This window comes from uncultured Marinobacter sp. (genome assembly GCF_913055835.1).
GTDB lineage: Bacteria > Pseudomonadota > Gammaproteobacteria > Pseudomonadales > Oleiphilaceae > Marinobacter.
Genome location: NZ_CAJXKQ010000002.1, coordinates 171437 through 227149, shown reverse-complemented (window position 1 = coordinate 227149; position 55713 = coordinate 171437). Strand labels below are relative to the sequence as shown.

Genomic DNA, 55713 nt, shown 5'->3' with positions numbered 1-55713 from the left:
AATAAGGAAGGCAAGACAGAAGCTATCACTTGGGAAGAGCTTAGGCAGGAAGTTACACGGACTAGATGGAAAAACCAGAAATCTACCAAAACCCATGAAATCAACGGAAAAGCTATTGTCGAACTGATTGGGCAAGATGCTCTAGTAAAGAACATCACACAGAGAATGATTGATGATGTAGGCGTGATGATGCAGGAAGAGAACGAAGAGGTGTCACCGGCTACTATTAATCGTAAGTATTCTTCACTAAGTGTGATGATTAAGCACGCCAAGAAGAGGGGGTATATATCGAAAGACTTTGATTGTGAAATTCCAAAGTATAAAGAAGCTGAACATAGAATACGTTGGATTTCAGATGAAGAAGAAAGAAATATTATTAGTTATCTTAAAGCCATTAAGCCAGAAGTAGATGATATGATTGTTATATTAATCAACACAGGTCTTAGGTTGTCTGAGTTATGGAGACTTACAGTTAGAGACGTAACCGATACCCATTTAACAGTATGGGAATCAAAAAGCGGTAAAGCTAGATCTGTACCTTTGGTTAAACGAGTAAGAGAGGTGTTTGACAGATATAAAGAAAACAAAGCCCCTGATAGTCGAATCTTCCCAGATTGGACCAATTGGAGGTTAACCCACTACTGGAACAGAGGGAGGGACTTCCTAGAGCTAGCCAATGATCCGCAATTCGTACCGCACGTGTGTAGGCATACGTTCTGTACAATGCTGATTCAAAGGGGTGTACCTATCACCCATGTTCAGCGTTTAGCGGGTCACAGTGTCATCACAACAACGCTTCGTTATGCCCACCTGTCACAGGGTGATTTAGACCTAGCGATACTGGCACTGGAAGAGGGGCAGGAAGGCCCTAAAAGTGCCCTCAAGGGTGAGCCTGAAAGCACCTATATAAAGGAAGGAAGATTAGGTGCCCCACAGGGTGTCTAAACTGTGTCAAAAGTGTGCCAAAATCCGGCAAAAATGACACACAACCGTACATCGCAAATCTAAGGAAAGCTGTAAGAACAGAGTCCTAACAACTTTCACTGTCACGCTGAACGATTTAGGTTCCAGCGGGTAATACCGTGAGAGTTCGAGTCTCTCCTCTCGCACCACCCTTTCTTTTTTCTGATTTGTCCCCATTGTGTTCCCGTACCGCGTTGTCAGGCGCGTCTCAAACCCATATTCAGGGTGGCCGGGTGATTCTCTCGGCGGGGCAAACCGTGATAAACTACCGGCTTTTAATTTTGCGTCCCTTTGGGGTGAGCTGCTCCTGCCGGGATTTTGGTTTAATTTTCATTCACCTACAGAATCTGTAATTTGAGGAACTTCCATGCAAGTGTCTGTTGAAACGACCTCCAACATCGAGCGTCGCATGACGATTGGTGTGCCCGCCCAGGAAATCGACCAGGCGGTCCAGAAACGCCTGCAGGAAACCGCGCGTAACGTTCGCCTGAACGGTTTCCGTCCGGGTAAGGTGCCCATGAGCGTGGTCAAGCGTCGTTTCGGTGACAGCGTCCGCCAGGAAGTGGTTGGCGAGGTTATGCGCGACAACTACATCAAGGCACTGCAGGAGCAGGATATCAACCCGGCCGGATGGCCGAAGTTCGAGCCCAAGACCATGGAAGAGGGCAAGGACCTTGAGTTTGTTGCTACCTTCGAGGTGCTGCCGGAAATCGAACTGGGCGATCTGAGCAAGATCTCAGTCGAGAAGCTGACCTCCGAGATCACTGACAAAGACGTCGATAACATGATCGACAACCTGCGTCGCCAGCAGGCCACCATGAAAGAAGTCAAGCGCAAGTCCAAGAACAAGGACGTGCTGACCATTGATTTCAAAGGCTTTATTGATGGCGAGGAATTTGAAGGTGGCGCCGCTGAAGGTCACCGCCTGACCCTGGGTTCCGGTCAGATGATCCCTGGCTTCGAGAAGGCCATCGTTGGTGGTAAGGCCGGCGAGGACATGGAGATTGAGGTTACCTTCCCGGAGGACTACCACAACGAAGACCTGGCGGGTAAACCGGCCAAGTTCGAGATCAAGATTCACAAGGTTGAAGAGCCGCAACTGCCGGAACTCGACGCCGAATTCTTCAAGAAGTTCGGCATTGATGCCGAAGATGAAGCTGCCTTCCGTGAAGAAGTCAAAAAGAACATGGAGCGCGAACTCAAGCAGGCGGTTTCCAACAAGGTCAAGAACGACGTTGTTGATGGACTGCTGGAAACCACTGAGCTGGATATCCCGGCTGCTCTGGTTGACCAGGAAATCGATCGCCTGCGCCAGGATGCGGTTCAGCGCTTCGGCGGCCAGGTTGATTTCCAGCAGCTGCCGAAGGAAATCTTCCAGGAGCAGGCTGAGCGCCGCGTGAAGACCGGCCTGCTGTTCCAGGAAGTGGTCAAGAAGAACGACCTGAAAGCCGACCCGGCAAAAGTAGACGAAAAGATCCAGGAAATCGCGTCTACGTATGAACAGCCTGATGAAGTTGTTGCTCACTTCAACAGCAACCCGGAGCAGAAGAGCCAGATCGAGTCTTCCGTTCTGGAAGATGCCGTTGTTGACCATGTGCTGGAGCAGGCCAAGGTCAAAGAGAAGAAGGTCAAGTACGAAGAGGCCGTCCAGGCCGGTCAGCCCCAGCGCTGATTTTTGCCCGGGATCGGCTCAAGAGCCGGCCCCGATGGCCGACCCAGAGAACAGCCGGCATGTCCGGCTGTTTTCATCTGGGGCCGCTGCTGGCAAAGTATGGGGTGCAACATTATTGAAACCGCCGTGGCTCGAGTCCACGACCCATTGTCCATAAGGAGTTCAGGCGCATCATGACGCAGAAACCAATCGATGGTCCCGCAATGGTTACCAATTCAGGACTGGTACCGATTGTTATCGAGCAGACAGCTCGCGGCGAGCGGTCGTTCGACATTTATTCCCGCCTGCTCAAGGAGCGGGTGATCTTCATGGTGGGCCCGGTAGAGGACCACATGGCGAACCTTATTGTGGCCCAGCTCCTGTTCCTCGAGTCTGAGAATCCGGACAAGGATATTCACCTGTACATTAACAGCCCGGGCGGTTCTGTAACTGCGGGTATGTCCATCTACGACACCATGCAGTTTATCAAGCCGGACGTTGCGACCCTCTGTGTGGGCCAGGCGGCCAGCATGGGCGCGTTCCTGCTCGCCGGCGGTGCTGCCGGAAAACGGGCTTGCCTGCCCAACTCCCGCGTAATGATTCATCAGCCGCTGGGTGGTTACCAGGGTCAGGCAACGGATATCGAGATTCACACGCGGGAAATCCTGAAAATCCGGCACACGCTGAACTCTATCCTGGCGCATCATACCGGGCAGGATCTGGAAACCATCGCCAAGGATACCGACCGTGACAACTTCATGGATCCGGGTCAGGCGAAAGAGTATGGGCTGATTGATTCAATACTTGATAAGCGCGTACCGAATAAATAATACTGGAAGTAATCGCATCATACTTGGCCGGCGTATCAGGCAGTGACGCCGGCAAAACGAGATCAGAGGTATTTCAATGGCAGATGAAAGAAACGGCAGGGGCGACGATAACGGCAAGTTGCTCTACTGCTCGTTTTGTGGAAAGAGCCAGCATGAAGTCCGAAAGCTCATTGCAGGGCCCTCGGTGTTCATCTGCGACGAGTGCGTCGACCTGTGCAACGACATTATCCGGGAAGAGATCCAGGAGAATGCGCAGGAAGAGCCGAGCGATCGCCTTCCTACACCGGCCGAGATCCGCAATACCCTTGATGAATACGTCATTGGTCAGGACCGGGCCAAGGTGGTGCTGTCGGTTGCGGTCTACAACCACTACAAACGTCTTCGTTACGGCGAGGGCAAAGGTGATGTTGAGCTCGGCAAGAGTAACATTCTGCTGATCGGTCCGACCGGTAGTGGTAAGACGCTGTTGGCCGAGACCCTGGCTCGGATGCTGAACGTGCCCTTTACTATTGCAGATGCAACGACCCTGACCGAAGCCGGTTACGTGGGTGAGGATGTTGAGAATATCATCCAGAAGCTGCTGCAGAAGTGTGATTACGATGTCGACAAGGCCCAGCGAGGCATTGTCTATATCGATGAGATTGACAAGATTTCCCGCAAGTCAGACAACCCGTCCATTACCCGGGATGTCTCTGGTGAGGGTGTTCAGCAGGCACTGCTGAAGTTGATCGAGGGCACCGTAGCGTCGGTTCCGCCGCAGGGTGGCCGAAAGCATCCCCAGCAGGAGTTCCTGCAGGTTGATACCGGCAACATGCTGTTTATCTGCGGTGGTGCCTTTGCGGGGCTCGACAAGGTCATTCGTGAGCGTACCGAGAAGAACAGCATCGGTTTCTCTGCCTCAGTAGCCAGTCAGGACGATGCCAAGAATACGGGCGATATCATAAAGGACGTCGAGACTGAGGATCTGGTGAAATACGGCCTGATTCCGGAGTTCGTGGGTCGGTTACCTGTGGTGGCAACCCTCAACGAGCTGGATGAGGAGGCGCTGGTACAGATTCTGACCGAGCCCAAGAACTCCCTGACCAAGCAGTACCAGAAACTGTTTGATATGGAAGGTGTTGAACTGGATTTCCGTGAAGACGCCTTGCGGGCGGTTGCCCGTAAGGCCATGGAGCGCAAAACCGGCGCTCGTGGCTTGCGTTCCATCATGGAAGCGACACTGCTGGACACCATGTACCAGATTCCTTCCGAGCATGACGTAACCAAGGTTGTGATCGATGAGAGCGTAATTAGTGGGGATTCCGAGCCCTTCAAGATTTACGCGAGCAGTGATCACGCCAAGGCTGTGCCCGAGGATTGAGTCTGGCTCATCGGTTGAAATGAAAAGGGGCGGCGACGCCCCTTTTCGCGTTTTGTATCCCGAGTTTCCTGCCCTGTTTCGTTTGGTAAAAAGATTGCAATTTTTGCGGGCGCCCCAATGAAGGGTGATATGCTGAAAGAAATACCGTCAGAGGATTCCCAATGACCCGTATACCCGAAAATGCCGTGCAAGAATACCCGCTGCTTCCGCTGCGTGACGTAGTGGTGTTTCCGCACATGGTGGTCCCGCTGTTCGTGGGCCGAGAAAAATCCATTCAGGCTCTGGAAGCCGCAATGGAAGGAAGCAAGGAAATCCTCCTGGTAGCCCAGAAAGACGCTTCCACCGATGAACCCGGCCCGAAGGATGTGTTCGAGATGGGCACCCTGGCCACGGTCCTGCAAATGCTTCGCCTGCCCGACGGTACCGTCAAGGTGCTGGTGGAGGGCAACGCACGGGCCACCATCAGCGATATTACCGAGGGCGAGTATCTCTCAGGTGGCGCTGTGCTCATGGATGAAGAAGGGTTGCCCAAGCGTGAGCAGGAAGTTCTCGTCAAGACCTTGATGGACGAGTTCGAGAAATACGTAAAGCTGTCCAAGAAGGTGCCCTCCGAAGTTTCCAATGCGCTTACCGGCATTGAGGAGCTGGAGCGTCTGGCCGACACCATGGCTGCTCACCTTGAAATGCGGATTCCCGAAAAGCAGGAACTGCTTGAGGCCCTGGATATTCGCAAGCGGGTGGACCTGCTGCTGGGCAAGCTGGACGGCGAAATTGACCTGATTGAGGTTGAGAAGCGCATCCGTGGCCGCGTCAAGAAGCAGATGGAGCGTAGCCAGCGCGAGTACTACCTGAACGAGCAGATGAAGGCTATCCAGAAGGAGATGGGTAACCTGGGCGAAGGCAACAACGACTTCGAGGAGCTCGAGCAGAAGCTCGAGGAAGCCGGTTTGCCGGAAGAGGCCCGCAAGAAGACCGAAACCGAACTGAACAAGCTCAAGATGATGTCGCCGATGTCCGCCGAGGCGACTGTTGTGCGTGGCTATATTGACTGGATGCTGGCCATTCCCTGGAAGAAGCGCAGCCGTGTCCGTCACGACATCGAGAAAGCTCGTGAAATCCTCGACAGGGATCACTACGGCCTGGATGAGGTCAAGAAGCGTATTCTGGAGTACCTTGCGGTTCAGAGCCGTGTGAAGAAGGTCAAAGGACCGGTGCTTTGCCTGGTTGGCCCTCCCGGCGTTGGTAAAACGTCCCTCGGGCAGTCCATCGCCCGTGCTACCAACCGGAAATACACCCGCATGGCCCTGGGTGGCGTCCGGGATGAAGCCGAGATTCGTGGCCACCGGAAAACCTACATTGGCGCGCTTCCCGGCAAGCTTCTGCAGAAGTTGTCCAAGGTGGGCGTGAAAAACCCGCTGTTCCTGTTCGATGAGATCGACAAGATGGGTATGGATCACCGCGGTGATCCGGCATCAGCGCTGCTTGAGGTTCTGGACCCGGAGCAGAATCACACGTTCAACGATCACTATCTGGAAGTGGATTACGATCTCTCCGATGTGATGTTCGTGTGCACGTCCAACTCCATGGATATTCCGCCGGCGCTGCTGGACCGGATGGAAATCATCCGGATCCCGGGGTATACCGAAGACGAGAAGGTCAACATCGCCCTGCGGTATCTGTTGCCCAAGCAGATCAAGGCGAACGGGCTGCGCAAGGACGAGTTGAAGCTGCCCGAGGATACTCTCCGCGACCTGATCCGCTACTACACCCGTGAAGCCGGCGTGCGCGGCCTGGAGCGTGAGATCGCGAAAATCTGCCGCAAGGTGGTACGCGACCATGTGGAGAGTGGTGAAAAGGCCTCTGTGACCCTGACTCAGGACATGCTCGAGGACTACTCGGGGGTCAAGAAATTCAAGTACGGCCTCGCCGAGGAAAAGAACGAGATTGGTCAGGTGACCGGTCTGGCGTGGACCCAGGTGGGCGGCGAACTGCTGCACATTGAATGCGCGCTTACGCCTGGCAAGGGCCGGGTGGTCAAGACCGGTTCCCTGGGAGATGTGATGCAGGAGTCCATCCAGACAGCCTTGACGGTGGTACGCAGTCGCGCGCCCGGTCTGGGTATCGCGGATGATTTCCACGAGAAACACGATCTGCACGTCCACGTACCGGAGGGTGCTACACCGAAAGACGGTCCGAGCGCCGGTATCGGTATGTGCACGGCGCTGGTTTCTTCACTGACCAAGATTCCGGTTCGCGCCGACGTTGCGATGACCGGTGAGATCACTCTGCGCGGTCGTGTACTGGCCATCGGCGGTCTGAAGGAAAAGCTGTTGGCGGCGCATCGGGGTGGCATCAAGACAGTGATTATTCCTGATGAAAATGTAAGGGATCTCAAAGAGATACCGGAGAACATCAAGGAATCGCTGGAGATCCGCCCGGTGAAGTGGATTGACGAAGTGCTGGATATTGCGCTGGCTTATCCACCCGAGCCCAGGGCCGAGGATTCGTCCCCGGAAACCGGGTCTGGTAAGCCGCGTGACGAAGACGGTGACGCGTCAGAACGCATAAATACACATTAAAGCCTTGATGAGTTGTTGACATGCCTGAGAGCCCATTGGTATAACTGTTTCGCCGTGAAGCAGCCAATACCAAGGGCTCCCGCGCAGTTAGTGCCTATTCCGAATGCCGGTATTAAGCCGAAAGGAATAAGAAAACTGAAGAATGGAATTCTCTGACCGCTTATGCGATAGTCGAGAACGTCCGAGAAAAAACAAACCAACCTATAACATCTTCAACCTGAAATCGAAGGGGTTTAGTGTGAACAAGTCCGAACTTATCGATGCAATTGCAGAGTCCGCAGATATCTCCAAAGCCGCCGCTGGCCGTGCTCTGGACGCAATGACCAACTCCATCACCGGTGCCCTGAAAAAAGGCGATCAGGTAACTCTGATCGGTTTTGGTACCTTCTCCGTTAAAGAGCGTGCTGCTCGTACCGGTCGTAACCCGCAGACTGGTGCCGAGATCAAGATTCCGGCCTCCAAAGTGCCTGGGTTCAAAGCAGGCAAGGCCCTGAAAGACGCCGTTAAGTAACGGTTCTTTCTCTGGTGGCTTCTGTCACAGGAAGCCACCCAAGAAGAATTCAAGGCGCATTCCAGACCGGGTGCGCCTTTTTACGTTAGGTCCGCCCATAACGCGCGCTCAAACGAATAACACTGCACGACCTTGAACAGGGATCCGGGAGAAACATGCTTCAAGATATTCGGGAAAATGCCCAGGGCACGATTGCCAAGATCATCATTGGTCTTCTGATTGTGTCGCTATCCATCTGGGGAATGGACGCCATTGTTGGCGGCTTCTCCGGCGAGCCTGAGGTGGCAACGGTGAACGGCGAGGATATTACCGAGCGGGAGTTTCTCCGCGTGGTGCAAATGGAAAGTCAGCGCCGGCTATCCAGAATGGAAACCCCCGATCCTTCCATGCTCAACGAAGACCAGATCCGGACGGACGTGCTGGATTCCCTGATCCAGGAGCAGGTCCTGATCCAGGACGCCAACGCTCAGGGGCTGGAACTCAATGATGCCGATATCGATGCGTTGATTACCCAGATGCCACAGTTTCAGGTGGATGGACAGTTCAACCGTGACCGGTTTGTTTCCACGGTGCGCAACATGGGCATGGGCGTCGGCGAGTTCCGCGAAGCCATGCGCAAGCAGTATGTGGTAAACCAGATCCGGGCCGGCATCGTCCAGAGTGGCCTGGTGGCGGATGAAAACGCCGAGCAGCTGCTTCAGATCCAGAACCAGACCCGCAGTTTCCGGGTGCTCGAAATTCCGGCCAACGCAGTGGCGGATTCCATCTCGGTTACCGAAGCTGATATTGAAGCCTTCTATGAAGAGAACTCAGGGGCATTCCAGCAGCCGGAGCGGGTCGATGCTGCCTATATCACGCTCTCGCTTGGCGCTCTCGCAGAGAACATTGAAATCGACGACGCGGAGCTTCAGGCCTACTATGAGCAGCGGGCGGCGGACCTGGCGAGCGAAGAGCGTCGTGCCTCCCATATCCTGATTGAAGAAGGCAGTGAGGCGGACGAAACCATGGCCACCATCCAGGAGCGTCTGGCGGCCGGTGAGTCCTTTGCCGACCTGGCAAAGGAGTATTCGATTGATACCGTCTCCGCGGAAGAGGGCGGCGATCTCGGTTACGCTGGCCGTGGTATCTACGCCGAGCCTTTCGAGGAGGCTTTGTTCGCCCTCGAGGAAGGGGAAATTTCCGAGCCGGTTCGGACCTCTTTTGGTGTCCACCTGATCCGCCTGGACGATGTGAGGGAGTCAGAGGTGCCATCCCTGGCCGAGCTGGAAGAGCGGCTTCGTCGTGAATTGGCTCGCGAACAGGCCAGGGAGCGTTTTGCGGAAGTTCGCGCCGAGCTTGCCGACTCCGCCTATGCAGCCGATGATCTGGCCGGCCCGGCAGAAGAGCTCGGGCTCGAAGTTCGTGAGGCCACCGGTGTTACCCGCGAAGGTGGCCAGGCTCCGTTTGATCATGCCGGGCTGGTTCGGCAGTTGTTCTCCGAGGATGTCCTGGAAGCCGGCTACAATACCGAGCTGATCGATGTCGGTGACAATGTTTCTGTGGTCGCGAGGGTTCGTGAATACCACGAGGCAGAGCAGCTGCCGCTGGATGAGGTTCGCGATCAGATCCGTGCCAACCTTGAGCAGCGCAGGACACGTGAAGCGCTCTCGGAAAGGGCCGATACCATCATTGCTGACCTTGAGGCGGGCGAAACCCCGGAGGGTATTGGTGAATGGTCAAGCTACGAGGGCGTAGCCAGAAATTCCACGGATGTTGGGCCAGCCATTCTGCAGCAGGTCTTTTCTCTGCCCCGTCCTGCCGACGACACCCGTTTCGGCAAGGCTGTGACGGCCAATTCAGCCGCTGTAATCGCTTTGGATGAGGTTACCGACGGTCAGGTAGCCGAACAAAGCACCGAGCTGAACCAGCTCCGTGAATTCCTGGCGTCGCTGGAAGGCCAGCGTGAGTACGCTGCCTACCAGCAGTTCCTGAGGAACCGGGCGGAAGTCGAGAGACCCTGATTTCTGGTCCATAAAAAGGGCGCCGACTGGCGCCCCGCGAAGGATGAAAAGCCCGGTGCGAATGCCCGGGCTTTTCTGCTATTCGGCCTTCTTGATATAGACCTGAGGCACTTCGCCGGAGGTGTCAAAGTAGAATCCGTAAACCGCCGACTCCGGCGGCGTGAAGCGGAAGTTCTCGAATACGGCGGAACAATTGGCGTTAACCGGTTTGTCGAGTTCAACCACCTTGTCGTCGGCCTCCGAGAGATAGCCGCAATTGGTGCCACTGCTCCAGTTAGCATCCCCAAACTTGAACTCGTAGGGCTGGCCATCTGCTTTCAGTTCCACTTCAGTCCGGTACAGTCCGCTGTCGACTTTCTTTACCTTGTATTCGGGCAGTGCATCCCACCAGGCAAACTGGCCTCGGAGGTACAGAGACTCACTGTAATCCCGCTCGCCCCCGGTCGTAGCGCAGCCGGTGACGGCCAGGACGGAAGCCAGTGCGAGTGTGTGAAGTTTCATGTTCATGGGTATTCTCCTTCTTTTTGTAAAGGCCACCGGGTTCTCCGGTGGCTGTATCGAGGGCTGGTTAGCGGGCAAAAACGCCAACGGAAAGCGCCGGAACGGAGAAGTCACCGTCCGATGCGCTGGCAGTGCCTGTGGGTGATGTGTCCGCCATGACATTAAAGGTGCCGCTCAGCGACGTGTTTAGTGTCTGAGTGGTATTGCTGGCGTTGATGACGACGACGATCTCATCATTGACGGCATCCAGATCGGGCAGGTTGTTACTGGTGTCATCCAGCAGGCTGTAACCGATCACTCCGGGAATCTGCCCGGTGCCGGTATTCAGGAAGCGCAGTCGGTTCTGGATAGCCTCGGCCGTTTGCAGTCGGAACAGCGGGCTGTCCCTGCGCACGGTCAGAAGTTCGCGTACCTGTTCGTTGGTGTAGGCAATCGCTTCAGGCGTAGGCGTCGCACCCGCCCCTGCAGACTGAATCACTTCGGTGATCAGATCCCAGTTCGATCCGTCCTTGTCCTGGCGAGGCAGTCCCCGGTTCCAGGCAGAGCTCTGGTAACTGAAATCCACTTCGTTGTACCAGTCGCCGGAGTCGTAGCTATCCCGTTCCATGGATTTTGAGCGCAGCAACTCCGAACCCATATGCAGGAATGGGATGCCCTGGCTGAGGGTGGGTACGGCCAGGCTGACCACCTGCATCTGTGCCCGCTCCATGGTGGTCGCGGCGTAATCCGCCTTGTACTGGTTGTTGTCCCACAGGGTCTGGTTGTCGTGCTTCGAGACGTAGTTGATGATTTCCTGGGGATCGTCGGTGTAGCCGGCATTCTGCCCGTTGTAGTCGATCTGGGCGCCGCTCAGGATATCTCCGCTGGCAGTCTCAAAGCTGAAATCTTTCAGACTGCCGGCAATACCGATGCGCACCCAGTCGCTGACCTGCAGCAGGCGGTTTTTCTCATCTTCGCTGCCACTGTTGCGATCATTCGGTAAGGTGAAGAGCCCATTGCCAAAGCCCTGGTTGGCGCGGATGGCATCGCCGCCGTCAAACGGGCCACCGCCACGGACGGCATCCCGGAGCCGGTCATTGAAGGAGCCGATGCCGGTGCCTGCCATATTCGACTGGATGGCGTTTTTGCCCCGGGCATTGTTGGCCACTTCGCCGAAGTTCCAGGCTTCCCCGTAGAAGTAGGTGTCAGGATCAACCGCCTTTACCGCTGCGAGGGCTTTTTCCATATTGCTGAGCATATGGTGGCCCATGAGATCAAAGCGGAAACCGGAGATCTTGTACTGGTCCGCCCAGGTTACCAGTGAGTCCACCATGAGCTTTTCCATCATGGCGTGCTCGCTGGCGGTATTCTCGCAGCAGGTGGACTGTTCAACCGCTCCGGTTTCCGGATTCTGGCGGTGGTAATAACCGGGAACCAGCTTGTCCAGGACAGAATTTTCGGCAAGCCCGGATGAGTTGGTGTGGTTGTAGACCACATCCATAACGACGTTCAGACCAAGCCCAGTGGCCGCCTGTACCATTTCCCGGAACTCCACGATGCGCTGGGTGCCGTCTGCGTCGGAGGCATAGCTGCCCTCCGGAACGGTGAAGTGTACCGGGTCGTAACCCCAGTTGAAGCTGTCCAGGTCACGGAAGGTGTTGTAGAGGGCCTGGGCGTCGCCAGTCAGCGGATCGAATTCACCCAGCACCTGACGAATCGTTTTGCCACTGGCGCAGTATGCCTGATAGGCACTGGCAGCCTCCTCGGACAGATCGCAAAGACGGCTGAAGTCATCGTTGATGTCGACAACCCCGGTGGGGTCCTCGTTGACGGTGGCAATGTCGAAAGCGGGGAGCAGATGCAGGTGGGTGACACCGGCATCGGCCAGGGATTTCAGGTGCGCGACACTATCGACGCTGCCGTCTGCGGGCGCGGTGAATGCCCGATACTTGCCTCTGAGTGCCGGATCGAGTGTTTCATCGGTGGCACTGAAATCACGAATGTGGGTTTCATAGACAACCACGTCCTCCGGAGCCAGCATGGCCGGCGTTGACAGCGAATCCCAGCCAGCCGGTTTGTGGTTGCTCTCCAGATCCACAACCTGGGCGTACTGACCGTTGGTTGAGAGGCTGAGCGCGTAGGGATCTGAAACCATCGTGGTCTCGATGGCGCCCGTCCTGGGGTGGTAGACAGTCACCTCGTACTGGTAGAACTGCTGATCCAGTTCCGCAAAACTGCCCTTGTGGGTCCAGACGCCATCGGCCTCAGTCATGCTGACGGGATAGCCCGGAAGCAGCGTGCCTGAATCGTCGAAAACGTGCAGACGCAATGACTGTGCGGTGGGCGCCCAAACGGCGAAGTCCACGTCAGCGCCGTTTATCACGGCACCCAGCTCTCCGTTATAGGCAAACAGATCGTCCAGCACCCCCGGGATCTGGACGCCGGTGGCCATAACCAGATCGTCGCTGCTGTTAAAGCCGGCGGCGACCAGTTGGCCTTTCAGGGCGGTTTGGATGTCAGAGTTGCCTGCCTGAACCTCAAAGGCTGGCCAGTCACTCAGGTGCGGAAATTTCTCCGCAAGGGCAGGGGCAAGAGAGGTTGGAGAGAGTGCCAGGGGCTGTCCGCCGTCAAGCGTTTCGTTTTCGGTAACGGTGATTTGCGCATTCTGGTCATGCCGCAGCTCAACCCGGGCAAGGCTGCCTGCGTCCTTGATCACTACCGTGGTTTCATCGAGCCAGTGAGCCTTGGCTCCGGCGATGGTAACGGCCTCTGCCTCGATCGGGGTTTGGGACAATTCCTGGCTGCCGCTCAGGGTAAAGATGCGATCGCCCAGGGAGCCGAAGTGCCAGCGGTGGTCGAGGCCGCCCAGGTCTTTTTCATCACCTTTGTGCACGATGAAGTTCATGCACTCTCCGGCTTCACGCATCGGGATCAGGTACCAGGCACCGTAGGTGTCGCTGACACCATCGGGCAACCGGGGGCTGCTCCATTCGGTTGGAACTCCTTCGGCAAGGCCGTCACAGCCGTCCGCCGGGTTGTTCCAGAGGTGCAGGCCCCAGCCGCTGTAGTTTTCGTCAGGTCGTTTGTAATAGAGCAGCGCTTCGTTTTCGCCCGGCTCGAGGAGTGCATCGGTCTGGCCGCCACCACCGGTGCCGTCGTCCGGCGCAGGGTTGTCGCTTCCGGAATTGCAGCCGGCCAGCGCCAGCGAAAACGCCAGTGCAAGGCTGCCCGCAACCAGTTTTTGCTCAGGCATGGGAAATCCCCTTTTCCATTGTTTTTGTTTGGCTTTGAACCCTTTTGGGTCAGGTTCATAGTTGCGTGATAAAGCCGGAAGGACATCCTTCGTCGGGCAATTTTTCGGGGCGTAGATGGAATGGTGCCGGGGTAGTAGAAAGGGTTCAGCAGGCAAAAAAAGGGGCCGGCAAAAGCCGGCCCAGAGGAGGTCCAACGAGAGTGTGGGTTTTAGAGCCTTACCACCAGGCTTCGATCTGGGCGCCGATCTGGATATCTCCATCGACACCTTCGCCACCGCGAGCTCCTTCGGCTTCGTCACCAAAGAAGGTTGCGGCGTAGGCACGGATGACCGGGCGCGCCCAGTATCCGGGGCCAGCTTGCCACTGCTGGGCGATTGCGAATTTACCGAGATCCTGGGATTCGGTGAACCAGGGGCGATCGGTATCGCTGTAGCCCACTTCGATTGCGGTGCTCATTACCGGCGACCAGTTGTAGATCGGGCGGGCAACGATGCTTAGCCGTTCGCCGTCTTTGGCGGACGGGTCATGAGACTCCGCCTGCTCGTAGACCACGGAGTGGCCCAGGTCCCAGTCTTTGCCAAGCTTGATCACGCCGTGGTTGAGTACGCGCCAGCTGGATTCGAAGTAGCCGGCCACGTTGCCGTTGTCCACCCGGCCACCACTGGCATTCTCGGCCAGCGCAAAGCCCATGGAATCGGCACCGTACTGAACCGCGAACTTGTTGAAACCGCCCATCACGCCGGAAGAGAACTCGGCGGTGAAGAAATAGCCGTTCTCATCATTAATGCCGGCGTCTTCCTGGGCGTCTGTGAGGTCGGCCATGGCGTAGATGCCGATCAGCTCCAGGTTGTTGCCGCCTGCCAGAGGGAAGGAATAGCGCACGTCGACCTTGTTGTTCTGAACAAAGTTGTCACCGTCGCTGGTATCGGAGTTGGTGTAGGCCAGTGAGAGTTGGCCGGGGCCCGCGGTGATGTTCTCGACACCAGCACCGTAGCCGGCGTTACTGACATAGAACAGATCCAGCTGGTGAATATCCTTCCGCTTGTAGAAGCGCTTACCGGCCCAAAGGGTGGCGCCGGGCAGTGATTCGATCACGTTGTTAGCGGAAACATAAAGCTGACGAAGCGCAATATCACCACCGCCGTAGGGGTCGGAGCTGTTCGACGTGGTTTCCTGGTTGCCAAAATCCACGTTGTTGATGTTGTTGAAGCCGTTCAGGGCCTGGTAATCGTTACCCTGGCGGTTGGCGCTGTAGGCCAGCATGGAATCGAAACGGAAGGTTTTTCCGTCCTGGCTGAACAGTTCATCACCCAGTGCCAGCTCAGAATAGGTGTCGCACTCATCGGCCAGACGACCAACGTAGTGGCCGGTGGAGCCGCTGCCGAAACAGGTTTGCTCGCCACCGCTGCCAATGTTCGTGGACACGCCTGCCCGGGCATAGCCGTGGAAGTCAACGGCAACGGCTGGCGTTGCCAGGACTGCGGCAGTGATTGCAGCAGCCAGGGGAAGCTTGTTTACAGAAAAGCGCTTTTTGTTTTGCATCATCTGTGTCCTGTGCTTTTTATCTTTTTTAAATGTCAGGGAAGCGGAATCTCCGGATGCCGAAATTGGATCGGCAATGGCCGGATCAGGCTTCCGGTTCCCGCGATTGCAGCTTCTGCCAATCAGACATTGGGAAACCGGATTTCATAGTGTTGTAACGTAGGGGTTAGTACATCATCCGCCCCGAAGAATTTGGGGGGTGAGTTTTCAGGGGGAGGAGGGGCGTAGGAGGATGAGCCCCTCTATTATTCGCTTTGGTATCTTTTTTGTGGCCGTTTTCAGTTCGTTGGAAAGCGTGTCGGCTTGAGGCTTTCCTTGATCTTCTTGAGGTGCCCGAGGAAGTCCGCGCCGCGTTTGAGGGTTACGCCGGTTGCCAGGATATCGATAACGCTCAGGTGAATGATGCGTGACGACATTGGCATATAAACCTCGGTGTCCTCCGGAGCGGTCACGCCCAGTACCACCGTGCAGCTTTCTGCCAGGGGAGAGTCCGGGTTGGTGATGCCAATGACGGTAGCACCGTTTGCCCGTGCCAGTTGGGCGATGTCCACGGTTTCCCGGGTGCGGCCTGTGTAGGAGATGAGTACGATGACATCACCCACGTTGGCGCCGGCTGCAACCATGCGCTGCATCAGGGCGTCGTCGTAGGACATGACCGGGATATTAAAGCGGAAAAACTTGTGCTGGGCGTCCATGGCCACGGCAGCAGAACCGCCCATGCCAAAGAAGTTGATCTGCTTGGCCTGGATCAGGTAATCGATTGCGGTGGCCAGGGCTTTTGGGTCGAGCGCCTGCCGGGCCTTGTCCAGGCTGGCAATGGTGCTGAGCATGATCTTGTCGGCGAATTCGGCAACGGTGTCGTCCGGCTCCACATTCTGGCCAATGTAAGGGGTACCAGTAGCAATGCTCTGGGCGAGGCGGATCTTGAAATCCGGAAAGCCCGTGGCCGAGAAGCCCCGGCAGAAACGGTTTACCGTTGGCTCACTGACATCAGCGGCTCTGGCCAGGGCAGCTATGCTGTAACGGGTGGCCGCACTTGGGTCGCGAAGAATGGCCTCGGCCACTTTGCGCTCGGATTTGTTGAGGGACTCCAGCCTGGACTGGATATCCTCAAGCAGATTGTCGTCACGGTGCGCCTGGTTCGCGGCCATCAATGGTACTCCCTGAATCATGGGCGGTCGGTGTCTTGAAAACGCGGTGATTATACCGCTTTTTTACAGGTTTTGGGGTAGTAAAAATATCACGAAACGCAGTTTTTTCTTGGAAATTTGATTTTTGGATGTCATTATTTGTTTAAAATTACTACATTGAGTCCTGTCGTCGAGTTTATGCGACGGACTGCCCACCAGAGAGAAGGAACCAATGGTCAACAAGATCAATACCCGTTGTGACCTGATGCTATTTGGAGCGTTGGGGGACCTTGCCCAGCGTAAACTGTTTCCGGCCCTGTATCAGTTGGAGCGAGCCAATCTTTTGGCCGATGGCAGCCGGGTGCTGGCCATTGCCCGCACCGAGGCCGATACCGAGACCGTGCGCCAGCAGCTGTTCGACAAACTGAAGCAGCACGTAAAGCCGGAAGAGTTCGATGCCGAACTGGCCAAATCCTTTCTCAAGCGGGTTGATTACCAGATTCTGGATTTCAACGAACCGGACGCCTTTGGTGTGCTCAACGAGTGGCGTGATGACGCCAACAATGAGCTCATTGTTTATATGGCAACCCCACCGTCCATGTATGGTGTGATCGCCCGAAATCTCCGCTCCGCCAGTTGCTGTACCGAAAAGACACGTGTAGTGGTAGAGAAACCGATCGGCCACGACCTGGAGTCGTCGAAGGTGATCAACGATGAGTTGGGCGAGGTCTATAACGAGAACCAGCTTTTCCGGATTGACCATTACCTGGGCAAGGAAACCGTCCAGAACCTGATCGCCCTGCGGTTTGCCAACAACCTGTTTGCCTCCCAATGGGACCAGAATCACATATCCCACGTGGAAATCACCGTCGCTGAGAGCGTGGGCATTGAGGGCCGGTGGGGCTATTTCGACAAGGCTGGCCAGATTCGCGACATGATCCAGAACCATCTGTTGCAGCTGCTGTGCCTGATTGCCATGGACCCGCCTTCCGACCTGTCTGCCGACAGCATCCGTGATGAAAAGGTAAAAGTGCTCAAGGCGTTGAAGCAGATAACGCCAGACATGATGGACAGCTATGTTGTTCGCGGGCAGTACACCGCTGGCACCAGCAACGGCAAACCGGTACCCGGCTATCTTGAAGAGGAGGGTGCGAACAAGGGCAGTGCCACCGAAACCTTTGTTGCACTGAAAGCCGAAATCGACAACTGGCGCTGGTCCGGTGTTCCTTTTTACATCCGCACCGGCAAACGCCTGCCCGAAAAGCTGTCGCAGATTATCATCCACTTCAAGCCGGCGCCGCACTACATCTTTGATCCGGACCAGAAGCACCTGGCCAATAACAAGCTGATCATTCGCCTGCAGCCGGATGAGGGCATGGCTCTGAAGATCCTCACCAAGGACCAGGGTCTCGACAAGGGCATGCGCCTGCGCCAGGGCCCGCTGGAACTGACATTCTCCGAGACCTTTGCCACCGACCGGATACCCGACGCCTATGAGCGTCTGTTGTGGGAGGTGATGAAAGGCAACCAGTACTTGTTTGTCCGCCGTGACGAGGTGGAGTTCGCCTGGCGCTGGGTAGACCAGGTTATCCAGAACTGGAAAGACAGCGGCGAACCGCCCAAGCGTTACGCCGCTGGAACCTGGGGCCCGGTTGCCTCCATCGCCATGATTACCCGGGACGGAAGGAGCTGGTATGAAGATGTCTGATCTTCGCTTGCCTGAGGGAGTCAGCGACCGCTCGGGAGAAACGCCCGAGAGCGTCGCCCTGAATCTGGCGGACGCAGTAGCAGAGGTTCTGGCTGCCCGTCTGAGAGAAGCGCCCAGGGCGAGCCTGGTGGTATCCGGCGGCTCCACGCCACTGCCATTTTTCAAGGCACTTTCGGACAAGGAATTGGAATGGAGCAGGGTAGACGTCCTGCTGGCGGATGAGCGTTGGGTGGACGAAAGCGACGACGCCAGCAACACTCGCCTGGTTCGGGAGAATCTGCTGCAGAACAAGGCTGCATCGGCCCGATTCCTGTCGCTCAAAAAGCCTGGTGCCACACCTGCCGAAGGCCTGGAACGGGTCAAGGCCGAGCTGGCCGATTTGGCCCTGCCCATCGACGTGCTGATTCTAGGTATGGGCAACGACGGCCATACGGCATCGCTGTTCCCGGACGCGCCGGAACTACGGGGCGCCATGGATCCGGAGTGTCAGGACATCGTTGCGGCCACCACGCCCCCGTCGCAATCGCAAAAACGCATCACCCTGACCTGGCCGCCCCTGAGGGATGCCCGTTTCACGGCACTGCATCTGAAAGGCGAGGACAAGCTGCAGACACTGGAGCGAGCCCTGTCCGAACCGGATAAGGTTCTCGAAATGCCCATCAGGGCTTTCCTCAAGCCTGGCCTCCAGCTGTTCTGGAGCCCCTGAAACGCCCGACCTTTGTTATGGAGAAAACCATGAACCAACTTTCCGACTACCATCGCGAGCGCGTCAGGGCAGTACTGCAATCCTCACCCCTTGTGCCTGTCATCGCTATTCAGGAGCTTGAGGACGCCGTGCCCCTGTGTCAGGCGCTCGTTGATGGCGGCATCAACGTCCTGGAAATCACCCTGCGCACCGAACACGGCCTCAAGGCCATCGAAGAAGTCCGCAAAGCCATTCCAGACGCCTGGGTGGGCGCGGGCACTGTCACCAGCATTGCCCAATATCGCCAGGTTGAAGCGGCTGGCGCCCAGTTCGTAATCACCCCGGGCGTAACCGAATCCATCCTGGAGTTCGGCGTAACCTCGGAAGCGCCGCTCTTGCCGGGTATTGCCACCATCTCGGAAATGATGGTTGGCTACAATCTAGGCTACCGAGAATTCAAATTCTTCCCCGCCGAAGTCGCCGGCGGCATCCCGGCCCTGAAAGCCTTCAATGGTCCCTTCCCGGATGTCACCTTCTGTCCAACCGGCGGCATCCGCAGAAACACCGCAGCCGACTACCTGGCACTCGGCAACGTCCAGGCTGTTGGTGGTACTTGGTTGACCCCTGCGGATGTGGTGGCGGCCAAAGACTGGGCGCAGATTACGGAGATTGCGCGGGGGAGTCTTGCTGACCTCTGACTGTGGTTAATTGCCCGTGTAGCCTGCTTCTTGGGAGTTTTTGCCCTTTGGGGCGGGGTTCCCGGGAAACGCTACAAGCACCCCTTTGGGGTCCAGCCAGCAATCACAGATTGCTGTCGTTCGTCTGTCGCATGAAGCTTCGCTTCATAAACGCTCCGCCTCACCCATGTGCGCTTGGCGCTGGCCATCCATGGCCAGCGACATTTCCGGGAACCCCGCCCCAAAGGGCTTGCCAACCCTTTCGATAACGCCGGTAGGCACCGTGATTTCGTTGTCTCGTAGGTCGGATTAGCCGCAGGCGTAATCCGACGGACTCGTGGTGGGTTTCCCGGTTTAAAGATTGTTTGTCGGATTACGCCTGCGGCTAATCCGACCTACATGACGCTCTCAATGCTAGAAAAGCTGTCACACAGCGAAGACTGAAAAAACTTCGGGGGAGGGAGTGGGGTTCCCCTTTCCAAAAATGTCTGTGGCCAAGGATGGCCACAGCCAAGCGCACATGGATGTGCTCGTAGCGGTTTTTGGAAAGGGGAACCCCGCTGCCGATTCGCACATCGCCGCAGGCTACGCGGCCATGCACCAATCGACTGAGGGCTGGAAAGAATGCTTGCAGTCAGCGAATATCTGACCCAACCCGAACAATCTTCATGGTATTGGTCCCACCCTGGGCATTCACATAATCACCCTTGGTAATCACCACCAGATCACCCTCCTTGACTGCCCCCCGGTTCACCAGCTCAGACACCGCTAACGCATTCGTCCGCTCATTCGGAATCTTGGCAGAATCGAAAGGCACCGTCTGGACGCCCCGGAACAACACAACGCGGTGCTGGGTAGAGTGATGGCGTGAGAATGCAAAGATCGGCAGGCTCGACTTGATGCGGGACATCAGTCTTGGCGTGGCGCCGGTTTCGGTCATGCAGATAATGGCTGAAACGCCCTCAAGATGGTTGGCCGCGTACATGGCCGACAGGGCAATGGCCTCGTCCACCGCTTCCATGCTCTCATGAATCCGGTGCTTGGATTGGTGCATGGATGGATGCGTTTCTGCACCCAGGCAGATGCGCACCATAGCTTCCACGGCTTCTTTGGGGTAATCACCCACCGCGGTCTCGGCAGAGAGCATCACCGCGTCGGTGTAGTCCATAACCGCGTTGGCAACGTCTGAGACTTCGGCTCGGGTTGGCATTGGGCTGGTGATCATCGACTCCATCATCTGGGTAGCGGTGATCACCGCACGGTTGAGCACGCGGGCGCGGGAAATGATGTGCTTCTGTACGCCAACAAGCTGGGCGTCACCGATTTCCACGGCCAGATCGCCACGGGCGACCATCACCGCATCGGACGCTTCGATGACCGCGTCCAGGGCTTCCACATCGTCGGCGAGTTCCGCTCGCTCGATTTTCGCGACCAGGCCCGCATCAGAGCCTGCCTCTTTCAGCAGGCGGCGGGCTATGTGCATATCCTCGGCGGTGCGAACAAACGAAACCGCCACGTAATCCGCGCCCAGTTTGGCGGCTGTCACGATGTCCTGCTTGTCCTTTTCTGTCAGTGCCTCGGCGGACAGGCCGCCGCCACGCTTGTTCAGACCCTTGTTATTGGAGAGCGGACCGCCGATCAGAACAGTGGAGGTGATGCTGTGCTCACTGACCGACTGAACTTCCATCTCTATGCGACCGTCATCGAGAACCAGAATGTCGCCAGGTTCCACATCTTCAATGAGCTGCTCGTAATCGATCCCGACTCTTTCCTTGGTACCGGCCTCTTTGTCCATGGCAGCGTCCAGGACGAACGTCTGGCCTGCCTGAAGGGTGACCTTGTTCTCCGCAAAGCGGGCGATGCGGAGCTTGGGGCCCTGCAGGTCAGCCAGCAGGGCGACGAACCGGCCTTGCGAAGCTGCCGCCTCGCGAACACGGCGAGCTCGGCCGATGTGCTCCTCGGCGCTGCCGTGGGAAAAGTTCAGTCGGGTAACGTCTACACCGGCGGCAATAATGGCCGCGAGGGATTCCGGCGAGTCAGTGGCGGGGCCGAGGGTGGCGACAATCTTGGTACGCCTGAGCATGGTTGGTGTCCTTTGGTTCTTCAAAATGGTCTCGAACAGGGTAGTGGATTCAGCCGGGCCGGCCAGATTTACTGGCGTGCCTTGATCAGGGCGAGGGCATTATCCAGCATGCGGTTCGAGAAACCCCATTCATTGTCGTACCAGGCCATGACCTTTACGTGACGGCCCAGAACCCGGGTGTGGTTGGCGTCAAAGATGCTGGAGAGTGCGTTGTGATTGAAATCCACGCTCACCAGTTTCTCAACATTATAGCCGAGAACCGGATTCTGCTCGGCGGCTGCTTTGACCGCTTGGTTGACTTCCTCCACGGTTGTCTCTCGGTTGGCAATGAAGCCGAAATCCACCAGTGACACATTGATGGTGGGAACGCGAACCGCCAGGCCATCCAGTTTACCGTCAAGCTCCGGAATGACCTTGCCAATGGCGGCAGCGGCGCCGGTCTTGGTTGGGATCATTGACTGGGTGGCTGAGCGTGCCCGATAGAGGTCGGAATGGTAAACGTCGCTCAGCTTCTGATCGTTGGTGTAGGAGTGGATGGTGGTCATCAGGCCACTCTCGATGCCAATGGTCTTGTGCAGGGCTTCAACCACCGGCGCCAGGCAGTTAGTGGTGCAGGACGCATTGGAGATGATGTCGTGGTCGGCGGTCAGTGTTTCGTGGTTCACGCCGTATACCACCATGGCATCGGCGTCCGGGCTGGGAGCCGAGATGATAACCTTGCGGGCGCCGGCCGTCAGGTGTGCAGCCGCCTTGTCGCGTTTGGTGAAGAGGCCGGTGCACTCGAAAACAACATCAACGCGGTGGTCTTTCCAGGGCAGTTCCTCGGGGTTGCGGAGAGCGGTAATGGCAATCCGGTCCCCGTTAACGGTCAGGGATTCTGCGTCGTGACTGACGTCGGCATCAAATCGACCGTGAACGCTGTCATACTTGAGCAGATGGGCGTTGGTTTCGGCGTCGCCAAGGTCGTTGATGGCGACAACCTGGAGCTGGCTCCGGTAGTTATTTTCATACAATGCTCTGAGAACATTGCGACCGATGCGGCCAAAACCGTTGATTGCGATACGGATTGTCATCGTCTGACTCCTTGGATGGTCGATTTTTGTTCGTTTAACCTCTGCAATGTAGTAAATATAACAACAAAAAAAGAAGAAATGAACGATTCAACGGTGGAAATGCCAAAAAAAGGAAGTAAAATTACGTCTAAAGACGACCACTCTAATAAATTATGCAATGGAGCCCACCATGCACCCGACCGTAGACAAGGTTACCCAGAGAATCATCGAGCGCAGTCGCCCCACGCGGCAGGACTACCTGGACCGCATGAATGCTCTCAAAGCCCAATCCCCGCACCGGAGTTCTCTGTCCTGCGGCAATCTGGCCCACGGTTTTGCGGCCTGTAATCAGGGCGACAAAGACACCCTGAAGTTCATGAACAAGGCCAACGTGGCCATGGTAACGGCCTATAACGATATGCTTTCGGCCCACCAACCCTACGAAAAGTTCCCGGATCTTATTCGGGAGGCAGCCCGGGGCATGGGATCCGTGGCGCAGGTGGCCGGTGGCACGCCCGCCATGTGCGATGGTGTAACCCAGGGCCAGCCAGGTATGGAGCTGAGCCTGTTTTCCCGGGACACCATCGCCATGAGCACCGCCGTGGCCCTGAGTCACAATATGTTCGATGCCACGCTGCTACTGGGCATTTGCGATAAGATTGTGCCCGGCCTGCTTATCGGCTCGCTGAGCTTTGGCTATCTGCCTACCATTCTGGTTCCGGCAGGCCCCATGCCTTCAGGGCTGCCTAACAAGGAAAAGCAGCGGATTCGTCAGCTTTACGCCGAGGGCAAGGTTGGCAAGGAGGAATTGCTGGAGGCCGAGAGCAAGTCCTATCACAGTCCGGGCACCTGTACCTTTTATGGCACCGCCAACAGCAACCAGCTGCTGGTAGAAGTCATGGGGCTGCATTTGCCCGGGTCAGCTTTTGTAAATCCCAATACTCCGCTGCGCGACGAGCTTACCCGGGCCGCGACCGAGCAGGTAATCAGGCTGTCCAAGCCCCACGGTGGCGAGCTCGGTCTCGGCGATATGGTGGATGAGAAGAGTATCGTCAATGCTCTGGTAGCGCTGCTGGTCACAGGTGGTTCCACCAATCACACCATTCACTGGATCGCTATTGCCCGGGCGGCAGGGATCATTATCGACTGGAACGACTACGCCGAGCTTTCCTCCGTGGTCCCCTCCATGACCCGGATTTACCCCAACGGGCAGGAAGATGTGAATGCATTCCACGAGGCTGGCGGTACCCCGTTCCTGATTCGGGAGCTGCTGAGCGGCGGGTACCTGCACAATGACGTGAACACGGTGGTTGGCTATGGCCTTGAGCGCTATACCGAGATGCCGGAGCTGGTGGATGAGAAGCTGGTTTGGAAGCCGGCGCCGGAGAAAAGCCTTCGGCCGGATGTGCTCAGCCCGGTTGCCGAGCCGTTTGCTCCCGATGGGGGGCTGAGGGTGCTCGATGGCAATCTTGGCCGGGGCGTTATCAAGGTCTCTGCCGTTGCCCCGGAGCATCGGAAAGTTGAAGCGCCGGCTGTTGTATTCAATGACCAGAACGAGCTCAAGGCAGCCTTTGAGGCTGGCGACCTGGACAGGGATTGCGTTGTGATCGTGCGTTTCCAGGGGCCCAAGAGTAATGGCATGCCAGAGCTGCACAAGCTTACCCCTTACCTTGGCGTGTTGCAGGATCGCGGGTTCAAGGTGGGCCTGGTGACTGATGGCCGTATGTCCGGCGCGTCGGGCAAGGTGCCCGCGGCGATCCATGTATACCCGGAGGCGCTGGATGGTGGCCCGCTGGCCAAGGTCAAGAATGGCGATACGGTCTGCCTTGATGCCGAAAGCGGTGTGCTTGCCATCCGCGTGGATGAACAGGAGTTCGCCGGCCGGGACTCTGAAAAAGCCGACCTGACCGGGTATCATCATGGCTACGGTCGGGAGTTGTTTGGCTGGATGCGCCGCGCTGCCAGCAATCCCGAGGAAGGGGCCAGCTTTTTCTGGAATCATGAGGCATGACAGCAACACATTACTCACTGGTCGGTGATATCGGCGGGACCAATGCGCGTTTCGCCCTGGTAGAACAGGGCAGCGTGCAACCCGGGGCCATCGAGATTCTGCCCTGCGGGGAATACACCAATCTCGATGAAGCTGTGCGGGATTACCTGGTCCGGGTCGGAGTTTCAGAGGTAGATGGAGCCTGTCTGGCCGTTGCCTCACCGGTTCGCGGTACCCAGGTTCGCATGACCAACAATCACTGGCGCTTTGATATCGAAGAGGTCCGGTCGCAGTTCGGCTGGTCCAGATTCAAGGTGATCAATGACTTTACCGCCATGGCGCTCGGCGTTCCCCATGTTCCGGACGAACACCTGGTGCATGTATGTGGTGGGCCGGGTGACAGCCGTCGACCCCGGCTGGTGATGGGCCCCGGAACCGGGCTCGGCGTTTCAGGTCTGGTGCCCATTGAGCACGGTTGGGTGCCGTTAATGACCGAAGGTGGCCACGTGGATTTCGCCCCCACGGACGATACCGAAATGGCGGTGCTGCGGATTCTCAAGGCCCGATTTGGGCGGGTGTCCGTAGAGCGTATCCTTTGTGGTCAGGGCCTGCTGAATCTGTATCAGGCCCATGCCGAAATTCAGGGCGTGGCCGCCCCATTGGATGCGCCGGAAAAAATCACCGCGGCTGCAGTGGAAAACACCGACAGCCTGGCTCGACACACGCTTCGCCACTTCTGTGAAATCCTCGGTCGTGTAGCCGGTAACGGGGTTCTGACCCTGGGTAGCACTGGCGGCGTCTATCTGTGCGGCGGAATCCTGCCCCGTTTTCTCGATTTCTTTCTGGAAAGTCCCTTTCGGAACGGCTTTGAGGATAAAGGCAGAATGCGACCGCTGCTGGAGTTCACGCCGGTCTTTGTGGTCACCGAGCCCTACACCGGGCTGCTGGGAGCCGCTGAGGCGCTGGGCAATCCGGAGGTATGAAGCCGGATTGCCGTCGCGGGATCAGAGGTAGTGAACCAGCTGGCTCTGATCAAAACGGTATTGCCGGTTGTAAACGCCGTTTTCTGCCCGTCGGCCGGCGGCCAGCACCATGGTCACCAGTCCTTTCTCGGGCAGGTTGAGCAGTTTCTTGACACGATACTCGTCAAAACCCTCCATGGGGCAGGAATCATAGCCGTGGGCCCTGAGTGCAAGCATCAGGTTCTGGGCCGCCAGGGCTGTGGACTTGGTGGCCCAGATTTTCATCTCGCAGGTGGAGTAGGGCCCCCGGGGCACAGGCCGAGTGATTCCCACGGCAAGGCCTGCCGCTTTCTTCGCTAACCCCAGAATCCCGAAGGGGCCCTGGTTGTAGTGGATGGGGGCGACTTTGCGGTAGTACTTTTCAACGATCGGTGGCAGTTTTTCTTCCGGCCAGTCTTCAAGGGCTTGCCGGGCGTGATCTCGCCAGCTATCCGGTCGGGCAACCACCACGATCAGCGCAGCGGCGGTTTTCGCGGCATTCTGTCCAAGGCAGGCGTGGGCAAGCTTTGCCTTCAGCTCCGGCGTGCGGACGACGAAAAATTCCCAGGGCTGGAGGTTGCTGGAATTGGGCGCCAGGGTTGCCAACTCCATACAATCCTCAAGCACCATCTCGGGAATCGGCTCATCGGTGAAGCGCCTGATGGAGCGGCGCGTGCGTACGACTTTCCTGAACTCCTCGACATCAATTTCCGGCAGAGGAAGAGGGCCTGCTTTGGCATTCATGGTGTGTCCTTCGAGACTTGTTGTGTCGTGATTGTGCCTCTATCGTTACGGGAAATGCCCGTATATGCAATCGCCCTTATGACGGAACACCCATGACTGAAGATCTTTCCCGGCTTCCCTTCGACGATCTGGTTCGGCGCGTGCGGGCGTGTACGATTTGTGCGGACGTTCTTCCACGTGGCCCAAGGCCGGTCATCCAGATATCGGAAAGCGCTCGAATTCTGGTGGTCGGGCAGGCGCCGGGCAGGCGAGTGCACGAAACCGGCTTGCCCTTCAATGATCCCAGCGGCGATCGGCTTCGACAATGGATGGGAGTAACCCGGGATACCTTCTACGACGAGCAGAAGCTCGCCATCCTGCCCATGGGGTTTTGCTATCCGGGTACCGGTAAGTCCGGGGATCTTCCGCCGCGTCCGGAGTGCGCGCCGGCCTGGCGCAACCTGTTGCTGGATCGTCTGCGGCATATCGGGTTGACTCTGGTCATCGGCCAATATGCCCATGCCTGGCACCTGGCCGACTGTCGTAAATCCGTCACGGCCAATGTCCAGCATTGGCGGGAATATTGGCCGGAAGTTCTGCCCATGCCTCACCCCAGCCCGAGAAATAACCTCTGGTTGCGTCGGAATCCCTGGTTTGAAAGCGAGGTTGTGCCCGAACTTCAGCGCAGAATTGCCAGGCTTCTTGAGCCCGATTGAGGCCGGGAGCTTGTTCAGTTGCCCGCGATGTCCCACTGCCTGAGCAGGTCCTCGTAACGGATGGTTTTGCCCTGGGGTTTCTCATTGCTCAGGCGAGGTTTGGGCGCACCGGGTTGGGCCAGCCACCAATCCTCGCCCTTTAGCTTTCCTTCATCTGCCATTTTAGGGCCGCAATTACCTGCCAGGAAATTACGCTCAATGACTGACAGCGCCCGGTCCTGTGCTGCAGCCAGGTTATCGAGCGCCTGCTGTGGGCTCATTTTCCCCGTTACCGCATCGGCGATGTTTGGCCACCATAGCTTGGCCAACCTGGGGTAGTCTGGCACGTTCACTCCAGTGGGCGACCAGGCGGTTCTAGCTGGGCTACGGTAGAACTCGACAAGGCCTCCCAGAGTTGGCGCTTTTGCCTGCATTTGCGGCGATTCCAGGTCTGAAAGCCGGATGGGTGTCAGACCGTAGAGGGTCTTCTGGAGTGACACGGTGCGCGAGACGGTGAACTGGGCATAAAGCCACGCTGCTTTCTGCTGGTCCGCCCCCATGGCTCGCGGGATGGTCCAGGCGCCCACGTCCTGATATCCGAGCTTCATACCCTCCTGCCAGTAGGCGCCGCGAGGGGAGGGCGCCATCCGCCATTTCGGAGTGCCGTCTTCGTTCACGACGGGCAACCCCTCTTTTGTCATATCGGAGGTAAAAGCGGTGTACCAGAAAATTTGCTGTGCGACCTGCCCCCGGGCCGGCACGGGACCGGCTTCCGAGAAGGTCATGTTTGCCGCCTCCGGAGGAGCGAAGCGCTGCAACCAGTCTATGTATTTTTCCAGCGCATAGACCGCTGCCGGACTGTTGGTGGCGCCGCCACGACTGACGGAAGAGCCAACAGGATGGCAGCCCTCCATACGAATGCCCCATTCATCGACCGGTAATCCGTTGGGAATCCCCTGATCACCCGCGCCTGCCATGGAGAACCAGGCATCGGTGAAACGCCATCCCAGAGATGGGTCCCGCTTGCCGTAGTCCATGTGCCCGTAGACACGTTCGCCATCGATCTCCTGCACGTGAACCGAGAAAAATTCTGCGATGTCCTCATATGCGGACCAGTTGACGGGCACGCCAAGCTCGTAGCCGTAGCGCTCCCTGAATTGGGCCCTCAGTTCGGGGCGCTGGAACCAGTCGTAACGGAACCAGTACAGGTTGGCGAACTGCTGATCGGGTAGCTGGTAGATCTTGCCGTCGGGGCCAGTGACGAACTCCAGGCCAATGAAATCTTCCAGTGCCAGGGTCGGCAGTGTAAATGCCTTCCCTGCACCTTCCATATAATCGCTCAGCGCCAGAGCCCAGCCGCTGCGGGAATGGGTGCCAATCATGTCCGAGTCATTCACAAATGCGTCGTACCGCCCCTTGGCCGCCATGATGCGCTGAAGGTTGATCTGGCGAATCACCTCGCCTTCGGGCTTCCTGTCATGGATTACCGGAATCCCCGTCAGCATTGAAAACGCGGGTGCCAGTACCTCTGCCTCGTAGTCATGGGTCGGTAATTGTTCGGAGAGAACCGATATCGATGTTCCCTGGAGCTCCGCGGCGGCATGTGTAAACCAGGCGAGTTCTTCAGCCTGTTCGTCTTCCGATAGGGTCGAATCCGGGAAGTGGTCCTGGATCAGTGTGCGGATAAGCGATCGCTTCTCATTGGAAAGTGAGTCGAAGAGAGGGCCCGCGATTACCGGTTGGCTCACCAGTAGTATCAGGCCGACTAGCAACGGGTATTTGTTCATGATCGCCTCTTGTTTTTGTTGCTTTTCGTACAATTTAAGATCATATGGTTCGTTAGAAAGTTCGTCAACGAAAAATTTTATTTAGGGTGAAGGGTGACTTAAGTGCATTAAAAACAGTTGGTTAACCATTTATGCCTATTTCTAAAGCCTTCTTAAGGTGGTCTAAACGAAAATTTTTTCGATCATAAACTTTCCATTTGCAATTTTCAGCGCTAAATTTATTCTGTTTCGAACCGATATGGCGCAATGCGAAAACCAGACGGTTCGTTAACGAAGTCAGTCGCCAGGCGTTTCGCCGCAGCTATGTCCTTGGGCAAAGCGTTTCAGGTGGCTTCGACAGTTCAGCGCTAACAAAAACAGGAAGCTAACATGATCGAAAATAACAATGTCTTTGTGTCGTCCAACAACCGTTCTTTCCGGAAGGCCCCATTGGCAGCCTCCCTGCTGCTGGCGGCAGGGGTCTGCTCGCCAGCCCTGGCGGAGGTGTCCTTTGAATCTGATAACGGGTGGAAAGCGGGCTTTAATGGCCACATTCCGATCTTTGCGGTGTTCGGCAATTATGACCAACCAACGGACGAAGACTCGTTTACCATCACGACCGGTTTCAACCCGGCAACGCTGCAAACCAACATTTATGCACCGACCCAAAATGGTCTGGAAGTGTCCGGCCATTTCCAGATGAACGCCAATATTGCGCCCGGTGATGCCAATGCCGATTTTCGCAGCCGGGTCTCCGAGATTGCCGTGGCCGGCGATTTCGGTAAGGTAAATATTGGTAAGGGCTTCGGGATATATGGGGTGCCTGCTATTGGTGATAACGGCAGTGCTCTGGGCGTTGGTCTGATCGGTGGCCCGGACCAGGTGGCGGCAACGGCCGGGCGCATTGGCAACGGCTACTTCTATGCCAACTTCACACCCCGTGTGATGTACACCTCCAACAGCTTGGGCGGGCTTCAGTTCAAGGTAGGTTTGTTCAGTCCGTCGAAGGTCAGTGAAGCAGATTTTCCGGCGGCGGCAGACGCTGAATACACTATGCCCCGGATCGAAGCGAACGTGGTGTACTCCGGCAACAATTTCTCCCTATGGTCCAGTGGCTTCACCCAGGACGTGGACTCGAAAACCGGTGCTTTTGATAGCTACACCATGTCCGGTATCGACTTCGGCGGTTCCATCTCTTTTGGTGGCCTGTCTGTTCGAGGCAACTACGGCATGACCCAGGGTACAGGCAACGGAGTGTTTGCCGCTCGCCTGGACCCGAACGAGGAAGATGCCAGCCAGTGGTATGTTGAGACGACTTACCAGATCAACCGGACCACATTGGGTGTCAGCTACGGTGAAGGCGAGGATGACTTCATCGCCGGTGACGGTGACGACACCGATCTGACCATGCTCTTCGCTCGCTACGCGGCGACAGACCACCTGACCCTGATGGCGGAATACACAACACTGGGTACCCGTGACGGGCAGGGTGAATACGATGCGATCATCTTTGGTTCGCAACTGACATTCTGATCGTCTCGAACGGAGGCAAGCACCCTCGAAAGTGGGAGCACAAAAGGTTGAGGTTTACCCCTCAACCTTTTTTTGTGGGAGTTGATACACGAAGTTGCCGAGGACAGGGGGAGGGCATTCCCAAAACCGTGCGGAGCCAGGGATGGCGGAGCCGAGCCTACAGGGACGTATTTACAGCGTGTTTTGGGAAAGCCCTCCCCCTGTCCGTGTACTCCGGCGTAAAAAAGCTCCGGGCGGATAGAATCCGGCCGGAGCAAGGATGCCTGAGAGAGCTTCAGGCGCTGTGGTGGAGAGCGGTCTTGCGATTATCGGTACTGACAGCTTTCATCAGAAAACGTTCCAGGGCTTCAACATCCGAGTCGCTGGCGTAAAGCCCCTGTTTGGTCCGGCGCCAGAGAATGTCCTCCGACGTCATGGCCCATTCGTTCTTGATCAGATGCTCGACTTCCCGCTGGTAAAGGGTTCCGGCGAAATGGATGCCCAGATCGTCCATCGAGTGGCAGTCCCGGAGAATGTCATAGCTGGTGGTACCATAGGTACGCACGTAGCGGCTGATCACCTTCTCGGAAAGCCAGGGGAAGTCTCGCCTGAGTTTCTCTTCAAGCGCCTCGTGGTTGGCAAAGTCACCGCCAGGTAAAACTCCGGTTTTGGTCCAGCGCCCGCCGGCCTCGGGAAAGAACTGGCACAGTTTGTCGGTGGCAGCCTCGGCCAGCTTGCGGTAGGTGGTAATCTTGCCTCCAAATACCGAAATCAGTGGCGCCTTGCCTTTCTCACTATTGACCTCGAAGGAGTAGTCCCGAGATGCCTTCTGGGCATTTTCCTGCTCGTCGTCCATTAGAGGGCGCACGCCGGAGTAGGACCAGATCACATCCGAGGGTTCAAGCTGCCGCTTGAAATGGGAGTTCACGATGTTGAGCAGATAGTCGGTTTCTTCTGGTGAAATTTTTGCTTTCTTGGGGTCACCTTCGTAATCGACATCGGTGGTGCCCACCAGCGAGAATTCATCCTCGTAGGGAATAACAAACACGATCCGCTCGTCTTCATTCTGAAGGATGTACGCTTCGGTACCCTTGTTGAGTCTGGGAACCACAATATGGCTGCCTTTGACCATGCGAATCATTTTCGGCGCCGGCATCGACAGGGTTTCACCGAATAACTTGCTTACCCAGGGGCCAGAAGCATTCACAATGGCCTTGGCTGATACCGTCCTTTCGGTTTCATCGGTCATGTCCCGCAGGGTAACTTTCCACTCATGGGTGCCCTGTTCGGCCTTGACGCATTTGGTGCGGGTGCATATTTGCGCGCCAAACTGCTGTGCTTTTTTCGCAGTCAGAACCACCAGGCGAGCATCGTCGACCCAGCCGTCCGAGTACTCGAATCCCTTGGTGATATCCGGTTTCAGCGGATCGTTCTCACCGAACTTGATGGAGCGTGAGCCCGGAAGGATTTCCCGTTTCGCCAGGTGGTCGTAGAGAAAGAGGCCGGTGCGAATCATCCAGGCCGGGCGCAGGTGCGGTCGGTGCGGTAGCCGAAAGCGCATTGGCCACATGATGTGTGGGGAATTGCGAAGCAGTGATTCGCGCTCCGCCAAGGCCTCCCGGACCAGTCGGAATTCATAGTGTTCCAGATAGCGCAGCCCGCCGTGTATCAGCTTGCTGCTGCTGGATGACGTGGCTGACGCGAGGTCATTCATTTCGCAAAGGAGGACTTTCAGGCCTCTCCCGGCTGCATCCATGGCAATGCCGGTGCCGTTGACTCCACCGCCAACGACAATAACGTCAAACTGTTCGTGCTCCAAAGTCATTGTTGGTCATCTCCTGACGCCAATGGAAAAGACGCTTTGTTGTCATGCGCACTTTTCAATGTTCAACATGCGATATGACACTATTATGCGAAAGGCTTTTATATTCGTAAAGGAAAAAATAGAAAAAAAACGAAAAGGAGGAGGCGATCACGTTTTCGGATAGAGAGGGAAGCGAAAAATAATCAGACGATATGAAGCTGTACGTTGTGTTCGGTCAGCAGCTGGCGGATTTCCACGGGAGGTTGCTGGTCGGTGAAGACGTGATCAGCCTGGGAAATGCTTCCCAGACGAACCATGGCATTGCGTCCGAACTTGGAATGGTCGGCTGCCAGAAGAACCTGGTTGGAGTTGGCAATAATTGCCTGGGCCACGCGGACCTCACGGTAATCGAAGTCCAGGAGAGAGCCGTCGTTGTGAATACCGCTTATGCCAATGATGCCGAAGTCCATCTTGAACTGGTTGATGAAATCCCGGGTGGCTTCACCGACAATCCCGCCATCCCGGTTACGGACTTCGCCGCCCGCAATGATTACGTGGAAATCTTCCTTGGCCGAGAGAATGGACGCGACATGGAGGTTGTTGGTAACGATCTGCAGGTTGTTTTTTTCCAGCAGGGCCTTGGCGATGGTCTCGGTGGTGGTGCCGATGTTGATGAACATGGAGGAATTGTCCGGAATCAACTCTACCAGCGCCTCGGCAATTCTTTCCTTGGCTTCCAGATCCATGATCTTGCGGGCCTGGTAAGCGGTATTGACTGTGCTGGAATCAATGCCCGCTCCGCCATGGTGTCTGCGGAGCTTTTTCTGCTTGGCGAGTTCATTCAGATCGCGGCGGATGGTCTGGGGCGTTACCTTGAACTGGTCTACCAGCTGTTCGGTGGTGACGAAACCGTTCTGCTGGATCAGCTCCATAATCAGATCCTGTCGGCGACGCTGTGCCATTAAAATCTCCTCCGCTCTGTCATTTTTCTCATGCGAAATACTGTGCGTCCGAAAACAGTCTTAAAGTTTAGTAGTTTTCAGCGGGTTATGCAGCTTTTTTAAAAGGTTTGGCTGGTAATATGCGCGCTTGCCGTGAAAACCGCTTGGCATTTATGTTCAAAAAGGTAAAAATACGAAAAAATAAGAAACCGAGGTCGAACATTATGAGCCAGTACATACTTTCCATTGATCAGGGGACCACCAGTTCCCGTGCCATACTCTTTGACCTGCAGGGCAACATACACGCCACCCGCCAGCAAGAGTTTCCGCAACATTTCCCGGCCAGTGGCTGGGTTGAGCACAATCCGGAAGACCTATGGTCATCGGTTCAGCAAACGTGCAACGCCGTAATGGCCGAAGAGTGCGGTGATCGCGGTGAAGTGGTTGCTGTAGGTATTACCAACCAACGCGAGACCACCGTAGTCTGGGATCGCAAAACCGGAGAGCCCGTCTACAACGCCATTGTCTGGCAGGATCGGCGGACGGCCTCCTATTGCGAGTCCCTGAAAAGTGAAGGGCTCGAAACCTGGGTCAACAGCAAGACCGGCCTGCTCATTGATCCCTATTTTTCGGCCACCAAGATTCGCTGGATTCTGGAAAATGTCTCCGGAGTGAGGGAGCGGGCGGAGCGCGGGGAGCTCGCGTTCGGTACCGTCGACAGCTTTTTGTTGTGGCGATTGACCGGCGGTCGAGAGCATCGCACAGACGCCACCAATGCCAGCCGCACGATGCTGTTCAACATCCACAACCAGAAATGGGATCCGGAGCTTCTGGAGCTATTTGGTATTCCCGAATCGCTGCTACCGGAGGTGATGGATTCCGCCGATCAGTTCGGGCAGATCACCGAGGGTGGGGCACTCAACGGTGCCTCTGTGCTGGGCGTGGCCGGCGATCAACAGGCGGCCCTGTTTGGCCAGACCTGTTTCGGCATTGGCATGGCGAAGAGCACCTATGGCACTGGCTGCTTCCTGATGCTCAATACCGGCGACAAGGCTCTGCAATCGGAGCACCGCTTGCTTACGACGGTGGCCTACCGGGTTAACGGCAAGCCAACCTACGCCCTGGAGGGTAGTATTTTTATTGCCGGCGCCACCATTCAATGGCTGCGGGACGGCCTTCAGCTTATTCGCGATGCCTGTGAGACAGAACCGCTGGCGGAGGGGACGCCCGTCGACCACGGTGTTTATCTGGTACCGGCTTTTACCGGGTTGGGTGCGCCGTACTGGGACCCCAATGCACGGGGCGCCATCTTCGGTCTTACCCGCGATACCGGCATCAAGGAGATTGTCACGGCGGGCCTGCAATCTGTTTGCTATCAAACCAAGGACCTGCAAAAGGCCATGGAAAAAGACGGGATTCGGCCGGTCAACCTGAGGGTTGATGGCGGCATGGTGGCCAATAACTGGGTACTTCAGTTTCTGGCCGACATTCTCGGCGCCCGCGTGGATCGCCCGTCGCTGGTTGAAACCACGGCATTGGGTGCTGCCTATCTGGCTGGCCTCAAGGCGGGTGTCTATGGCTCTCTCGAAGAGCTTTCCGAACTATGGCGATGTGACCGGAGTTTCGAGCCCGTCATGACGAAAGAGAAGCGGGACGCGCTCTACGATGGCTGGTTCCAGGCGGTTCAAAAGCTCTGACACCAGGCTTCTGCGGGGATGGGTTTTATCGAACCCCAAGTTCCCGCAGACGCTTGTATAGCGTGTTACGGCTGACTGCCAGTTCTCTTGCGGCCTGGGATACATTGCCTGTGCACTTGTGATAGACCCTCAGCGTTCTGGCGAGTGTATCCTCGGGTTCCGCTTCAATGCCCGGTACGGATGGCTGCGGGATATTCTGATCGGATTCCTCGCCCGAGCTGTTCTCGAATTCAGCAAGGAAGTCTTCCGGCAAATGCCACACCTGCACGTCCTCCCCGTCGGCAATGGCGATAGCCACCCGCAGCACGTTGACCAGTTGGCGGATGTTACCCGGCCACGGGTGGTTTTCCAGGGCCGAGAGTACCTTGGGAGACAGCTGTTCTGATTGCCCCGGATCACGGTGACGGGAATAGATGGTTTGTATCAGCAGCAATCTGTCGGCGCGGTCCCGAAGGGCAGGGAGTTCCACGCATAGCCCGTTGATCCGGTAATAGAGGTCTGCCCTGAAATGACCGCTTTCGATCCGTGTGCCCAGTGGTCGGTTGGTCGCCGTGACCAGCAGAATATCAACAGGGACGCTGTCGGTAGAGCCGACCGGAGTAACCAGCCGCTCCTGGAGTACCCGTAGCAGCCTTGATTGGGCCGAAAGGGGCATTTCGCCAATCTCGTCCAGAAACAGAATGCCTTTATGGGCCTTTCGGATAAAACCCAGTGAACCTTGCGCCCGCGCGCCTGTGAAGGCCCCCGCTTCGTAACCGAATAATTCCGATTCGACCAGTTCCGGGGGAATGGCCGCACAGTTAACCGCCACCAGTGGTTGATCCTTGCGCGGCGATGCCCGATGAAGCGCCTTGACCAGAACTTCCTTGCCGACCCCGGTCTCGCCGGTGATGAGTACCGGTAGCCCCCGCTGCAGCACTTTGAGACTCTGTGTCGCACATCGCTTTACGGCTGAATCACCGTATTCGAGATTGTCGATACCCAGCAATTCATCGGTATGCTTGCCCTCGTCAGGGAGTGGCAACGGATCATTTTGGGCGCTGTTGTCGACAACCCGGGTAGGGCGCTTGATCCGGGCGCTCAGTCGCACCTTGCTGCGGGTGGTCAGTTGCAGGTTTTCGGTTTCAGGATGGCCAAGAATGTGATTCCGACGGCCGTTGAAGAGTTCATCCAGACGGGCCTCCACGGTATTGATCCCCAGCAACTGGTCTGCTCGCTGGTTACTCGCAATGACCCGTCCGGAATCATCGCACACCAGAATCCCCGACCAGGGGCTATCGAAGTTATCCGCCGTGGTATTCAGGGTGATCTGGAAATGATCGGGGCCGAACTGACGGTTGATGAGTCGGTTTTCCACGGATTGGGAAAGCAGGCGAACCATGCCCAGGGTGTGGGCCTGGGGCAGGTAGGCATCGCTGAACACGCTGAGAACACCGGCAATCTGCCTGTGGGCATCGAAAATCGGTGCCGCAGAACCAATAATGCTTCGGTTCGTTTTCAGGAAATGTTCGTTTCGCTGAATCTGAACAGGAGCACCGACAGCAATAGAGGTGCCAATGGCGTTGGTGCCGCAGTTCTGCTCCTGCCAGTTTGCGCCGGTCTGGAACCAGGGTTTCAGCCGTGTCTCGGTAATGCGCTCATCGCCCCAGCTGTTCAATACCGTGGCGTGCTGATCGGCGAGCAGAATGAGGCAGCGGCTGTTGGAAAGTACATTCCGGTAGTAGGGCAGAACCTCAGCTTCGGTTACCGAGAGCAATTCGCTGTATTGGCGGTTTATTTCTTCCAGCCTGGCAGACTCCGGCACCAGCGGTGTTGGCTCATGGTCGTGATCAAGGCCCCAGGCAATGCAGCGGTCCCAGGAATCGGCAATAACGCTCCGGTAGTCCGAATATTCGTTTTTTCTCATCAGGCGTCACTCAGTTGTTCGTTTGTTGTTCTTACAGACGACTCGAGCATCTCACGTGGGCAACTGTGTCAAATGTGTTGCTCAATCATCTGTGCAAATCCTGTTCACGTCAATGTTCAATTTGAACAAAGTATTGCTAAACGAACATTTTTATTTTCGCATAAGAAATTACTCGGAAAATAAAAGGCTTTATAAAACAGTGGAGTAAGTAAGATCACCTACGCAAACGTGCAAGCTGGTATAGCCTTTGCGTAAGGAGATTCGAAATCGAATTTCTGTGGCCGATGTAAACCGGCCCGGAGTGCGTTTCCACAAGAACAAAAAGGAAAGCCTATGTCCTTAACACTGGAGAATCTCTCCCGTGAGGTCGACGGTGTCGACTATATCCGGGATGCCAACCTCACCTTTGAGGCAGGTTCCTTTAACGTTCTGCTCGGCCGGACACTGGCCGGTAAGACCTCACTGATGCGATTGATGGCAGGGCTGGACAAGCCTGATAGCGGCCGTCTGATCTACAACGGTGAGGACGTTACGGGGCAGAGCGTGCAGAGCCGAAATATTTCGATGATCTATCAGCAGTTCATCAATTACCCCAACCTGACTGTCTACGAAAATATTGCCTCGCCCCTGCGGCTTGCAAAGATGGCTGAGTCCGAGATTGATCGAAGGGTGAAAGAAACCGCGTCGATGCTTCGGATCGACCCTTTGCTCAAGCGCTACCCGCTGGAGCTGTCCGGTGGCCAGCAGCAACGAACCGCCATGGCCCGGGCGCTGGTGAAGGACGCCACCCTTGTGCTATTCGACGAGCCCCTGGTCAACCTCGATTACAAGCTGCGCGAGGAGCTCAGGGCGGAATTGCGGGACCTGTTCCGCGAGCGTCAGTGTATCGCGGTTTACGCCACCACAGAGGCCAACGAAGCACTGGCGCTCGGTGGCACAACCACACTGTTACACGAGGGCCAGGTGGTCCAGACCGGCCCGGTGATGGATGTCTACCGCGCCCCGGTGAACACCCTCGCTGCACAGTTGTTCAGTGAACCCCCGATGAACATGATTCGCGGACGTGTTTCCGAAACCGAGGTGACCTTCGACGAATATTCGCACCACGCGCTGACACAGGAGCTGGCGAAGCTTCAGCCGGGTGATTACTGGTTCGGGATCCGGCCCAGCCATATCGGCCTGGTGCCCACCAGTGATGATGATCTGGAAATGTCCATGGAGGTGGAGCTCAGCGAAATCAGTGGTTCTGAAACCTTCATGCATGTGGAGAACAGCCACTTCGAAATGGTGTTGCAGTTGATGGGGGTGCATCAGTACCACACAGGCTCACCAATCAAGGTGTACCTGCCGATCAATAAACTGTTCGTGTTCGACAACAACGAGCAACTGGTGCACACACCGTCTCAGGTTTCAGGAGGGTCTGTCTGATGGCCGAAATTCAATTGAAATCACTCGCCCACAGTTACAGTGATATGCCCCAGGGCCCGGACGATTATGCCATTCGTCAGCTCGACCATGTGTGGCACAAGGGTGGGGCCTACGCACTGCTGGGTCCGTCCGGTTGCGGAAAAAGCACCATGCTGAACATCATTTCCGGCCTTGTTCAGCCCTCCGAGGGCGATGTTCTGTTTGATGGAAAGCGGGTTAACGAGCTTTCCCCGCGAGACAGGAATATCGCCCAGGTTTTCCAGTTTCCGGTCATCTACGACTCAATGACCGTTTACGACAACCTGGCGTTTCCGCTCAAGAACAACAAGGTTCCGGCCTCCAAGATCAAGGCCCGTGTTCATGAGATTGCGGAAGTCCTGGAAATCGAGGACAAGCTCTACAAGAAGGCAAAGAACCTGACCGCGGATGAGAAGCAGAAGGTATCCATGGGCCGCGGCCTGGTACGGGAAGACGTTTCGGCGATTCTGTTTGATGAGCCCCTGACCGTGATCGATCCGCAGCTCAAGTGGAAGTTGCGCCGCAAACTCAAGCAGATTCACGAGCAGTTCGACATCACCATGGTGTATGTCACCCACGACCAGCTCGAAGCCTCCACCTTTGCCGACAAGATTGCCGTGATGTATGGCGGACAGATTGTCCAGTTTGGCACCCCGACCGAGCTCTTCGAACAACCCAACCACACGTTCGTGGGTTTCTTTATCGGAAGCCCGGGGATGAATCTCATCGAGGTACAGAGATGCCCCCGCGGCGTGTGTTTCGGTAGCACGGTCGTGGCACTTGAGCCCTGGCAGGTTGATGTCCTGCAGCGGACCAGGTCCACCAACATCAAGATCGGAATACGTCCTGAGTTCGTGGAGGTGTCCTCCATGGCCTCAGACGACACCTTCGAGGCCGAGGTCCTGGATGTCGAAGACCTCGGTACCTACAAGATCGTTACCGTTCAGCTTGACCACGAGAATATGAAAGTCCGGCAGAGCGAGGACTTCGCCGCATCTACCGGCAGCCGGGTTCATCTCTCGTTCCCGAAGCAATGGCTGAAGCTGTATGTGGACGAATTCCTGGTACAGGAGCAACAGTGATGCAAAAGGTACAAAACAACAAAGCCTGGTGGCTGGTGCTGCCAGTATTCCTGCTCGTTGCCTTCTCGGCACTGATTCCCCTGATGACCGTGGTGAACTATTCGGTCCAGGATATTTTCGGACCGGGCCAGGCGTTCTTCGTGGGCACCGAATGGTTTAAGGAGGTATTGACGGATGAGCGTCTTCAGGACTCGCTGATTCGTCAGTTCATCTTCTCCGGTGCGGTCCTGCTGATTCAGATTCCCCTCGGGATCGGAGTGGCGCTGATGATGCCCAAATCCGGGATCAAGGGGTCGCTGTGTCTGATTCTGCTGGCCATTCCCCTGCTGATTCCCTGGAACGTGGTTGGCACCATCTGGCAGATTTTCGCCCGCGGTGACATTGGTCTGTTCGGCTGGGGCATCAACCAACTTGGTATCGATTACAACTACACCGGTGACACTCTTGATGCCTGGTTGACGGTGCTGCTCATGGACGTATGGCACTGGACACCGCTGGTGGCGCTGCTTTGCTATTCCGGGCTGCGGGCGATTCCCGAGGCGTTCTACCAGGCCGCGGAAATCGATCGGGCTTCAAAGTGGGCTGTGTTCCGCTACATCCAGCTGCCCCGCCTCAAGAGCGTGTTGATCATCGCCGTGCTGCTGCGCTTCATGGACAGTTTCATGATCTATATCGAGCCGTTCGTGCTGACCGGCGGCGGGCCTGGCAGCTCGACCACCTTCCTGAGTCAGACGCTGACCACCATGGCGATAGGGCAGTTTGACCTGGGGCGTGCGGCGGCATTCTCGCTGATCTACTTCCTCATCGTGCTGCTGATTTCCTGGCTGTTCTTTACCGCCATTACGCACGCCGACAAAGAAAAATAAGGAGAATGTGATGAGACAGACACGTTCGAAAAATTTTGGGATAACCCTGTTTATCCTGCTGCTGCTGACGCCGATCTACTGGTTGCTGAACATGTCGTTCAAGACCAACCAGGAAATCCTGGGCGGTCTGACACTCTGGCCGCAGAATTTCACCCTGGACAACTATGCGGTGATTTTTACCGACCCGAGCTGGTACAGCGGCTATATCAACTCGATGATCTATGTTTCGATCAACGTGGTGATCACGCTGGTGGTGGCCCTGCCGGCAGCCTACGCATTCAGCCGTTACAAGTTTCTCGGTGACAAGCACCTGTTCTTCTGGCTGCTCAGTAACCGGATGGCACCGCCGGCGGTTTTCCTGTTGCCGTTCTTCCAGTTGTATTCGTCCATCGGGCTGTTCGATACCCACATTGCCGTGGCCCTGGCGCACTGCCTGTTCAACGTGCCGCTGGCGGTCTGGATTCTGGAAGGATTCATGTCCGGCGTGCCGCGCGAGTACGACGAAATGGCCTATATTGATGGCTACAGCTTTCCCAAATTCTTCGTGAAGGTCTTCCTGCCGATGATTCGTTCCGGTATCGGGGTCACGGCATTCTTCGCCTTCATGTTCTCCTGGGTAGAGTTGCTCCTTGCCCGGACCCTGACGTCCGTGGATGCCCAGCCAATCGGGGCGATCATGACCCGAACGATAGGGGCGAGTGGTATCGACTGGGGCGTTCTGGCGGCTGCCGGTTCACTCACCATCATTCCCGGCCTGCTGGTGATCTGGTTCGTTCGTAACCACGTTGCCAAAGGCTTCGCCCTCGGACGCGTGTAAGGAGACGTTCTATGATTGCCTGGATGAACTGGACACCGACTGTCGCCATCTTCTTTGCAGTGATTGCGGGGATTCTGGCGGTGATGACGGTTTACGAAATTGTCTCCCCGTGTAGCGAAAGGAAAGGCTTTCTGCCGATAGCCACGACCCGCGGTGACAGATTGTTTATCGGATTGCTCTCGGCAGCGTATATACACCTGGCTTTCCTGGCTGTAAGCGATATCACGTTATGGGTGGCGCTTGCGGTTTCGGTGGCCTGGCTATTGGTGCTGCTGCGCTGGGGATGAGCCTGAGGTCGGATGTTCGTTATGTTGTTTTTTCGAACATTCGGCTCTAAAAATTCTCTAAAAACACTTGTAATGATTTCGTAAACGAACTATTTTTATTTCAATGATCGGAATCGATCATAGGCGATTCCGGTAAAAGAATAGCGACCAGAGCGCTATAAGTGCGGAAACGAAACCCGGCTGTTTCGTTCCATTCATAAAAAGACGAACGAGGTTGGATATGTTCAACAACAATAAATATCCGAGGACCCTGTTGCTGAGCGCCGCCGTTGGTGTTGCCAGTATGGGGTTAAGCCTGCATGTCAGCGCCGATCAGTACAGTGAGGCGGCTGAAAAGTGGGTGAATGAAGCGTTCAAGAACTCTACTTTGACCAAGGAAGAACAGCTCAAGGAGATGGAGTGGTTCACTCAAGCGGCTGAGCAGTTCCGCGGCATGGACATCAACGTGGTTTCCGAAACCATCGCGACTCACGAGTATGAGTCCAATGTTCTGGCCAAGGCGTTTTCGGAAATTACCGGTATCAACCTGACCCATACGCTGATTCAGGAAGGCGATGTCATCGAGAAACTCCAGACCCAGATGCAGTCGGGACGGAACATCTACGATGGCTACGTGAACGATTCAGACCTGATCGGGACCCACTTCCGGTATGGCAAGGTAGTGGCTGTTGAAGACATCATGAACGGTGCTGGCAAGGATCTTACCCTGCCCACCCTGGATCTTGACGATTTCATCGGGCTCGACTTTACCACCGGGCCTGACGGCAAACTCTACCAGTTGCCTTCCCAGCAGTTCGCCAACCTCTACTGGTTCCGTGCGGACTGGTTCGAACGTGAAGATCTGCAAAAGCAGTTCAAAGAGATCTATGGCTATGACCTGGGTGTACCGGTCAACTGGTCTGCCTATGAAGATATTGCCGAGTTCTTTTCGGTGCACGTGAAGGAAATTGACGGTGAGCGCGTGTACGGTCACATGGACTACGGCAAGAAGGACCCGTCCCTGGGCTGGCGCTTTACCGATGCGTGGTTCTCCATGGCGGGTGCTGGCGACAAAGGCCTTCCGAACGGTTTGCCCGTAGACGAATGGGGTATCCGGGTTGAAGAGTGTCATCCTGTCGGCTCAAGCGTCAGCCGTGGCGGTGCAACCAATGGTCCCGCTGCCGTGTATGCCACCGAGAAATACGTGGATTGGCTGCGCGAGTACGCGCCCCCCGAAGCCCAGGGCATGACTTTCTCCGAGGCCGGCCCGGTGCCTGCCCAGGGTAACGTTGCCCAGCAGATCTTCTGGTATACCGCCTTTACCGCAAGCATGATCAAGGATGGTCTGCCGGTTGTGAACGAGGATGGCACGCCCAAATGGCGGATGGCGCCGTCACCACGCGGTCCCTACTGGGAAGAAGGCATGAAGCTTGGCTATCAGGACGTGGGCTCCTGGACGTTCCTGGATTCAACCCCTGAAAAGCGTCGACTGGCGGCCTGGCTGTACGCCCAGTTCACCGTTTCCAAGACCGTGTCCCTGGAGAAAACCATCGCCGGCCTGACGCCAATTCGCGAGTCTGACATCGAGTCCGAGGTGATGACCGAAATGGCACCGAAACTCGGCGGTCTGGTGGAATTCTACCGTAGCCCGGCCCGGGTTCAGTGGTCGCCCACTGGTACCAACGTGCCGGATTATCCGAAGCTGGCACAGCTGTGGTGGCAGTACATTGCCCAGGCGGCCAGTGGTGAAGCCACTCCGCAGGAAGCACTGGACGGGCTGGCCCAGGCCCAGGATCGGGTTATGGAGCGACTTGAGCGCGCCAATGTTCAACCGACCTGTGGTCCGAAGCTGAACGAGCCCCGGGACCCGCAATACTGGCTGGATCAACCCGGCGCACCCAAGCCGAAGTTGGACAACGAGAAGCCCCAGGGCAAGACCGTTGCCTACGATGAGCTGCTGAAAACCTGGGAAGAAGCCCGCTAAGGCGAACTGATTCCCTGAAGAGCAATGCCTGTCGCAACAGGACCCTTTGGTTGCGGCAGGCAGAGCACCGTTGTCACGGTGGGTTTTGGCCGGTTGCTTATAGTTCCCCCCCTTTCAAGCATTTCAAGGTAGCCCCTCCCGGGGTCAACCCTGCCGGCCCTTTTTCTGCCGTTTAGCCCGTCTTTGCAAGAACATGGCGGGAAGGGTGTGTCCAATGAACAGAATCTCCGTAATTCATCGTTTGTACGCGGGTTTCGGCCTGCTTTGCGTCATTATTGTTTGCTGGGGAGCATTCAACATCAGCATCATGTCCTCGTTCTCTGGCGCAACGGACAGGCTGACGTCGGATGTATTTCCGCTCAGTGGATTGATTCAGGAAATGGAAGCCCATCGATCAGAAACCGCAAGATACTCCGTGGAAGTGGTGGCTGCAGGCGATCAGAAAGTTCTGAGTTCCCAGTCTGCCAGACTTTCCAAGGCACTCAACAAACTTGGCGGTAGCCTGGATGCCTTCGTTGCGTCCGACAGCACGGCCATGTTCCCGGAGCTGGCCGCGGTAAACGAGTCCGCGAACGCCCGGCTGGCTGAGTTGCAGAGATCCGTCAAGGCGATCCTGGCTCTGAAAGGACACCTGCTCTCGGTGTCGGATTCGGTGAATTCCGGGCTGAGTGATTTCCTCGCCAACAACGGGGAGATGAAAAGAACCCTGGTCAGGGAGGGTACAGAGCCGGCGGGACAGGATATCTATATTCGTGACCTGTTCACGACGGTAATGGAAAACCTGACAAACATCGAGTTGCTGATCATGCAGATGGTGAGCACTGAGAACGCGAGTGAACTCAACACCATCGTCGAGAACCTTCGGTTCAATACCAGCACGTTTGAGCAGGACATTTCGGCCCTGGTGAACGAGGTACCTCGCCTGGAGGGCATGCCATCTTTGGTTGAAAGGTTTCTTGCCGCGGTGAACGATGACGCTGGAATCATCAGCCAGTACTCAGACTATCGCCAGAACCGGCTGGAACTGGAGCTCTTGGCCAGGAAGGTAGACGGCTCTTTTTCGGCAATGGCATCCGAGCTGGATGACGCACGAAAAATCGTTGCCGAGAGGGCAAGCGCCTCAGTGTTCGCGCTGGATGATACCGCGCTGAATTCGGAACAGCTGGTTTACTGGCTGCTGCCCCTGGTGGTTCTGATTGCGCTGGCAACTTTGATCAGACTTGGACGGATGATCAGCCGGCCGCTTCAGGCGACTCAGGAACACCTGGCCGCAATGGCCGGGGGCGACTATTCTCAAGCCCTCGAGTTTCCGGCGTGTGGCGAGTTTATGGACCTGAAGCGTTCCGTCAACCGGTTGTCCGAAGCCATGGCAACGGTCCTGGGGAGCCTGCAACAGGCTGGGTCGGACATATCCGTGATCGCCTCGGGTAACGCCAGGTTTGCCAGAGATTTTAACGAACGGATACGAATCCAGTCCGATGAGCTCGGTTCTATTGCTGCTGCGATGACTCAAATGGAGGCGTCTGCCAGGGAGGTAGCCGGTTCGGTTCGGGATACCCATACCCTCGTTGGCGAGGTAAACCGGCAGGTTGAAGACAATCTGTCTGCAGCCGAGCGTGGCATGGACTGTGTTGAAAGCCTCGGGCGCCAGGCGGAGCAGACTGCAAAAAAACTGAAGCAACTTGAGCAGGCATCTTTTGATATCGGCAGGATTACCGAGGCCATTGATGATATTGCCAATCAAACCAATCTGTTGGCCCTGAACGCCGCCATTGAATCGGCGCGCGCCGGTGATGCCGGTCGCGGCTTTGCCGTGGTTGCAGATGAGGTTCGCGGGCTGGCCCGGAAGACCACCGAGAGCACCGACACCATACGGGATCTCGTGGAAGGTCTTCAGCGGGAAGCCTCTGAATCGGTCAGCTCCATGAACTCCAGTTTTGAGCAGCTGGGATCTGTGCGTGATTTGATGGCCAGTGTCTCGGAAGGCGCGGGCAGAATTGGTTCGGCAGTGGGACGGATCCATCAGGGCGCCGAGCATATTCGTCACGGCATGGACGAGCAGGAGAATGTCAGTCAGTCGGTGGCGCGGCAGGTCAGTGAAATCAGCGCCTCGGTGGCTGAAAGCCTTGAGAGTATCAACGAATTGGTCACGACCTGTGACCGCCTGGAGGATTCGGTGACCAGTATTGAATCATTGATGGCTCGATTTCGCATCCACTGAACCCATCGCGTACCAACCAACTTTCGTTTCCATATAACAAATTTGTCTGATTGAAGGGTTTATTTCGCTTGATGATGTTCGTTTACGAATATTAAGATGGTTTTAATGTTCGTTATCCAAAAATAGAATTCGCAAACAATAATGATTGAACAGGAACGACCTTATGGAACAGATAAAATCAGTCACAGCCCGGGAAATTCTGGATTCCCGCGGATTTCCCACAGTGGAAGTGGACGTAGAACTCCGAAATGGCGTGGTCGGGCAGGGCCGGGTGCCATCCGGGGCTTCCACGGGAACCCGGGAGGCGCTGGAAAAGCGCGATGGTGATGACAGTCGCTACAACGGCAAGGGCGTCCTGCAGGCAGTTCGGTGTGTTAACGAACGGATTGCTCCGGCGCTGGAGGGGCGAGTGGTATTTGATCAGCTCGTGATGGATCGCCTCATGTGCGAGATGGATGGCACGCCAAACAAGGCGGAGTTGGGCGCCAATGCGATTCTGGCCGTATCCCTGGCCACAGCCAACGCCGGCGCCAATTACCGGCAACAGCCCCTGTACCGGTATCTTGCCGAGCTCTATGGCTGCAACGGCCCCAGTATCTTGCCAGTGCCCATGATGAACATCATCAATGGTGGCGCTCATGCCGACAACAACGTTGATATCCAGGAATTCATGATCCAACCGGTCGGGGCACCCAGCTACAGCGAGGCGCTGAGGATGGGGGTGGAAACCTTCCATGCCCTCCGGTCGCTTCTACGGAAGAACAGGCTGTCCACGGCGGTGGGCGATGAAGGTGGCTTCGCACCGAATCTGCGTTCCAGTGAGGAGGCACTCGACCTGATTCTGGCCGCCGTTGAAAAGGCAGGGTACCGGCCCGGATCCGATGTGGTCCTTGCCCTTGATTGTGCCGCTTCTGAATTCTATGAAGACGGCCGTTACAACCTCAAGGGTGCCGGTAAAGAGTATACCTCTGAAGAATTCTCGGATTACCTGCTCAACCTGGCCATGAAGTATCCCATCGCTTCCATTGAAGACGGCATGGACGAAAGCGACTGGGACGGCTGGAAACTGCTGACCGAGAAATTGGGCGAACGTGTGCAGCTGGTGGGTGACGACCTTTTCGTGACCAACAGCGCAATCATCACAGAGGGCATCCGTAAGGGAATTGCCAACTCGGTACTGATCAAGTTCAACCAGATCGGAACCCTTACAGAAACCCTGGATGCTATCGGAATGGCCCAGGATGCCGGCTATACCACAGTGATTTCCCACCGCAGTGGCGAGACCGAAGATACCTTCATATCCGATCTGGCCGTGGCCACACGGTCGGGCCAGATCAAAACCGGCTCTCTCTGCCGATCTGACCGGGTCGCCAAGTACAACCGTCTGCTGCGCATTGAGCAGGACCTTGGCGCCCACGCGTTTTACCCCGGTGTCGGCGCAATCCGTTGCGCCCTGGACACCTGAGACTGCTTTTCGGGAGAAACATCATGAGAAAACCCATTCTGATTGGAAACTGGAAGATGAACGGCAGCCTTCAGGCAAACCAGGCCCTGATGGTACGTGTGTTGCCCCGGCTGAGAATGTTCCGGAAGTCCATTGATCTGGCCGTGTGCCCGCCGCACCCCTATCTGTTTCAGGTGCGGGATCTGCTGGGTTACACCGGCATCATGTTGGGTGCCCAGAATGCGTCTGGATTTGTCTCCGGCGCCTACACCGGCGAAGTCAGTGCCACCATGCTGCAGGAGATGGGGTGTCGCTATGTGCTGGTGGGGCACTCTGAGCGCCGGTTACTGTTTGGCGAAAGCAATCAGGAGGTGGCTGCCCGTTACCGGTCGGTTCTTGGAGCCGGGCTCACGCCGGTATTGTGCGTTGGCGAAACACTGGACGACAGGGAGTCTGGACGCACCAATCTGATCATTGAACAGCAGCTTCAGGCGGTGATTGACGAAGTTGGCCTTGCCGCCATGGCGAATGGAGTTATTGCCTATGAGCCGGTGTGGGCTATTGGCACAGGCAAAACGGCCACGCCAGAGCAGGTTTCCCGGGTGCATCAGCAGATCCGTCAATTCATTGGGAAGAGCGCACCTGAGGCATCCGAAGACATCAGCCAGGATCTTCGCGTGATCTACGGCGGCAGCGTCAAGGCGGCTAACGCCTTCGAGCTTTTCAGTCTTGCCGACGTTGATGGCGGCCTGATTGGCGGTGCCTCGCTGCACGCCGACGAATTCGGAATGATTGCCGGTGCCCTGGCCGAGGCTTCCGGCGTTCTGGCCGGCGAATGCGAAACCAATTGATGGAGATGGACATGCAGTCAAAACGCTGGATGCAAACGACGTTTTTCCCAAAAGACAGCGACGTACCTGAAAAATTTCGCGGGGGCGGTGTGGAATTGGCCGAGACACTGGTCGGGGGCGAACTCCGCTGTTGGGACGGTCCCTACGCAGACGTTCGCAGCCCTATCTGCATTATCGGGCATGGCGAGAGCGAACCTCAGCCTCTGGTGATCGGCCGGACGCCGCTGATGGATGAGACCGCTGCCCTGGAAGCTCTGGATGCGGCAGTGCAGGCCTATGGTCAGGGCAACGGAGAGTGGCCCAGCATGTCAGTAGCCAACAGAATCGAACACGTCGAACAGTTCCTCGCGGAGATGCGAAATCATCGGGAGGCCGTGGTAGAGCTTTTGATGTGGGAAATCGGCAAGACCCGGAAAGATGCCTGCAAGGAATTTGACCGAACCTGTGACTACATCAGAGATACGATCCATGAGTTGAAGGTGCTCGACCGACGTTCATCGAGATTCGAGATCGTAGGTGGCGTTGTGGCGCAGACCCGTCGCTTACCGGTGGGCGTTGCCCTGTGCATGGGGCCGTTCAATTATCCGCTTAACGAGACCTTCACAACGCTGATTCCGGCGTTGATCATGGGCAATACCGTGGTGTTCAAACCCGCCAAATACGGTGTGCTCCTGATTGGCCCTCTGATGGACGCATTCCGGAAGTCGTTTCCGCCGGGAGTCATCAATATCATCTTCGGGCGGGGCAGGGACACCGTCGGGCCGTTGATGAAAAGCGGTAAGGTGGACATGTTCGCCTTTATTGGCACTCACCGGGGTGCGTCCGCACTGAAACAGATGCATCCAAAGCCGCACCGGTTGAAGGCTGTGCTGGGCCTTGACGCCAACAATCCGGCCATTGTGCTGCCAGACGCTGACCTTGAGCTTGCCGTCAGCGAGTGCGTCACCGGCGCGTTGTCTTTCAACGGTCAGCGCTGTACCGCCCTGAAACTGCTTTTTGTCCATGATTCCCTTGCGGATCAGTTTGTCAGCCAGCTGTCGGAAGGTGTCAATGAACTGGCTGCGGGAATGCCCTGGGAGCAGGGCGTATCGCTGACGCCATTGCCCGAGCCGGGCAAAATCGGATTCCTCAGGGAGCTGGTGGATGATGCCATTGCCAAAGGCGCATCGGTGGTCAATCCCGGTGGCGGCGAAGTCAACGGCACGTATTTTCACCCTGCCGTGCTATACCCGGTCACCGCTGAAATGCGCATCTACCATGAGGAGCAGTTCGGCCCGGTCATTCCTGTTGTTGCTTTCTCGGATGAACAGGAAGTAATCGACCATGTCCGGGATTCCAGCTACGGCCAGCAGCTCAGTATTTTTGGCACGGATTCCGACACGGTGGGGCGGTTGATTGATCTGCTTGCCAATCAGGTAGGCCGGATTAACCTGAATGCCCAGTGCCAGAGAGGGCCGGATACCTTGCCGTTTAATGGAAGAAAGGATTCTGCGGAGGGCACCCTGTCAGTATCGGACGCACTGAGGGTGTTTTCGATCCGCACAACGGTGGCCACCAAGTCCAGTGACAGCAATCGGGACCTGGTGACCGGTATCGTGCGTGGACGACAATCGAAGATCCTGACGACCGATTACCTGTTCTGATCGCCGGATCTTGTAGTGTGAGCTCAGAGCCGGAGAGGCTTGCCAGCCTCCCGGCGCCGCTCTTCCCATTCTTCCCGGGTCTGGGCTGCCTGGTCGCCGGGCATGGAATCGATGATGCTGAAATAATCGGAACCGTATTCGTCGGCGATGATGGTGTTACGCGGTTTCACCTTGACCACGTACACCGTCTGAACATTCTGGTGATCGAATTCCCGCCAGTACTGTTCGTCCTTCAGGAACGTGTATCTGTGTCCCTCCAGCGCCTGGATGAGGCGGGCGGTGTTGGTGGTGCCGGTACGCTCCACAGCATCCTTGTATTGGTAAACAATGCTGTAGGCAGAGGCCGCAGCGGTGGATGGTCGCATTTCATATCGCGCTGAGAAGGCCTCTACAAATTCCTTGCCTCTCGGATAGTTCAGCTCGTAGGGAGCGTTCCATACCCAGGGCGAACCGCCGATAACGCCTTCCATAATGGTGGGGCCTACCTGGCGTGCCATGCCGAGGGTGAGGTTGGGCACAACGATCTGCATTTTCTTGGTGAGGCCCATTTCGTAGGCAACATTCAGGGCTCGAACCATGTCGTCACCGAAAAGAACCATCATCAGGACTTTGGCATCGCTCGCTTCCGCCTGCTCCAGCGCTTCACGGAAGTCGGTAATCAGTGCTCGGGGGAAAGGCGTTTTCACGCCCTGGTGGCGCTGGGTGTCCTCGGTTCCCGAAAACTTGCGTACGGACTCTTCCACAGACCAGCCCCAGGTGTAGTCAGCGGTGATGTAGAAGTATTCGTCGTCGGCGTGATTGGTGGTGAGATATTGGCTCAACGCCTTGGCCGTCATCCAGGCATTGTAGGGCTCCCGGAACATGTGGGAATGACCTTCGGCGCCGGTGGTGGCGTTCGAATAGGTGAGTGTGCCGAAGTAAATCCGGTCGCGATCCCGGGCGGCTTTGCCAGAGGCAATGGCAACGGCACTGGAGACGCCGCCGAACACCATCTGGACGCCTTCACGGTCAATGAGCTCTGCGGTGTTCTTTGCGCCCTGGGCAGGTTCACCGCGGGTATTTCTGATCACCAGTTCCAGTTGGCGGCCCATGACACCGCCGGCCTTGTTGATTTCGTCAACGGCCAGGAAGGCGCCCAGGCGCTGTTGCAGGCCCTGATCCTTGTAGCGACCGGTTTGCGGATAGTTCAGGCCGATTTTCAGGGTTTCGGCATAGACAGTAGTGCTCGCCAGCAAAAGCAGGCAAGCAGAAAAGAGTACTTTTCTGAGATTCATTCAGGTTGGCCTCCAGAATTGCAGCGCCACTGGTGGAGAGGGCTGCGAATCTTTTTTTGATTATTTGTTAAGCAGAGCTAGTGTCAGCGCTGATTATGGAGCCAACAATGGGACTAAAGTGGAATTTTGGGTAACAAATTGTAGATCAGTGACTTATATCAACTTTGCGATGCCCCTCAGGGCACCGCAGTTTGCCGCATTGCTTCAAGTATTGCGTACCAGAGAGGTCTGGGCAGAGCCGTGCGGGTGCCCTTGAGCGCAGCCTCAATTCTGGCCTCGCGCATGGAGCCAAGAACCGGGATAGGGGCACCCGGAAGCTGACGCAGCCAGGCGATGGCCAGTCCGGTCTCGCACAGCCCGGTTTCTTCCCTTGCGGCTTGCAGCAGGCTCTCAGGAACTGAACCGGGTAGGGCGCCACCGGCGAGCGGTGACCAGGCGAGCCAGCGCAGTCCATCGTTCAGATGGGCCTCATAGGTGCCATCGAACAACGGTTCTGCATTACTGAGTGACAGCTCGCTCTGATTACAAACCAGGGGCAGGCGGGTATTTTTCTGAAGCCAGCGCCACTGCTCCGGCAGGAAATTGGACACTCCGATGTGCCGAATCTTGCCGGCGCTGACGGCCTGTTCCAGGGTTCTCGCCAGCGACTCCGCCTCCATCAGCGGGTCTGGCCGGTGAATAAGGAACGTGTGAATCTGCTCAACCCGGAGCCGGCTGAGCGACCTGTCGATAGCCCCGGAAAAATAGTCTGCTTCAGCCCGATAGTGTTTGGTGGTCCACTGGCTGGGGTCCTGATGGGCCGGCACAATTCCGGCCTTGGAGATAACCTGCACTTTCTGACGCAATTCCGGTGAGGTCGCCAGTGCCTCCCCAAAAACACGCTCGCACTCGCCATCTCCGTAGATGTCGGCATGATCGAAGACAGTCAGTCCTTCATCCAGCCTTCCCTGGATCCAGTCTGCCAGCCGTGCCGGCTGGCAGAGATCGGCATGGTCGAGCAGACGCATCATGCCAAGAACAAGAGGAGTGTCTTCCAGAAATCTCGAATAACTCATGGTCAGGTCACTTTCTTCCGAACGCAATCACCACCCGGTCATCGCCGTTGGTTCTTGAGAAAACATAGGGTTGCTGGCTGATCAACCGGTGCTCGCCTGCGCCAATCACGGGATGACGCTCACGGAACTGCCCCAGCTTCTGCCAGTGCGCAAGGATACCGGACACCTCGCCATTCTCAATGGCATTCCAGTTCATGTCCGAGCGGGTGCCCTGATGCGGATCCGATCCGGTTGGCCCGAACGCCCGGCCGGACTCATCACCATAGAACACCTGAACTGCGCCAGGCGTAAGCATGAGAGCCGCTGCGGCCCGCTTCTGTAGCGAGGGATCATTGCCGGCGATCTGGCTGAACAGTTTGGTGTCGTGGGAGGAGATATAGCTCATCACATTGAAGTTTTCTTCGCCATGCAGTTTGCTGGCGTAATCACTATAGATGGGCTCCATGGCGGGCAGACATTGCGCGCCGGCACGGGCCTCCTCCTGCAGGTCGAAGTTGATCACCGCATCGAAGCCGGCATCGAAATAGGCGGTCTTGCGAACCGAATGGGGGAATACCTCGGCAACCATCCAGAACTCCTCGGCTGGCAGGTCGGCGTCGGGATTGCGGCTGCGGTACTCATCCAGGGCTGCCTGGGCCTCCTGTTTGAGCGCGAGCCAGGCCTCCGGTTCCACATGCTTGGCGGTATCCACCCGGAAGCCGTCCACTCCGAATTCCCGGACCCAGTCGGTCAGCCAGGTGATCAGGTAATCCCGAACGGTGGCATCGTCCAGTTGCTGGCTTCTTGAGCTGGCTTTATTCCGCAGGAACACCGGCAGATCCACGGGCTTTTCGGCCTCTGTCTTGAAATCTGGCAGAAACGCGAGAGAGCCGCGCTGGGCATCCACGGAGGCGTTAGGCGGCGTGTCGTAGTCGGCAATACCGGCCCGGACCCAGTCTTTGCCCCACCAGTTGCGCCAATCCGGATGATCGTAATCAATGAGGGCATGGTAGGCGTGGAAGTTTTCCCAGGATTCCGGTTGCCAGTCGCCCCAGCGCTCGGGCAGATGCTTTTCGAATCCCTCAAACAGCGAACCGAATTCAAAGGTCTGCATATCCTGCAGGGTACTGTAGCCTGGGTGGTTCATAACCACGTCCATGACCACCCGGATGTCTCGTTTATGGGCTTCCTGGACGAGAGTCCGGAATTCTTCCCGGGTACCAAAGTTGGCATCCGGGACCGTGAAGTCCAGGGCGTAATAGCCATGGTACCCGTAGTGCTGGAAATCGCCCCGGTCACCACCGCCTACCCAGCCGTGCATCTGTTCGAACGGAGGCGTGATCCAGAGGGCGCTGACCCCCAGTTCCGACAGGTAATCCAGTTTCTGGGTCAGGCCTACAAAATCACCGCCATGGAAGGTGCCGATTTCATCCTTTCCGTCTGGTTGGCGTCCATAATTCTGGTCGTTGCCGGTCGTGCCATTGGCAAACCGGTCTGTCACGGCGAAATAGACGGTCGCACCGCCCCAGCTAAACTGGCGCGCCTTGGCGTCGACTGATTCCAGTAACACCAACCCCTCGGCGTTGGCACCCGGCGCCATGGTTACCTCACCATCGATAACCCGGGCAGTGTTTCCCGTGTAGAAATCCCGGACGAGCGTCCCGTCCGGGAATGCGGAACCGACCGGAATCGTCATTTCGGCTGACGCCGCTTCGCAAAAGACATTGGTATCATTGGCTGAGGGTGGCCCGGCCACAACTGCGGGTTTGCCCGGGCCGGAGGCACAACCGGCTGTAATCAGGGCTGAGGCGATACAAGCTGAGAGTTTCAGGTGTCTGGCGCGAGGGCTCATGGCAATTGCTCCGTTTCGGTTTTCATTCTTGTGGATGCCATCAAACCAGACTCCACCCCGGGGTGGTAGAAGGAATTTTCTACGCCTGTCTACTCCCCTCTACTACGCCTCGGGGAATGAAATAAGGGGTGATGCTTATTACCCGGAATTGCCACACAGTGCCAATACTCGCAAAAGAAAGTTTGCGTTCAGTCCGGCCCGACAACCTCGTGAATGGCCGGAAAACAAGAATAAGGCAAGAACATACAGAGGAATCACCTGATGAATCGTCGAACTTTTATCCGCAGCACTCTCGCAGCCTCCATTGTTGCCGCTACCTTCGGCGTCTCCGCGCCGGCCCATGCCGAGATCGAAGAAGGCAAGCTTCTGGTCTGGATCAACGGTGACAAAGGCTATGACGGCTTGCAGGAAGTGGGGGACTGGTTCACTCAAGAAACCGGTATCCCGGTTGAAGTCGCCCACCCGGACAGCGCCACCGACAAGTTCCAGCAATCTGCTGCCACGGGCAATGGCCCGGATATCTTCATCTGGGCCCACGACCGTTTCGGTGAATGGGCCCAGAGCGGCATTATTTCCGAGATCAAACCTTCCCAGAGCGTGATTGACGCCAACTATGACTTTACCTGGGATGCGGTCACGGTGGACGGCAAGATGTACGGCTATCCGATGGCGGTCGAGTCTATTGGTCTGATCTACAACAAGGATCTGTTGCCAGAGCCTCCCAGCGCGTTCGAAGACATTCCTGCCGTTCACCAAAAGCTGGCGGAAGACGGCAAGCGCGCCATTCTGTGGGACTACAACAACACCTACTTTACCTGGCCGATGCTGGCTGCAGCCGGGGGATATATCTTCGGTGAAAACGCCGATGGTTCGGTCGATGTGAAGGATACCGGCGTGAACACCGAAGGGGCCATCAAAGGTGCCAAAGCGTTGACCCGGTTGATCGAGGAGGGTGTGATGCCCCGCGGAGCCGACTATAGCGCCATGGAGTCCAGCTTCAACAAGGGCGAGACGGCCATGATGATCAACGGCCCCTGGGCCTGGGGCAACCTTGAGAAAAGCGGCATCAACTTCGGTGTAACCACCATTCCGACGGTGGACGGGCAGCCCAGCAAACCGATGGTGGGCGTCATGGCCGCGACCCTCAACTCTGCCAGTCCCAACAAGGATCTGGCGGTTGAGTTCCTGGAGAACTACGCGCTCTCCGTCAAGGGCCTGAAAATGGTGAATAACGACGTTCCCCTGGGTGCCGTGGCCAACAAGGAATTCATGGACGAGCTCTCATCCGATCCCAATATCAAGGCCACCTTCGAGAATGCCCAGTTGGGCGAACCCATGCCGAACGTACCGGCCATGGGTGCCTTCTGGTCGTCCATGGGCCCGGCCCTGCAGAACATCACGTCCGGACGTCAGTCCGTTGAAGATGCCCTGAACGCGGCAGCACAGCGAATTACCCGGTAACCATAGGGTAATCCGGTGTCGGACGGTTTTGCTCCCGTCCGACACCGTCCCGCTGAGACGTGCATGAAAATTCGCCGTTGCCGAGGTGCGACGGTAATCAACGGGCTGACTACAATGATAACGGAAACCCTGTCCTCTCCCGGTATTGAAAGCAGACACTCCATGACCCGAGTATTTCTTAAATGGGGCGCGCTGACGGCGTTGGTCGGTGCCGCGCTCTACCTCATTCTGGCACTCTACGCCCAGCGTGAGTTTGTCTTCGCCATGCTGTTTCTGGTGCTCACCGCGTCGGCTGTTGCGGTGTTTGTCAGCAAGAAGCTGTACGCGCACCGGTACATTTTTCCGGCCATTGCCGGCATGGGGCTGTTCGTCATTTTCCCCCTGATGTACACCGTTGGCATCGGCTTCACCAATTACAGCGCCAGCAACCTGCTGAGTTTCGAGCAGGTGCAGGAAAACCTCCTGAGCCGGACCTATCAGTCTGAGGCGGTTCGCTACGACTACCAGCTGTACAAAACCGATGAAGGCTATGTGTTCTGGCTCGAGGGAGAGCATCAGAACCTGACTTCAACACCGGTAAACCTGGAGGCGGGCGAGCGCTCGGCACCGGTGTTGCCGGTGTCTGGCAAACCGCAAGGTGAGCCCCTGTCCATTCGCGAGATCATCCAGCTCAGGGGCCAACTCTCGGAGCTAACCCTGATCACCGAAGACGGGCGCGAGTTGAGTCAGGCCAGCCTGCGCTCTTTCGCCGCGATTCATCCCCAGTTTACCCTGCATGACAATGGCAGCCTGACCAATAACCAGACCGGCGTCACCTATTTCCCGGACCAGGAAACCGGCTTCTACCGGGACGGCGATGGCAATGCCCTGTCGCCTGGCTGGACGGTCAATATCGGCTGGGACAACTATCTCAAGGTGGTGACCGACCCTTC

At 56.7% G+C, this 55713-nt stretch carries 41 protein-coding genes (1 of these 41 running past the window's edge); 27 read left to right on the top strand and 14 right to left on the bottom strand.

Annotated elements, in window-relative coordinates; genetic code table 11:
• The 7 genes from QZ534_RS02645 to QZ534_RS02615 all read left to right on the top strand — a co-directional run.
• Positions 1-945: site-specific integrase (locus QZ534_RS02645; RefSeq protein ID WP_296931139.1), on the top strand; the 945-nt coding region annotated here is incomplete at its 5' end.
• Between the two features lie 385 nt (positions 946-1330).
• Positions 1331-2635, top strand: coding sequence for a trigger factor (tig, locus tag QZ534_RS02640; protein ID WP_296931137.1), 1305 nt, complete (start codon positions 1331-1333; stop codon positions 2633-2635).
• A gap of 173 nt (positions 2636-2808) precedes the next feature.
• Positions 2809-3444: an ATP-dependent Clp endopeptidase proteolytic subunit ClpP gene (clpP, locus tag QZ534_RS02635; RefSeq protein ID WP_069183301.1), complete on the top strand. Its 636-nt coding sequence runs from the start codon at positions 2809-2811 to the stop codon at positions 3442-3444.
• 76 nt (positions 3445-3520) lie between these two features.
• Complete coding sequence (gene clpX / locus QZ534_RS02630; protein ID WP_296931135.1) at positions 3521-4804, top strand: ATP-dependent Clp protease ATP-binding subunit ClpX; 1284 nt, start codon at positions 3521-3523, stop codon at positions 4802-4804.
• Between the two features lie 161 nt (positions 4805-4965).
• On the top strand, positions 4966-7383 hold the full coding sequence (lon, locus tag QZ534_RS02625) for an endopeptidase La (protein WP_296931133.1): 2418 nt from the start codon (positions 4966-4968) through the stop codon (positions 7381-7383).
• 238 nt (positions 7384-7621) lie between these two features.
• On the top strand, positions 7622-7894 hold the full coding sequence (locus QZ534_RS02620) for an HU family DNA-binding protein (RefSeq protein ID WP_008174603.1): 273 nt from the start codon (positions 7622-7624) through the stop codon (positions 7892-7894).
• 155 nt (positions 7895-8049) lie between these two features.
• Positions 8050-9894: a SurA N-terminal domain-containing protein gene (locus QZ534_RS02615; protein ID WP_296931131.1), complete on the top strand. Its 1845-nt coding sequence runs from the start codon at positions 8050-8052 to the stop codon at positions 9892-9894.
• 78 nt (positions 9895-9972) lie between these two features.
• Here QZ534_RS02615 and QZ534_RS02610 read toward each other — a convergent pair whose 3' ends face one another.
• From QZ534_RS02610 to QZ534_RS02595, 4 genes are all read right to left on the bottom strand, one after another.
• Positions 9973-10401: a hypothetical protein gene (locus QZ534_RS02610; protein WP_296931129.1), complete on the bottom strand. Its 429-nt coding sequence runs from the start codon at positions 10399-10401 to the stop codon at positions 9973-9975.
• Between the two features lie 61 nt (positions 10402-10462).
• Positions 10463-13627, bottom strand: a complete 3165-nt coding sequence (gene pulA / locus QZ534_RS02605; RefSeq protein WP_296931127.1) for a pullulanase-type alpha-1,6-glucosidase — start codon at positions 13625-13627, stop codon at positions 10463-10465.
• A 217-nt stretch (positions 13628-13844) separates the two neighbouring features.
• Entirely contained in the window at positions 13845-15173 is a 1329-nt protein-coding gene (locus tag QZ534_RS02600; protein WP_296931125.1) for a carbohydrate porin, read from the bottom strand.
• A gap of 275 nt (positions 15174-15448) precedes the next feature.
• Positions 15449-16321 carry a MurR/RpiR family transcriptional regulator gene (locus QZ534_RS02595; RefSeq protein ID WP_296931123.1) on the bottom strand — a complete coding sequence of 291 codons (873 nt, stop codon included), beginning with the start codon at positions 16319-16321 and terminating at the stop codon, positions 15449-15451.
• 211 nt (positions 16322-16532) lie between these two features.
• On the opposite strand from QZ534_RS02595, the gene zwf reads away from it, so the two are divergent.
• Genes zwf through QZ534_RS02580 form a run of 3 tightly spaced genes read left to right on the top strand, consistent with a single transcriptional unit; the run spans position 16533 to position 19391 of the window.
• Complete coding sequence (zwf, locus tag QZ534_RS02590; RefSeq protein WP_104322841.1) at positions 16533-18008, top strand: glucose-6-phosphate dehydrogenase; 1476 nt, start codon at positions 16533-16535, stop codon at positions 18006-18008.
• The gene (pgl, locus tag QZ534_RS02585) at positions 18001-18714 is read left to right on the top strand and encodes a 6-phosphogluconolactonase (RefSeq protein WP_296931153.1); all 714 of its coding nucleotides are present in this window, start codon (positions 18001-18003) and stop codon (positions 18712-18714) included. The genes zwf and pgl overlap by 8 nt, the downstream gene beginning before the upstream one ends.
• Before the next feature lie 29 nt (positions 18715-18743).
• Complete coding sequence (locus tag QZ534_RS02580) at positions 18744-19391, top strand: bifunctional 4-hydroxy-2-oxoglutarate aldolase/2-dehydro-3-deoxy-phosphogluconate aldolase (RefSeq protein ID WP_296931119.1); 648 nt, start codon at positions 18744-18746, stop codon at positions 19389-19391.
• 613 nt (positions 19392-20004) lie between these two features.
• On the opposite strand, the gene pyk is transcribed toward QZ534_RS02580, so the two are convergent.
• Together pyk and gap are read right to left on the bottom strand one after the other, a co-directional pair.
• Entirely contained in the window at positions 20005-21453 is a 1449-nt protein-coding gene (pyk, locus tag QZ534_RS02575) for a pyruvate kinase (RefSeq protein ID WP_296931117.1), read from the bottom strand.
• A gap of 68 nt (positions 21454-21521) precedes the next feature.
• Entirely contained in the window at positions 21522-22526 is a 1005-nt protein-coding gene (gene gap / locus QZ534_RS02570; RefSeq protein WP_296931115.1) for a type I glyceraldehyde-3-phosphate dehydrogenase, read from the bottom strand.
• A 169-nt stretch (positions 22527-22695) separates the two neighbouring features.
• On the opposite strand from gap, the gene edd reads away from it, so the two are divergent.
• Both edd and glk read left to right on the top strand, forming a co-directional pair.
• Positions 22696-24516 (top strand): phosphogluconate dehydratase, encoded by a 1821-nt coding sequence (gene edd, locus QZ534_RS02565; RefSeq protein ID WP_296931113.1) that lies wholly within the window; start codon positions 22696-22698, stop codon positions 24514-24516.
• The gene (gene glk / locus QZ534_RS02560; protein ID WP_296931111.1) at positions 24513-25478 is read left to right on the top strand and encodes a glucokinase; all 966 of its coding nucleotides are present in this window, start codon (positions 24513-24515) and stop codon (positions 25476-25478) included. The genes edd and glk overlap by 4 nt, the downstream gene beginning before the upstream one ends.
• Before the next feature lie 21 nt (positions 25479-25499).
• On the opposite strand, the gene QZ534_RS02555 is transcribed toward glk, so the two are convergent.
• Positions 25500-26240 carry a nitroreductase family protein gene (locus QZ534_RS02555; RefSeq protein WP_296931110.1) on the bottom strand — a complete coding sequence of 247 codons (741 nt, stop codon included), beginning with the start codon at positions 26238-26240 and terminating at the stop codon, positions 25500-25502.
• A 92-nt stretch (positions 26241-26332) separates the two neighbouring features.
• Between QZ534_RS02555 and QZ534_RS02550 the strand changes: the two genes are divergently transcribed.
• A complete protein-coding gene (locus tag QZ534_RS02550; protein WP_296931109.1) occupies positions 26333-26935 on the top strand; it encodes a uracil-DNA glycosylase family protein in 603 nt (200 codons plus the stop codon).
• Between the two features lie 14 nt (positions 26936-26949).
• Here the strand turns inward: QZ534_RS02550 and QZ534_RS02545 are convergent, their stop codons facing one another.
• On the bottom strand, positions 26950-28701 hold the full coding sequence (locus QZ534_RS02545; RefSeq protein ID WP_296931107.1) for an ABC transporter substrate-binding protein: 1752 nt from the start codon (positions 28699-28701) through the stop codon (positions 26950-26952).
• A 369-nt stretch (positions 28702-29070) separates the two neighbouring features.
• Here QZ534_RS02545 and QZ534_RS02540 point away from each other — a divergent pair, with 369 nt between their 5' ends.
• Positions 29071-30213: a porin gene (locus QZ534_RS02540; RefSeq protein ID WP_296931105.1), complete on the top strand. Its 1143-nt coding sequence runs from the start codon at positions 29071-29073 to the stop codon at positions 30211-30213.
• Between the two features lie 274 nt (positions 30214-30487).
• Here the strand turns inward: QZ534_RS02540 and glpD are convergent, their stop codons facing one another.
• Positions 30488-32017, bottom strand: coding sequence for a glycerol-3-phosphate dehydrogenase (glpD, locus tag QZ534_RS02535; protein WP_296931103.1), 1530 nt, complete (start codon positions 32015-32017; stop codon positions 30488-30490).
• Positions 32018-32199: 182 nt separating this feature from the next.
• Positions 32200-32958, bottom strand: coding sequence for a DeoR/GlpR family transcriptional regulator (locus QZ534_RS02530; RefSeq protein WP_053112348.1), 759 nt, complete (start codon positions 32956-32958; stop codon positions 32200-32202).
• Positions 32959-33161: 203 nt separating this feature from the next.
• Between QZ534_RS02530 and glpK the strand changes: the two genes are divergently transcribed.
• Positions 33162-34634 (top strand): glycerol kinase GlpK, encoded by a 1473-nt coding sequence (gene glpK / locus QZ534_RS02525; protein WP_296931101.1) that lies wholly within the window; start codon positions 33162-33164, stop codon positions 34632-34634.
• A gap of 25 nt (positions 34635-34659) precedes the next feature.
• Here glpK and QZ534_RS02520 read toward each other — a convergent pair whose 3' ends face one another.
• Positions 34660-36540, bottom strand: coding sequence for a sigma-54-dependent Fis family transcriptional regulator (locus QZ534_RS02520; protein ID WP_296931100.1), 1881 nt, complete (start codon positions 36538-36540; stop codon positions 34660-34662).
• Positions 36541-36873: 333 nt separating this feature from the next.
• On the opposite strand from QZ534_RS02520, the gene QZ534_RS02515 reads away from it, so the two are divergent.
• From QZ534_RS02515 to QZ534_RS02470, 10 genes are all read left to right on the top strand, one after another.
• Positions 36874-37968, top strand: a complete 1095-nt coding sequence (locus tag QZ534_RS02515; RefSeq protein WP_202347466.1) for an ABC transporter ATP-binding protein — start codon at positions 36874-36876, stop codon at positions 37966-37968.
• The gene (locus QZ534_RS02510) at positions 37968-39068 is read left to right on the top strand and encodes an ABC transporter ATP-binding protein (protein ID WP_296931095.1); all 1101 of its coding nucleotides are present in this window, start codon (positions 37968-37970) and stop codon (positions 39066-39068) included. The genes QZ534_RS02515 and QZ534_RS02510 overlap by 1 nt, the downstream gene beginning before the upstream one ends.
• Complete coding sequence (locus QZ534_RS02505; protein ID WP_053112341.1) at positions 39068-39934, top strand: carbohydrate ABC transporter permease; 867 nt, start codon at positions 39068-39070, stop codon at positions 39932-39934. The genes QZ534_RS02510 and QZ534_RS02505 overlap by 1 nt, the downstream gene beginning before the upstream one ends.
• A gap of 10 nt (positions 39935-39944) precedes the next feature.
• Positions 39945-40751, top strand: a complete 807-nt coding sequence (locus tag QZ534_RS02500; RefSeq protein ID WP_053112339.1) for a carbohydrate ABC transporter permease — start codon at positions 39945-39947, stop codon at positions 40749-40751.
• An 11-nt stretch (positions 40752-40762) separates the two neighbouring features.
• Positions 40763-41038, top strand: a complete 276-nt coding sequence (locus tag QZ534_RS02495) for a DUF2160 domain-containing protein (protein WP_291907092.1) — start codon at positions 40763-40765, stop codon at positions 41036-41038.
• A 220-nt stretch (positions 41039-41258) separates the two neighbouring features.
• Positions 41259-43001, top strand: coding sequence for an ABC transporter substrate-binding protein (locus tag QZ534_RS02490; RefSeq protein WP_053112330.1), 1743 nt, complete (start codon positions 41259-41261; stop codon positions 42999-43001).
• Positions 43002-43215: 214 nt separating this feature from the next.
• Entirely contained in the window at positions 43216-45222 is a 2007-nt protein-coding gene (locus QZ534_RS02485; protein ID WP_296931089.1) for a methyl-accepting chemotaxis protein, read from the top strand.
• Between the two features lie 163 nt (positions 45223-45385).
• Positions 45386-46687: a phosphopyruvate hydratase gene (gene eno, locus QZ534_RS02480; RefSeq protein ID WP_053112326.1), complete on the top strand. Its 1302-nt coding sequence runs from the start codon at positions 45386-45388 to the stop codon at positions 46685-46687.
• Positions 46688-46710: 23 nt separating this feature from the next.
• Positions 46711-47517 (top strand): triose-phosphate isomerase, encoded by an 807-nt coding sequence (gene tpiA, locus QZ534_RS02475; RefSeq protein WP_222464736.1) that lies wholly within the window; start codon positions 46711-46713, stop codon positions 47515-47517.
• 11 nt (positions 47518-47528) lie between these two features.
• The gene (locus QZ534_RS02470) at positions 47529-49160 is read left to right on the top strand and encodes an NADP-dependent glyceraldehyde-3-phosphate dehydrogenase (RefSeq protein WP_296931085.1); all 1632 of its coding nucleotides are present in this window, start codon (positions 47529-47531) and stop codon (positions 49158-49160) included.
• Between the two features lie 23 nt (positions 49161-49183).
• Here the strand turns inward: QZ534_RS02470 and QZ534_RS02465 are convergent, their stop codons facing one another.
• The 3 genes from QZ534_RS02465 to QZ534_RS02455 form a co-directional block, all read right to left on the bottom strand.
• The gene (locus QZ534_RS02465) at positions 49184-50434 is read right to left on the bottom strand and encodes a substrate-binding protein (RefSeq protein WP_296931083.1); all 1251 of its coding nucleotides are present in this window, start codon (positions 50432-50434) and stop codon (positions 49184-49186) included.
• Between the two features lie 176 nt (positions 50435-50610).
• On the bottom strand, positions 50611-51489 hold the full coding sequence (locus QZ534_RS02460; protein WP_296931082.1) for an aldo/keto reductase: 879 nt from the start codon (positions 51487-51489) through the stop codon (positions 50611-50613).
• Positions 51490-51496: 7 nt separating this feature from the next.
• On the bottom strand, positions 51497-53320 hold the full coding sequence (locus QZ534_RS02455; RefSeq protein WP_296931081.1) for an alpha-amylase: 1824 nt from the start codon (positions 53318-53320) through the stop codon (positions 51497-51499).
• A gap of 261 nt (positions 53321-53581) precedes the next feature.
• Between QZ534_RS02455 and malE the strand changes: the two genes are divergently transcribed.
• Together malE and malF are read left to right on the top strand one after the other, a co-directional pair.
• Positions 53582-54781 carry a maltose/maltodextrin ABC transporter substrate-binding protein MalE gene (malE, locus tag QZ534_RS02450; RefSeq protein ID WP_296931079.1) on the top strand — a complete coding sequence of 400 codons (1200 nt, stop codon included), beginning with the start codon at positions 53582-53584 and terminating at the stop codon, positions 54779-54781.
• A gap of 114 nt (positions 54782-54895) precedes the next feature.
• Positions 54896-55713: the 5' portion of a maltose ABC transporter permease MalF gene (malF, locus tag QZ534_RS02445; protein ID WP_296931078.1), read on the top strand. The gene runs 724 nt beyond the window's last position; only the first 818 of its 1542 coding nucleotides appear in the window; its start codon is at positions 54896-54898; its stop codon lies beyond the right edge, outside the window.

Excerpts from the sequence above, each read along its gene's own strand:
- edd (WP_296931113.1), top strand. The coding sequence starts at position 22,696 with ATGCACCCGACCGTAGACAAGGTTACCCAGAGAATCATCGAGCGCAGT.
- pyk (WP_296931117.1), bottom strand. The coding sequence starts at position 21,453 with ATGCTCAGGCGTACCAAGATTGTCGCCACCCTCGGCCCCGCCACTGAC.
- QZ534_RS02500 (WP_053112339.1), top strand. The coding sequence starts at position 39,945 with ATGAGACAGACACGTTCGAAAAATTTTGGGATAACCCTGTTTATCCTG.
- clpX (WP_296931135.1), top strand. The coding sequence starts at position 3,521 with ATGGCAGATGAAAGAAACGGCAGGGGCGACGATAACGGCAAGTTGCTC.
- QZ534_RS02515 (WP_202347466.1), top strand. The coding sequence starts at position 36,874 with ATGTCCTTAACACTGGAGAATCTCTCCCGTGAGGTCGACGGTGTCGAC.
- QZ534_RS02460 (WP_296931082.1), bottom strand. The coding sequence starts at position 51,489 with ATGAGTTATTCGAGATTTCTGGAAGACACTCCTCTTGTTCTTGGCATG.
- QZ534_RS02490 (WP_053112330.1), top strand. The coding sequence starts at position 41,259 with ATGTTCAACAACAATAAATATCCGAGGACCCTGTTGCTGAGCGCCGCC.
- clpP (WP_069183301.1), top strand. The coding sequence starts at position 2,809 with ATGACGCAGAAACCAATCGATGGTCCCGCAATGGTTACCAATTCAGGA.
- glpD (WP_296931103.1), bottom strand. The coding sequence starts at position 32,017 with ATGACTTTGGAGCACGAACAGTTTGACGTTATTGTCGTTGGCGGTGGA.
- QZ534_RS02580 (WP_296931119.1), top strand. The coding sequence starts at position 18,744 with ATGAACCAACTTTCCGACTACCATCGCGAGCGCGTCAGGGCAGTACTG.
- QZ534_RS02455 (WP_296931081.1), bottom strand. The coding sequence starts at position 53,320 with ATGAGCCCTCGCGCCAGACACCTGAAACTCTCAGCTTGTATCGCCTCA.
- pulA (WP_296931127.1), bottom strand. The coding sequence starts at position 13,627 with ATGCCTGAGCAAAAACTGGTTGCGGGCAGCCTTGCACTGGCGTTTTCG.
- QZ534_RS02545 (WP_296931107.1), bottom strand. The coding sequence starts at position 28,701 with ATGAACAAATACCCGTTGCTAGTCGGCCTGATACTACTGGTGAGCCAA.
- zwf (WP_104322841.1), top strand. The coding sequence starts at position 16,533 with ATGGTCAACAAGATCAATACCCGTTGTGACCTGATGCTATTTGGAGCG.
- tpiA (WP_222464736.1), top strand. The coding sequence starts at position 46,711 with ATGAGAAAACCCATTCTGATTGGAAACTGGAAGATGAACGGCAGCCTT.
- QZ534_RS02485 (WP_296931089.1), top strand. The coding sequence starts at position 43,216 with ATGAACAGAATCTCCGTAATTCATCGTTTGTACGCGGGTTTCGGCCTG.
- QZ534_RS02555 (WP_296931110.1), bottom strand. The coding sequence starts at position 26,240 with ATGAATGCCAAAGCAGGCCCTCTTCCTCTGCCGGAAATTGATGTCGAG.
- gap (WP_296931115.1), bottom strand. The coding sequence starts at position 22,526 with ATGACAATCCGTATCGCAATCAACGGTTTTGGCCGCATCGGTCGCAAT.
- tig (WP_296931137.1), top strand. The coding sequence starts at position 1,331 with ATGCAAGTGTCTGTTGAAACGACCTCCAACATCGAGCGTCGCATGACG.
- QZ534_RS02465 (WP_296931083.1), bottom strand. The coding sequence starts at position 50,434 with ATGAATCTCAGAAAAGTACTCTTTTCTGCTTGCCTGCTTTTGCTGGCG.
- QZ534_RS02540 (WP_296931105.1), top strand. The coding sequence starts at position 29,071 with ATGATCGAAAATAACAATGTCTTTGTGTCGTCCAACAACCGTTCTTTC.
- QZ534_RS02550 (WP_296931109.1), top strand. The coding sequence starts at position 26,333 with ATGACTGAAGATCTTTCCCGGCTTCCCTTCGACGATCTGGTTCGGCGC.
- eno (WP_053112326.1), top strand. The coding sequence starts at position 45,386 with ATGGAACAGATAAAATCAGTCACAGCCCGGGAAATTCTGGATTCCCGC.
- lon (WP_296931133.1), top strand. The coding sequence starts at position 4,966 with ATGACCCGTATACCCGAAAATGCCGTGCAAGAATACCCGCTGCTTCCG.
- QZ534_RS02530 (WP_053112348.1), bottom strand. The coding sequence starts at position 32,958 with ATGGCACAGCGTCGCCGACAGGATCTGATTATGGAGCTGATCCAGCAG.
- QZ534_RS02495 (WP_291907092.1), top strand. The coding sequence starts at position 40,763 with ATGATTGCCTGGATGAACTGGACACCGACTGTCGCCATCTTCTTTGCA.
- pgl (WP_296931153.1), top strand. The coding sequence starts at position 18,001 with ATGTCTGATCTTCGCTTGCCTGAGGGAGTCAGCGACCGCTCGGGAGAA.
- QZ534_RS02610 (WP_296931129.1), bottom strand. The coding sequence starts at position 10,401 with ATGAACATGAAACTTCACACACTCGCACTGGCTTCCGTCCTGGCCGTC.
- glk (WP_296931111.1), top strand. The coding sequence starts at position 24,513 with ATGACAGCAACACATTACTCACTGGTCGGTGATATCGGCGGGACCAAT.
- glpK (WP_296931101.1), top strand. The coding sequence starts at position 33,162 with ATGAGCCAGTACATACTTTCCATTGATCAGGGGACCACCAGTTCCCGT.
- QZ534_RS02520 (WP_296931100.1), bottom strand. The coding sequence starts at position 36,540 with ATGAGAAAAAACGAATATTCGGACTACCGGAGCGTTATTGCCGATTCC.
- QZ534_RS02615 (WP_296931131.1), top strand. The coding sequence starts at position 8,050 with ATGCTTCAAGATATTCGGGAAAATGCCCAGGGCACGATTGCCAAGATC.
- QZ534_RS02510 (WP_296931095.1), top strand. The coding sequence starts at position 37,968 with ATGGCCGAAATTCAATTGAAATCACTCGCCCACAGTTACAGTGATATG.
- QZ534_RS02470 (WP_296931085.1), top strand. The coding sequence starts at position 47,529 with ATGCAGTCAAAACGCTGGATGCAAACGACGTTTTTCCCAAAAGACAGC.
- QZ534_RS02505 (WP_053112341.1), top strand. The coding sequence starts at position 39,068 with ATGCAAAAGGTACAAAACAACAAAGCCTGGTGGCTGGTGCTGCCAGTA.
- QZ534_RS02600 (WP_296931125.1), bottom strand. The coding sequence starts at position 15,173 with ATGATGCAAAACAAAAAGCGCTTTTCTGTAAACAAGCTTCCCCTGGCT.
- QZ534_RS02595 (WP_296931123.1), bottom strand. The coding sequence starts at position 16,321 with ATGGCCGCGAACCAGGCGCACCGTGACGACAATCTGCTTGAGGATATC.
- malE (WP_296931079.1), top strand. The coding sequence starts at position 53,582 with ATGAATCGTCGAACTTTTATCCGCAGCACTCTCGCAGCCTCCATTGTT.